60 protein-coding genes (2 of these 60 only partly in view) are annotated in these 55,312 nt (G+C 71.1%); 37 read left to right on the top strand and 23 right to left on the bottom strand.

The genetic code is table 11. The annotated features are described in order from the left end of the window. The 4 genes in view from dnaK to ACIG5F_RS17830 are tightly spaced (at most 24 nt apart) and all read left to right on the top strand, a layout consistent with a single transcriptional unit that may run on beyond the window. Positions 1–1,258, top strand: the 3' portion of a protein-coding gene (gene dnaK / locus ACIG5F_RS17845) for a molecular chaperone DnaK (RefSeq protein WP_396518786.1). The gene continues 593 nt to the left of window position 1, outside the view; the window shows 1,258 of its 1,851 coding nt (coding positions 594–1,851); the start codon falls outside the window, past its left edge; the stop codon is at positions 1,256–1,258. Beyond that, positions 1,255–1,851 carry a nucleotide exchange factor GrpE gene (gene grpE, locus ACIG5F_RS17840; RefSeq protein WP_396518785.1) on the top strand — a complete coding sequence of 199 codons (597 nt, stop codon included), beginning with the start codon at positions 1,255–1,257 and terminating at the stop codon, positions 1,849–1,851. The genes dnaK and grpE overlap by 4 nt, the downstream gene beginning before the upstream one ends. Before the next feature lie 24 nt (positions 1,852–1,875). Further along, positions 1,876–3,057: a molecular chaperone DnaJ gene (dnaJ, locus tag ACIG5F_RS17835; RefSeq protein WP_396518784.1), complete on the top strand. Its 1,182-nt coding sequence runs from the start codon at positions 1,876–1,878 to the stop codon at positions 3,055–3,057. Next, the gene (locus ACIG5F_RS17830) at positions 3,057–3,482 is read left to right on the top strand and encodes a heat shock protein transcriptional repressor HspR (RefSeq protein WP_396518783.1); all 426 of its coding nucleotides are present in this window, start codon (positions 3,057–3,059) and stop codon (positions 3,480–3,482) included. The genes dnaJ and ACIG5F_RS17830 overlap by 1 nt, the downstream gene beginning before the upstream one ends. A 150-nt stretch (positions 3,483–3,632) precedes the next feature. Here the strand turns inward: ACIG5F_RS17830 and ACIG5F_RS17825 are convergent, their stop codons facing one another. Then, positions 3,633–4,736 carry an FAD-binding oxidoreductase gene (locus ACIG5F_RS17825; RefSeq protein WP_396518782.1) on the bottom strand — a complete coding sequence of 368 codons (1,104 nt, stop codon included), beginning with the start codon at positions 4,734–4,736 and terminating at the stop codon, positions 3,633–3,635. A gap of 406 nt (positions 4,737–5,142) precedes the next feature. Here ACIG5F_RS17825 and ACIG5F_RS17820 point away from each other — a divergent pair, with 406 nt between their 5' ends. From ACIG5F_RS17820 to ACIG5F_RS17765, 12 genes are all read left to right on the top strand, one after another. Further along, the gene (locus ACIG5F_RS17820) at positions 5,143–5,802 is read left to right on the top strand and encodes a pyridoxamine 5'-phosphate oxidase family protein (RefSeq protein ID WP_396518781.1); all 660 of its coding nucleotides are present in this window, start codon (positions 5,143–5,145) and stop codon (positions 5,800–5,802) included. 62 nt (positions 5,803–5,864) lie between these two features. After that, on the top strand, positions 5,865–6,314 hold the full coding sequence (locus ACIG5F_RS17815; RefSeq protein ID WP_396518780.1) for a MarR family winged helix-turn-helix transcriptional regulator: 450 nt from the start codon (positions 5,865–5,867) through the stop codon (positions 6,312–6,314). Next, positions 6,314–6,763, top strand: coding sequence for a MarR family winged helix-turn-helix transcriptional regulator (locus tag ACIG5F_RS17810; protein ID WP_396518779.1), 450 nt, complete (start codon positions 6,314–6,316; stop codon positions 6,761–6,763). Before ACIG5F_RS17815 ends, ACIG5F_RS17810 begins: the two co-directional genes overlap by 1 nt. Before the next feature lie 210 nt (positions 6,764–6,973). Continuing rightward, entirely contained in the window at positions 6,974–9,565 is a 2,592-nt protein-coding gene (gene clpB / locus ACIG5F_RS17805; RefSeq protein WP_396518778.1) for an ATP-dependent chaperone ClpB, read from the top strand. Between the two features lie 120 nt (positions 9,566–9,685). Continuing rightward, on the top strand, positions 9,686–10,399 hold the full coding sequence (locus ACIG5F_RS17800) for a hypothetical protein (protein WP_396518822.1): 714 nt from the start codon (positions 9,686–9,688) through the stop codon (positions 10,397–10,399). A gap of 39 nt (positions 10,400–10,438) precedes the next feature. Continuing rightward, the gene (locus ACIG5F_RS17795; RefSeq protein WP_396518777.1) at positions 10,439–11,218 is read left to right on the top strand and encodes an SDR family NAD(P)-dependent oxidoreductase; all 780 of its coding nucleotides are present in this window, start codon (positions 10,439–10,441) and stop codon (positions 11,216–11,218) included. A 14-nt stretch (positions 11,219–11,232) separates the two neighbouring features. Further along, a complete protein-coding gene (pyrE, locus tag ACIG5F_RS17790; protein WP_396518776.1) occupies positions 11,233–11,784 on the top strand; it encodes an orotate phosphoribosyltransferase in 552 nt (183 codons plus the stop codon). A gap of 9 nt (positions 11,785–11,793) precedes the next feature. Further along, the gene (locus tag ACIG5F_RS17785; protein WP_396518775.1) at positions 11,794–12,312 is read left to right on the top strand and encodes a LemA family protein; all 519 of its coding nucleotides are present in this window, start codon (positions 11,794–11,796) and stop codon (positions 12,310–12,312) included. After that, positions 12,309–12,965, top strand: coding sequence for a TrmH family RNA methyltransferase (locus ACIG5F_RS17780; protein ID WP_396518774.1), 657 nt, complete (start codon positions 12,309–12,311; stop codon positions 12,963–12,965). The genes ACIG5F_RS17785 and ACIG5F_RS17780 overlap by 4 nt, the downstream gene beginning before the upstream one ends. Before the next feature lie 81 nt (positions 12,966–13,046). Continuing rightward, a complete protein-coding gene (locus tag ACIG5F_RS17775) occupies positions 13,047–14,090 on the top strand; it encodes a glycoside hydrolase family 76 protein (RefSeq protein WP_396518821.1) in 1,044 nt (347 codons plus the stop codon). A gap of 63 nt (positions 14,091–14,153) precedes the next feature. Further along, positions 14,154–14,990 carry an NAD(P)H-binding protein gene (locus ACIG5F_RS17770; RefSeq protein WP_396518773.1) on the top strand — a complete coding sequence of 279 codons (837 nt, stop codon included), beginning with the start codon at positions 14,154–14,156 and terminating at the stop codon, positions 14,988–14,990. Positions 14,991–15,068: 78 nt separating this feature from the next. Beyond that, positions 15,069–15,362, top strand: a complete 294-nt coding sequence (locus ACIG5F_RS17765) for a hypothetical protein (RefSeq protein WP_396518820.1) — start codon at positions 15,069–15,071, stop codon at positions 15,360–15,362. Positions 15,363–15,366: 4 nt separating this feature from the next. On the opposite strand, the gene ACIG5F_RS17760 is transcribed toward ACIG5F_RS17765, so the two are convergent. Beyond that, a complete protein-coding gene (locus ACIG5F_RS17760) occupies positions 15,367–16,368 on the bottom strand; it encodes a LacI family DNA-binding transcriptional regulator (RefSeq protein ID WP_396518772.1) in 1,002 nt (333 codons plus the stop codon). Positions 16,369–16,494: 126 nt separating this feature from the next. On the opposite strand from ACIG5F_RS17760, the gene ACIG5F_RS17755 reads away from it, so the two are divergent. Genes ACIG5F_RS17755 through ACIG5F_RS17730 form a run of 6 tightly spaced genes read left to right on the top strand, consistent with a single transcriptional unit; the run spans position 16,495 to position 21,162 of the window. Next, a complete protein-coding gene (locus ACIG5F_RS17755) occupies positions 16,495–17,505 on the top strand; it encodes a substrate-binding domain-containing protein (RefSeq protein WP_396518771.1) in 1,011 nt (336 codons plus the stop codon). Between the two features lies 1 nt (position 17,506). After that, entirely contained in the window at positions 17,507–18,487 is a 981-nt protein-coding gene (locus ACIG5F_RS17750; RefSeq protein WP_396518770.1) for an ABC transporter permease, read from the top strand. Continuing rightward, the gene (locus ACIG5F_RS17745; protein WP_396518769.1) at positions 18,484–19,314 is read left to right on the top strand and encodes an ATP-binding cassette domain-containing protein; all 831 of its coding nucleotides are present in this window, start codon (positions 18,484–18,486) and stop codon (positions 19,312–19,314) included. The genes ACIG5F_RS17750 and ACIG5F_RS17745 overlap by 4 nt, the downstream gene beginning before the upstream one ends. Before the next feature lie 5 nt (positions 19,315–19,319). Beyond that, positions 19,320–20,156, top strand: coding sequence for a PfkB family carbohydrate kinase (locus ACIG5F_RS17740; RefSeq protein WP_396518819.1), 837 nt, complete (start codon positions 19,320–19,322; stop codon positions 20,154–20,156). After that, positions 20,150–20,776 carry a nucleoside/nucleotide kinase family protein gene (locus tag ACIG5F_RS17735; protein ID WP_396518818.1) on the top strand — a complete coding sequence of 209 codons (627 nt, stop codon included), beginning with the start codon at positions 20,150–20,152 and terminating at the stop codon, positions 20,774–20,776. Before ACIG5F_RS17740 ends, ACIG5F_RS17735 begins: the two co-directional genes overlap by 7 nt. Continuing rightward, positions 20,773–21,162, top strand: a complete 390-nt coding sequence (locus ACIG5F_RS17730) for a CoA-binding protein (protein ID WP_396518768.1) — start codon at positions 20,773–20,775, stop codon at positions 21,160–21,162. The genes ACIG5F_RS17735 and ACIG5F_RS17730 overlap by 4 nt, the downstream gene beginning before the upstream one ends. Here ACIG5F_RS17730 and ACIG5F_RS17725 read toward each other — a convergent pair. The 5 genes from ACIG5F_RS17725 to ACIG5F_RS17705 form a co-directional block, all read right to left on the bottom strand. Continuing rightward, on the bottom strand, positions 21,145–21,489 hold the full coding sequence (locus ACIG5F_RS17725; protein WP_396518767.1) for a hypothetical protein: 345 nt from the start codon (positions 21,487–21,489) through the stop codon (positions 21,145–21,147). The two genes, ACIG5F_RS17730 and ACIG5F_RS17725, sit on opposite strands and share 18 nt — an antisense overlap. Before the next feature lie 32 nt (positions 21,490–21,521). Then, entirely contained in the window at positions 21,522–21,935 is a 414-nt protein-coding gene (locus tag ACIG5F_RS17720; protein WP_396518766.1) for a MarR family winged helix-turn-helix transcriptional regulator, read from the bottom strand. A 9-nt stretch (positions 21,936–21,944) separates the two neighbouring features. Then, a complete protein-coding gene (locus ACIG5F_RS17715) occupies positions 21,945–22,607 on the bottom strand; it encodes a DedA family protein (RefSeq protein WP_396518765.1) in 663 nt (220 codons plus the stop codon). A gap of 76 nt (positions 22,608–22,683) precedes the next feature. After that, positions 22,684–25,269: an MFS transporter gene (locus tag ACIG5F_RS17710; protein WP_396518764.1), complete on the bottom strand. Its 2,586-nt coding sequence runs from the start codon at positions 25,267–25,269 to the stop codon at positions 22,684–22,686. Further along, positions 25,266–25,763, bottom strand: coding sequence for a MarR family winged helix-turn-helix transcriptional regulator (locus ACIG5F_RS17705; protein WP_396518763.1), 498 nt, complete (start codon positions 25,761–25,763; stop codon positions 25,266–25,268). Before ACIG5F_RS17705 ends, ACIG5F_RS17710 begins: the two co-directional genes overlap by 4 nt. Positions 25,764–25,898: 135 nt before the next feature. Between ACIG5F_RS17705 and ACIG5F_RS17700 the strand changes: the two genes are divergently transcribed. Then, positions 25,899–27,281 (top strand): FAD-binding oxidoreductase, encoded by a 1,383-nt coding sequence (locus ACIG5F_RS17700; RefSeq protein WP_396518762.1) that lies wholly within the window; start codon positions 25,899–25,901, stop codon positions 27,279–27,281. Here the strand turns inward: ACIG5F_RS17700 and ACIG5F_RS17695 are convergent. From ACIG5F_RS17695 to ACIG5F_RS17660, 8 genes are all read right to left on the bottom strand, one after another. Beyond that, entirely contained in the window at positions 27,271–27,882 is a 612-nt protein-coding gene (locus ACIG5F_RS17695; protein WP_396518761.1) for a TetR/AcrR family transcriptional regulator, read from the bottom strand. The genes ACIG5F_RS17700 and ACIG5F_RS17695 overlap by 11 nt on opposite strands. Beyond that, entirely contained in the window at positions 27,855–29,231 is a 1,377-nt protein-coding gene (locus tag ACIG5F_RS17690; RefSeq protein WP_396518760.1) for an FAD-dependent monooxygenase, read from the bottom strand. Before ACIG5F_RS17690 ends, ACIG5F_RS17695 begins: the two co-directional genes overlap by 28 nt. A gap of 207 nt (positions 29,232–29,438) precedes the next feature. Next, positions 29,439–30,197 carry a DedA family protein gene (locus tag ACIG5F_RS17685; protein WP_396518759.1) on the bottom strand — a complete coding sequence of 253 codons (759 nt, stop codon included), beginning with the start codon at positions 30,195–30,197 and terminating at the stop codon, positions 29,439–29,441. Positions 30,198–30,234: 37 nt separating this feature from the next. Next, positions 30,235–30,927 carry a hypothetical protein gene (locus ACIG5F_RS17680; RefSeq protein ID WP_396518758.1) on the bottom strand — a complete coding sequence of 231 codons (693 nt, stop codon included), beginning with the start codon at positions 30,925–30,927 and terminating at the stop codon, positions 30,235–30,237. Between the two features lie 10 nt (positions 30,928–30,937). Continuing rightward, complete coding sequence (locus ACIG5F_RS17675) at positions 30,938–31,774, bottom strand: ketose-bisphosphate aldolase (protein ID WP_396518757.1); 837 nt, start codon at positions 31,772–31,774, stop codon at positions 30,938–30,940. Beyond that, positions 31,771–32,931, bottom strand: a complete 1,161-nt coding sequence (gene nagA, locus ACIG5F_RS17670; RefSeq protein WP_396518756.1) for an N-acetylglucosamine-6-phosphate deacetylase — start codon at positions 32,929–32,931, stop codon at positions 31,771–31,773. The genes ACIG5F_RS17675 and nagA overlap by 4 nt, the downstream gene beginning before the upstream one ends. After that, a complete protein-coding gene (locus ACIG5F_RS17665) occupies positions 32,915–33,835 on the bottom strand; it encodes an ROK family protein (RefSeq protein WP_396518755.1) in 921 nt (306 codons plus the stop codon). The genes nagA and ACIG5F_RS17665 overlap by 17 nt, the downstream gene beginning before the upstream one ends. 15 nt (positions 33,836–33,850) lie before the next feature. After that, positions 33,851–34,738 carry an SIS domain-containing protein gene (locus ACIG5F_RS17660; RefSeq protein WP_396518754.1) on the bottom strand — a complete coding sequence of 296 codons (888 nt, stop codon included), beginning with the start codon at positions 34,736–34,738 and terminating at the stop codon, positions 33,851–33,853. A gap of 76 nt (positions 34,739–34,814) precedes the next feature. On the opposite strand from ACIG5F_RS17660, the gene ACIG5F_RS17655 reads away from it, so the two are divergent. Next, entirely contained in the window at positions 34,815–35,579 is a 765-nt protein-coding gene (locus ACIG5F_RS17655; protein ID WP_396518753.1) for a DeoR/GlpR family DNA-binding transcription regulator, read from the top strand. Here ACIG5F_RS17655 and ACIG5F_RS17650 read toward each other — a convergent pair. Beyond that, positions 35,576–36,133 (bottom strand): SigE family RNA polymerase sigma factor, encoded by a 558-nt coding sequence (locus tag ACIG5F_RS17650; RefSeq protein WP_396518752.1) that lies wholly within the window; start codon positions 36,131–36,133, stop codon positions 35,576–35,578. The genes ACIG5F_RS17655 and ACIG5F_RS17650 overlap by 4 nt on opposite strands. 64 nt (positions 36,134–36,197) lie before the next feature. On the opposite strand from ACIG5F_RS17650, the gene ACIG5F_RS17645 reads away from it, so the two are divergent. Further along, positions 36,198–36,479, top strand: coding sequence for a YciI family protein (locus tag ACIG5F_RS17645; RefSeq protein ID WP_396518751.1), 282 nt, complete (start codon positions 36,198–36,200; stop codon positions 36,477–36,479). An 85-nt stretch (positions 36,480–36,564) separates the two neighbouring features. Here the strand turns inward: ACIG5F_RS17645 and ACIG5F_RS17640 are convergent, their stop codons facing one another. Further along, positions 36,565–37,470: an SDR family oxidoreductase gene (locus ACIG5F_RS17640; RefSeq protein WP_396518750.1), complete on the bottom strand. Its 906-nt coding sequence runs from the start codon at positions 37,468–37,470 to the stop codon at positions 36,565–36,567. 513 nt (positions 37,471–37,983) lie between these two features. Here ACIG5F_RS17640 and ACIG5F_RS17635 point away from each other — a divergent pair. The 3 genes from ACIG5F_RS17635 (at position 37,984) to fbaA (ending at position 41,881) form a co-directional block, all read left to right on the top strand. Further along, positions 37,984–39,219: an MFS transporter gene (locus tag ACIG5F_RS17635; protein WP_396518749.1), complete on the top strand. Its 1,236-nt coding sequence runs from the start codon at positions 37,984–37,986 to the stop codon at positions 39,217–39,219. Positions 39,220–39,422: 203 nt separating this feature from the next. Next, positions 39,423–40,718, top strand: a complete 1,296-nt coding sequence (locus ACIG5F_RS17630) for a diguanylate cyclase (protein ID WP_396518748.1) — start codon at positions 39,423–39,425, stop codon at positions 40,716–40,718. A gap of 131 nt (positions 40,719–40,849) precedes the next feature. Further along, positions 40,850–41,881, top strand: coding sequence for a class II fructose-bisphosphate aldolase (gene fbaA, locus ACIG5F_RS17625; protein ID WP_396518747.1), 1,032 nt, complete (start codon positions 40,850–40,852; stop codon positions 41,879–41,881). Between the two features lie 494 nt (positions 41,882–42,375). Here fbaA and ACIG5F_RS17620 read toward each other — a convergent pair whose 3' ends face one another. Further along, positions 42,376–43,518 (bottom strand): hypothetical protein, encoded by a 1,143-nt coding sequence (locus tag ACIG5F_RS17620; protein WP_396518746.1) that lies wholly within the window; start codon positions 43,516–43,518, stop codon positions 42,376–42,378. A gap of 284 nt (positions 43,519–43,802) precedes the next feature. Here ACIG5F_RS17620 and ACIG5F_RS17615 point away from each other — a divergent pair, with 284 nt between their 5' ends. Together ACIG5F_RS17615 and ACIG5F_RS17610 are read left to right on the top strand one after the other, a co-directional pair. Further along, positions 43,803–44,219, top strand: coding sequence for a DUF3151 domain-containing protein (locus ACIG5F_RS17615; RefSeq protein ID WP_396518745.1), 417 nt, complete (start codon positions 43,803–43,805; stop codon positions 44,217–44,219). A gap of 6 nt (positions 44,220–44,225) precedes the next feature. Then, positions 44,226–45,299, top strand: a complete 1,074-nt coding sequence (locus ACIG5F_RS17610; protein WP_396518744.1) for an aromatic acid exporter family protein — start codon at positions 44,226–44,228, stop codon at positions 45,297–45,299. Between the two features lie 66 nt (positions 45,300–45,365). Here ACIG5F_RS17610 and ACIG5F_RS17605 read toward each other — a convergent pair whose 3' ends face one another. After that, entirely contained in the window at positions 45,366–45,611 is a 246-nt protein-coding gene (locus tag ACIG5F_RS17605) for a hypothetical protein (protein ID WP_396518743.1), read from the bottom strand. Further along, on the bottom strand, positions 45,608–46,291 hold the full coding sequence (locus tag ACIG5F_RS17600) for a hypothetical protein (protein ID WP_396518742.1): 684 nt from the start codon (positions 46,289–46,291) through the stop codon (positions 45,608–45,610). Before ACIG5F_RS17600 ends, ACIG5F_RS17605 begins: the two co-directional genes overlap by 4 nt. A 68-nt stretch (positions 46,292–46,359) precedes the next feature. Between ACIG5F_RS17600 and ACIG5F_RS17595 the strand changes: the two genes are divergently transcribed. Further along, positions 46,360–47,649, top strand: coding sequence for an adenylosuccinate synthase (locus tag ACIG5F_RS17595; RefSeq protein ID WP_396518741.1), 1,290 nt, complete (start codon positions 46,360–46,362; stop codon positions 47,647–47,649). A 19-nt stretch (positions 47,650–47,668) separates the two neighbouring features. Here ACIG5F_RS17595 and ACIG5F_RS17590 read toward each other — a convergent pair whose 3' ends face one another. Next, on the bottom strand, positions 47,669–48,247 hold the full coding sequence (locus tag ACIG5F_RS17590; protein ID WP_396518740.1) for a Uma2 family endonuclease: 579 nt from the start codon (positions 48,245–48,247) through the stop codon (positions 47,669–47,671). 55 nt (positions 48,248–48,302) lie between these two features. Next, positions 48,303–49,832, bottom strand: a complete 1,530-nt coding sequence (locus tag ACIG5F_RS17585; protein ID WP_396518739.1) for a Na+/H+ antiporter — start codon at positions 49,830–49,832, stop codon at positions 48,303–48,305. A gap of 93 nt (positions 49,833–49,925) precedes the next feature. Here ACIG5F_RS17585 and ACIG5F_RS17580 point away from each other — a divergent pair, with 93 nt between their 5' ends. The 6 genes from ACIG5F_RS17580 to ACIG5F_RS17555 all read left to right on the top strand — a co-directional run bounded on the left by ACIG5F_RS17580 (position 49,926) and on the right by ACIG5F_RS17555 (position 54,651). Further along, the gene (locus ACIG5F_RS17580; protein WP_376776002.1) at positions 49,926–50,000 is read left to right on the top strand and encodes a putative leader peptide; all 75 of its coding nucleotides are present in this window, start codon (positions 49,926–49,928) and stop codon (positions 49,998–50,000) included. Positions 50,001–50,064: 64 nt separating this feature from the next. After that, positions 50,065–50,895 (top strand): ABC transporter permease, encoded by an 831-nt coding sequence (locus ACIG5F_RS17575; protein WP_396518817.1) that lies wholly within the window; start codon positions 50,065–50,067, stop codon positions 50,893–50,895. Next, positions 50,877–51,581 (top strand): ABC transporter ATP-binding protein, encoded by a 705-nt coding sequence (locus ACIG5F_RS17570; RefSeq protein WP_396518738.1) that lies wholly within the window; start codon positions 50,877–50,879, stop codon positions 51,579–51,581. The genes ACIG5F_RS17575 and ACIG5F_RS17570 overlap by 19 nt, the downstream gene beginning before the upstream one ends. Continuing rightward, entirely contained in the window at positions 51,568–52,536 is a 969-nt protein-coding gene (locus tag ACIG5F_RS17565; protein ID WP_396518737.1) for an ABC transporter substrate-binding protein, read from the top strand. Before ACIG5F_RS17570 ends, ACIG5F_RS17565 begins: the two co-directional genes overlap by 14 nt. Positions 52,537–52,538: 2 nt before the next feature. Then, complete coding sequence (locus tag ACIG5F_RS17560) at positions 52,539–53,675, top strand: LLM class flavin-dependent oxidoreductase (protein WP_396518736.1); 1,137 nt, start codon at positions 52,539–52,541, stop codon at positions 53,673–53,675. Positions 53,676–53,742: 67 nt separating this feature from the next. Beyond that, positions 53,743–54,651 (top strand): zinc-binding dehydrogenase, encoded by a 909-nt coding sequence (locus ACIG5F_RS17555; RefSeq protein ID WP_396518735.1) that lies wholly within the window; start codon positions 53,743–53,745, stop codon positions 54,649–54,651. A 16-nt stretch (positions 54,652–54,667) separates the two neighbouring features. On the opposite strand, the gene ACIG5F_RS17550 is transcribed toward ACIG5F_RS17555, so the two are convergent. Beyond that, a protein-coding gene (locus ACIG5F_RS17550; protein ID WP_396518734.1) for a Na+/H+ antiporter crosses the window boundary here: on the bottom strand, positions 54,668–55,312 show its end. 873 nt of this gene lie beyond the right edge of the window; only the last 645 of its 1,518 coding nucleotides appear in the window; the start codon falls outside the window, past its right edge — the gene reads right to left on this strand; its stop codon occupies positions 54,668–54,670.

The raw sequence follows: 55,312 nt of genomic DNA, 5'->3' as shown, positions 1-55,312 counted from the left end.
CCTGGGCGGCGACGACTGGGACCAGCGCATCGTCAACTGGCTGGTGGAGAAGTTCAAGTCCGCCAACGGCATCGACCTGACCAAGGACAAGATGGCGTTGCAGCGGATCCGGGAGGCCGCGGAGAAGGCCAAGATCGAGCTCTCCTCCTCCTCCACCGCCAGCATCAACCTGCCCTACATCACCGTGGACAGCGACAAGAACCCGCTGTTCCTGGACGAGACCCTGTCCCGGGCCGAGTTCCAGCGGATCACCTCCGACCTGCTGGACCGCTGCCGCGCGCCGTTCAACAACGTGATCAAGGACGCCGGCATCAAGGTCGGCGACATCGACCACGTGGTGCTGGTCGGCGGTTCCACCCGCATGCCGGCGGTGACCGAGCTGGTCAAGGAGCTGACCGGCGGCCGCGAGCCGAACAAGGGCGTGAACCCGGACGAGGTCGTCGCCGTGGGCGCCGCGCTGCAGGCCGGCGTGCTCAAGGGCGAGGTCAAGGACGTCCTGCTGCTCGACGTCACCCCGCTGTCCCTGGGCATCGAGACCAAGGGCGGCGTGATGACCAAGCTCATCGAGCGCAACACCACCATCCCCACCAAGCGGTCCGAGATCTTCACCACGGCCGACGACAACCAGCCGTCCGTGCAGATCCAGGTCTTCCAGGGTGAGCGCGAGATCGCCTCGCACAACAAGAAGCTCGGCATGTTCGAGCTGACCGGCCTCCCGCCGGCCCCGCGCGGCGTGCCGCAGATCGAGGTCACCTTCGACATCGACGCCAACGGCATCGTGCACGTCCAGGCCAAGGACCTGGGCACCGGCAAGGAGCAGTCGATGACCATCACCGGCGGCTCGGCGCTGCCGAAGGAGGACATCGACCGCATGGTCAAGGACGCCGAGGAGCACGCGGAGGAGGACAAGCGCCGCCGCGAGGAGGCCGAGACCCGCAACCAGGCGGAGACCCTGGTCTACAGCACCGAGAAGTTCATCAAGGACAACGACGAGAAGCTGCCGGCCGACACCAAGGAGAAGGTGCAGGCGGCCATCGTCGAGGCCCAGGAGGCCTTGAAGGGCACCGACATCGGGGCCATCAAGACCGCGGTGGAGAAGCTGGCCACCGAGTCGCAGGCGCTGGGCTCGGCCCTGTACGCCAACGCCCCGGGCGCCGAGGGCGCGGCCGCCGGCGGCGACGCCCCGGGCGCGCAGGCCGGCCCGCAGGCCGACAACGTGGTTGACGCCGAGATCGTGGACGAGGACCCGAAGAAGTGAGCGACGAGCAGGAGCAGCCGGTGGTCGTGAACGACCGCCGACGGATCGACCCGGAGACGGGCCAGGTCCGCGAGCCGGAGCCGGGCGAGCTGGCCGACGAGACCCTGGAGTCCGCCGGCCGGCACGCCGCCGAGGACGCCGTGGCCGACCCGGCCGCGGAGTTCAAGGCGCAGCTGGACGAGCGCACCGCCGACCTGCAACGACTCCAGGCCGAGTACGCCAACTACCGCAAGCGGGTGGAGCGGGACCGCGAGGTCAACGCGACGGCCGCCAAGGGGCAGATCGTCACCGAGCTGCTGGGCGTACTCGACGACGTCGAGCGGGCGGCCGCGCACGGCGACCTGACCGGCGCGTTCAAGTCGGTCAGCGACAAGCTGGTGGCGGTGCTCCAGGCCAGCGGCCTCGAGCCGTTCGGCCACGAGGGCGAGGAGTTCGACCCCTCGGTGCACGAGGCGGTGCAGCACAACACCTCGGCCGAGGTGACCGGGCCGACCGTGACCGCGGTGTTGCGGCGCGGCTACCGGTTCGGCGAGCGCCTGCTCCGGCCGGCGCTGGTCGCGGTCACCGATCATGAGCCGGCCGCAGCTGAGTAACACGAACGAAGGGAGGGACGCCCGGTGAGCGCACGGGATTGGATCGACAAGGATTTCTACGGCGACCTGGGCGTCTCCTCCGACGCCTCGGCCGACGAGATCAAGAAGGCGTACCGCAAGCTGGCTCGGGAGCTGCACCCCGACGCCAACCCCGGCGACGCCAAGGCCGAGGCCCGCTTCAAGTCGGTCTCGCAGGCCTACGGCGTGCTCTCGGACGCCGAGAAGCGCAAGCAGTACGACGAGGCTCGGCGGCTGTTCGGCTCCGGCGGGTTCCGGCCCGGCGGCGGCTTCGGCGGCGGCACGAGCTCGTTCGACCTGGGTGACCTGTTCGGCGGGGCCCAGGCCGGCGGCGGCGCCGGCGCGGGCGGCCTCGGCGACCTGCTGGGCGGTCTGTTCGGCGGCCGCGGCCGCGGCGCGTCGGCAGCCTCGGCCAACCGGCCCAAGCGCGGCGACGACGTCGAGACCGACGTGCGGATCGACTTCGTGGAGGCGGTCAAGGGCGCGACCGTGCCGCTGCGGCTGTCCAGCCCCTCCACCTGCGGCACCTGCCACGGGTCGGGGGCCAAGCCCGGCACCACCCCGCGCACCTGCCCGACCTGCAAGGGCGCCGGCCTGGTCAGCCGCAGCCAGGGCGCGTTCGCGTTCAGCGAGCCGTGCCGCGACTGCCGGGGCACCGGCAAGATCATCGACGACCCGTGCCCGGAGTGCGGCGGCGAGGGCGTGAGCACCAAGGTGCGCACCCTGACCGTGCGGATCCCGGCCGGCGTCGACGACGGCCAGCGGATCCGGCTGGCCGGCCAGGGCGAGCCCGGGCGCAACGCCGGCCCCAACGGCGACCTGTTCGTGCGGGTGCACGTCGCGCCGCACGCGGTGTTCGGACGTTCCGGTGACGATCTCACCGTGACGGTCCCGGTGACCTTCCCCGAGCTGGCGCTGGGCACCACACTGACGGTGCCGACGCTGGACTCGAAGGTCAACGTGAAGGTGCACCCGGGCACGGCCAGCGGCCGGATCCTGCGGGTGCGCGGCAAGGGCATCGAACGGCGGGACGGCCGCAAGGGCGACCTGCTGGTGACGCTCCAGGTGGCGGTGCCGTCCCGACTGGAGGGCAAGGCCGAGGAGGCGCTCAGGGCGTACGCCGAGGCCACCGCCGACCACGACCCGCGAGCCGAGCTGGACGAGCTGCTGGGGAAGGGTGACACGTGATGGGCAACCCGTTCTCGTTTCCGCCTGGCACCAACGAGGACACCCCGGTTTTCGTGATCTCGGTGGCCGCCCAGCTGTCCGGGCTGCACGCGCAGACCCTGCGCAGCTACGACCGGCTCGGCCTGGTCTCGCCCGGCCGGGCCAGCGGCGGCGGCCGGCGCTACTCGGCCCGGGACATCTCCCTGCTCCGCGAGGTGCAGCGGCTGTCCCAGGAGGAGGGCGTCAACCTGGCCGGCATCAAGCGCATCATCGACCTGGAGAACCAGGTGGACGCGCTGAAGTCCCGGCTGACCGAGGTGCTGGAGGAGCTGGCCGCCGCCCACGCGGCGGCCGAGCAGGCGGCCGCCGCCGTGCACGCCTCCTACCGCCGGGACCTGGTCCCGGTCCGCCAGCAGCAGATCGTCGTCTGGAAGCCGAAAAAATAGGCGGACCCGGCGAGCGAACCCCTGCGAGTCACGCTCTCGGGCACCTCGGCGAGTTCCGCCCTCGGGCATTTTCCAGCGTGGTTGCGCTGGGTGGGTGGGCCCGAGGACGGAACTCTCCAGCCCGAGAACGTGACTCGCGTCCGCCTCGTGTCAGTCCAGCGTGAAGGGGTCGTAGCGGATGTGGTCCAGGGGGGTGCCGGCGACCAGCATGCGGGACACGGTGGCGCGGATCATCGCCGGGGAGCCGCAGACCAGGACCTCGCGGTCGGACCAGGAGCCGTAGCGGGTGACGACGTCGGCCAGCGAGCCGTGCTCGTAGCCCTGTAGGCCCGGCTCCGACTCGACCACCGGCACCACCGTCAGCCACGGGTTGCTCTGGGCGATGCGCTGGAGGTTGTCCAGGTCGTAGAGGTCCTCGCGGGTGCGGCCGCCGACGAACAGGTGCACCCGGGGGTTCTCGCCCCACTGGGCCAGGTTGTCCAGGATGGCCCGCATCGGGGTGACGCCGGTGCCGCCGGCGACCATGAGGATGTCCTTGCCGGCCTCGCGGTCCACGGCCAGCCGGCCCATCGGCGCGCCGATGCGCCACTGGTCGCCGATCTGGGTGTGGGCCACGATCGAGCGGCTGACCCAGCCGCTGTTCACGGCCCGCACGTGGAACTCCATGGTGCCGTCCTCGCGCGGCGCGTTGGCCGGGCTCAGGTAGCGCCACAGCCGGGGCCGCTGCGGGGTCTCCACGCTCACGTACTGGCCGGGCTGGTAGGGCACCGGGTAGTCGGGCTGCACCCGCACCATGGCCAGGCCCCAGCTCAGCCGCTTGTGCTCGACCACGGTGGCCGGCCAGAAGGCCGGGCCCTCGTCGGCCGCGGCGGCCTCCTGCATGGACCGGGCCATGATCGTGTACGCCTCGGCCCAGGCCCGCTCCACCTGCGGCGTCCAGGCCTTGCCGGCGAACTTCTTGATCGAGGCCAGCAGTGCGGTGCCGACCGACTCGTAGTGGCTGGCCACCACGCCGAACTTGCGGTGGTCGCGGCCGAGCTGGCGCAGGAACGGGATCAGGTCGTCGGGGCGGTCGACCATCTGGACGACGTGCACCAGCGCGCGCAGCAGGCGGCTGCGCTGCACCTCCATGTTCACCGGGAACATGTCACGGGTGGTCGGCGCGAGGCTGAACAGCATCCCGTAGAAGAACTTCGCCACTTCCTCGGCGCACGGCTCTACCACCGCGAAGCTTTCGCGAATCATCCGCACCATCGCGGTGACACCCGGTGGCGGTTCGCGGTGAGGAGTGGTTGAAGGCAAGGGGTTCAACACGGCGTTGGCTGTCATGGTCCGGGCGCAGTCTCCACGTAGTCAGGGGAACCTGGCAAGCTTCGGGACACCTGGTCAGGCGCCTCCATGGTCAAGCATCCGTCCCCCGACAGGGTGGACCCTAACTCGACATCGGGTCTTTGTGGGACTTGATGCCACGTTCGAGTGGACCGGCGTAACTAACCGTTGACAGACCATCCTACGAACGGGCGAACAAGCCGCCGGGGGTGTGCAGAACGCGGTCGGCATGGCACGGTGGGCCACCGTGACCCCCGTCCACCTTGCTCCGACCGGTACCGCCGGTCCAGAGCTGCTCCAACTGGAGCTGTCGGACGCACCGTCCCCCGCGGTGACCGACATCACCCTGCACCCCGACGACCTGTTCGTCCCCCTGCCGGGGGACGAACACTTACCCGGATCCCGGGGCGAGCACCTGCTGCAGAGAGCCTTCGGCACGGCCGACCGGGCCAACCGGTTCTACCGCGACCAGGTCCTCGACCACCTCAACGACGAGATGCGGGAGTTCGTGGCCCGCATGGACATGGCCTTCATCGGCACCTCGGACGCCGGCGGCGAGTGCGACGTGTCCTTCCGCGCCGGCCCGGCCGGCTTCGTGCGGGTGCTGGGCGAGCGCTGGCTGGCCTACCCCGAGTACCGCGGCAACGGCGTGATGGCCAGCCTCGGCAACATCAGCGAGAACGCGCACGTGGCCATGCTGCTGGTCGACTTCGTCGACGACCTGATCGGCCTGCACGTCAACGGCCGGGCCCGCATCGTCGACGACGCCGAGCTGCGGGCCGTGTACCCCGACCTGCCCGCCGAGTTCGAACGGGGCCGCACCCCCGAGCGCTGGGTAGTCTTGGAAGTGGTCGAGGCCTACATTCACTGCCGCAAGCACATCCCCAGGCTGGTCCCGGTCGACCGCACCCGGGACTGGGGCACCGACGACAGCCGCCGCAAGGGTGGGGACTATTTCGGCGTTCGATCGACCAGAACGGCGGCCCGCTAGCAGGGATCGGACACTCCGACCACTACGGTTTGACGTTCGTGTGACGCGGATGGAGGACCAGGGTGGACGAGCACGAGCCGGCTGACCGCCGGGAGGCAGCCCAGGCCGTGGAGCGGTCGCTCTCGGTGCTGTTCGGCCGGGCCCGCAGTTTCTCCCTCCAGGTCGCCAAGCAGGTCCACCCGGGCCTGGACACCGCCTCCTACGCGCTGCTCGTGCACCTGTACGAGACCGGCCCGGTGCGCGCCGCCGAGATCGTCGAGCGCACCGGCCTGGACAAGTCGACGGTGAGCCGGCAGATCGCCCGGCTGGAGGAGCTGAGCCTGCTGGAGCGGGCGGTGGACAGCGCCGACGGCCGGGCCAGGATCGTGCAGCTCACGGCCGTGGGGCACGACCGCCTCGCAGCGGTCCGCTCCGACCGCCGCACGCTGCTGCGGGAGCGGCTGTCGCACTGGTCAACCGAGGACATGCAGACCTTCTCCTCGCTGCTGGATCGGCTGAACGAGGTGTTGTGATGGGGCCGTCCGAGGAGCAGTCGCTGGAGCTGATCCGCCAGCTGCGGATGCTCAACCAGATCCAGAACGCGGTGCGGATGCGGTTCTGGGACGACGACTTCGGCCTGCATCCGGCGGCCGGCGCGCTGCTGGCCGACGTCGTGGCCCGGGGCGAGTGCCGGGTGTCGGACCTGGCCGAGCACCGGGTGGTGGACACCTCGGTGGTCAGCCGGCAGATCGCCCAGTTGCAGAAGGTCGGCCTGGTCAACCGCAGGCCCTCGCCCAGCGACGGGCGGGTGGCCCTGATCAGCCCGACCGAGCGGGGCGTCGAGGTGCTGGCCGGCTGGAAGCGCCGGCAGGCCGACCTGATCCGGGCCGCCCTGGACGGCTGGGACGACGACCGGCTGGCCGCGGCCAACGGCGTGCTGGCCGACCTGGTGGCGGCCATCCGCGGCACGCTGGAAGCGTGACCACCCGGACGGCCCAGCCCTGTGGATCGTCACCTGGGGATTGTGGATAAGCGGGTCGCCGGTGTGGACAAGCCTGGTTCGCATGTGGGTGACCAGCCGTGATCACGTGAGGTGAGCCGGCTCACTCGGGTATGCTTCGACTTGAGCGGAACAGACTCAACTTTTCTGACGTTGAAGACAGTGTCCCCGAGTCTCGCCCGAAGGTGGGAGATGAACCAGTTCAACCCGACCACGAAGACGCAGCAGGCGGTGTCCGAGGCGGCGCAGGCCGCGACGATGGCCGGCAACCCCGACATCACACCCGTGCACCTGCTCGCCGCGCTGCTGGCCCAGGGCGACGGTCTGACCGCCCCGCTGCTCACCGCGGTCGGGGCCGATCCGGCGCAGGTGCGCGCCGAGCTGGAGAAGCTCGCGCACTCGCTGCCGTCGGCGACCGGCGCCACCATGTCCGCCCCGCAGCTGTCCCGTGACGGCCTGCGGGTGATCACGCACGCCCAGCGGCTCGCCACCGAGATGGGCGACGAGTACGTGTCCACCGAGCACCTGCTGGTCGGGCTGGCCGCCGAGGGCGGGCTGGTCGCCGACCTGCTGCGCCGGCACGGCGCCACCCCGGACGCGCTGCGCGAGGCCTTCACCAAGGTCCGCGGCTCGTCCCGGATCACCAGCCCCGACCCGGAGGGCACCTTCCAGGCGCTGGAGAAGTACGGCGTCGACCTGACCCAGCGCGCCCGTGACGGCGAGCTCGACCCGGTGATCGGCCGCGACGCCGAGATCCGCCGCGTCGTGCAGGTGCTGTCCCGGCGCACCAAGAACAACCCGGTGCTGATCGGCGAGCCCGGCGTCGGCAAGACCGCCATCGTCGAGGGCCTTGCCCAGCGCGTCGTCGCCGGCGACGTGCCGGAGTCGCTGCGCGGCAAGCGGGTCGTCTCGCTCGACCTGGGCTCCATGGTCGCCGGCGCGAAGTACCGCGGCGAGTTCGAGGAGCGGCTCAAGGCCGTGCTCAAGGAGATCACCGACTCCGCCGGCCAGGTCATCACCTTCATCGACGAGCTGCACACCATCGTCGGCGCCGGCGCGACCGGCGAGGGCGCGATGGACGCCGGCAACATGATCAAGCCCATGCTGGCCCGCGGCGAGCTGCGCATGGTCGGCGCGACCACGCTGGACGAGTACCGCCAGCACATCGAGAAGGACCCCGCCCTGGAGCGGCGGTTCCAGCAGGTGCTGGTGGGCGAGCCGAGCGTGGAGGACACCATCGGCATCCTGCGCGGGCTCAAGGAGCGCTACGAGGTGCACCACGGTGTCCGCATCACCGACACCGCGCTGGTGGCCGCCGCGACCCTGTCCGACCGGTACATCACCGCCCGCTTCCTCCCGGACAAGGCCATCGACCTGGTCGACGAGGCCGCGTCCCGGCTGCGGATGGAGATCGACTCCCGGCCGGTGGAGATCGACGAGGTTGAGCGGGCCGTGCGCCGTCTCGAGATCGAGGAGATGGCCCTGGAGAAGGAGTCCGACCTGGCCTCCCAGGAGCGGCTGGCCGCGCTGCGGGCCGAGCTGGCCGAGAAGCGCGAGCAGCTGTCCGCGCTGACCGCCCGGTGGCAGAACGAGAAGGGCTCCATCGAGAAGGTCCGCGAGCTCAAGGAGCAGCTGGAGCAGCTGCGCGGCGAGTCCGAGCGGGCCGAGCGCGACAGCGACCTGGGCCGGGCCGCCGAGCTGCGCTACGGCCGCATCCCGGCGCTGGAGAAGGAGCTGGCCGCGGCCACCGCGAGCACGCCAAGCGGCGACGTGATGCTCAAGGAGGAGGTCGGCCCGGACGACGTGGCCGACGTGGTCAGCGCCTGGACCGGCATCCCGGCCGGCCGGCTGCTCGAAGGCGAGACGGCCAAGCTGCTGCGGATGGAGGACGAGCTGTCCCGACGGGTCGTCGGCCAGGCCGAGGCCGTCCGCGTGGTGTCCGACGCGGTGCGCCGGACCCGTGCCGGCGTGGCCGACCCGGACCGTCCCACCGGCTCGTTCCTGTTCCTCGGGCCGACCGGCGTTGGCAAGACCGAGCTGGCCAAGGCGCTGGCCGAGTTCCTGTTCGACGACGAGCGGGCGATGATCCGCATCGACATGAGCGAGTACGCCGAGAAGCACTCGGTGGCCCGCCTGGTCGGCGCCCCGCCCGGCTACGTCGGCTACGACCAGGGCGGCCAGCTGACCGAGGCGGTGCGCCGCCGGCCCTACGCGGTGGTGCTGCTCGACGAGGTGGAGAAGGCCCACCCGGACGTGTTCGACGTGCTGTTGCAGGTGCTGGACGACGGTCGGCTGACCGACGGCCAGGGCCGCACGGTGGACTTCCGCAACACGATCCTGGTGCTGACCTCCAACCTCGGCTCGCAGGCCATCGCCGACCCGGTGCTGACCGAGCAGCAGCGCAAGGACGCGGTGCTCTCGACCGTGCAGCGGCACTTCAAGCCGGAGTTCCTCAACCGGCTGGACGACCTGGTGGTCTTCCACGCGCTGGCCACCGAGGAGCTGACCTCGATCGTGGACATCCAGGTGGCCCGGCTGGGCCAGCGGCTGGCCCAGCGCCGGCTGACCCTGGACGTCTCGCCGGCCGCCCGCGACTGGCTGGCCCTCAACGGGTTCGACCCGGTCTACGGCGCCCGCCCGCTGCGCCGGCTGGTGCAGTCCTCGATCGGCGACCAGCTGGCCAAGGAGCTGCTGGCCGGCGAGATCCGCGACGGCGACACCGTGCTGGTCGACGTGGTGGAGGACAACTCCGGCCTGATGGTCGGGCGGTCCCTGACCGGCTGACCCACCCCGACGAACGGCCCCGAGCCCCACGCTCGGGGCCGTTCGTTACCGCTTTCGGGGACAACAGACCCAGTAGTGATCTTCGTAATCGGTCGGCCGGCCGCTACCCTGCCTGTTGTGATACCTGCGTGGGTCTGGTTCACGGCGTTCGTCGTCCTGGCAGTGGCCGGGCTGGCACTGCTGGCGACCGACCGTGCCCAGCGCACGGCTCGCAACCGAGAGCGACGGCGCTGGGCGGGGCTGCGCGGCTGGCAGTTCGCCGAGACCGACCATGTGCTGCCCACCCGCTGGCACCACGGGGCCATCGCCTACTACGGCAGCGGGGTGGCCCGCGACGTGGTCGCCGGCTCCACCTTCACCGCCGACGGGCGGCGCCAGGTGTACGTGCTCGACCTGGAGAACGGCGGCAAGGTCAACTCCGTGCTGGTCGGCATCCGGTGCCGGCGGACCCACCCGGTGGTCGTCGAGCTGTGGCTGCCCAGCGTGCCCTTCCAGCGTGAGCAGATGCCGGACCTGCTCGGTCCGGTCGGCCAGCGCTACGCCTTCGTCTCCGACCTGACCGCCGCCCGCATGCTCATCACGCCCGACCTGGTCGAGGCGGCCGAGGAGATCGGCGGCGACGTCACCGTGGTCTGGCTGGAGGAGGACTGGGTGCTGGCCGCCGCGCCGCCCGGGGCCACCCCGGCCCGGCTGGAGCGGCTGCTGCGCGACGTCGGCGAGCTGGCTGACGTCGTCGACCCTTTCGAGGCCGACACGCCCACTGAGGAGCCGTCCTCCGAGGATCCCGGCGGCGAGGTCTACCGGCCCTCGTTCGGCGGCCGCAACCCGGCCTGAGGCCGAGGCCGGCGCTGACTCGCCGGTACCGTGCCAGGCATGGCCACCTGTCTCGTCACCGGATCCACCTCCGGCATCGGCGCCGCGTTCGTGCGCCGGTTCGCCTCCGACGGCGACCGTCTCGTGCTCGTCGCCCGCACCACGTCCCGGCTGGTCGAGCAGGCCGAGGAGCTCAAGCGCCGCTACGGCGTGGAGTCCGAGGTGCTGCCGGCCGACCTGGCGACCGAACCGGGCCGGGCGGCCGTGGAGGCCCGGCTGCGGGACGGGTCGCGGCCGGTCGACGTGGTGGTCAACAACGCCGGCTTCGGCACGCTGGGCGAGTTCTGGGAATCCCCGGTCGAGCAGTTGCAGTCCCAGCTCGACGTGAACGTCACCGCCGTGATGCGGCTGACCCACGCCGCGCTGGCCACGATGGTGCCGCGGGGAGCCGGCGTGATCATCAACGTGTCCAGTGTCGCCGGCTTCATGGCCGGCCGCGGCTCGACCTACTCGGCGAGCAAGGCGTATGTCACCTCGTTCACCGAGGGCCTGGCCATCTCGCTGGCCGGCGCCGGCGTTCGGATGATGGCGCTGTGCCCCGGCTTCGTGCACACCGAGTTCCACGAGCGGGCCGGCATCGACATGAGCGGAACCTCCGAGCTGATGTGGCTCGACGCCGACGACGTCGTCACCGAGTGCCTGGCCGATCTGGGACAGGACAAGGTGGTCAGCGTGCCTGGCTTGCAGTACAAGGCCATCGTCGGGGTGGCGCGGCTGCTGCCGCGCGGATTGCTGCGGCGGATCGCCGGGCGGGTCGGAGCCAGCCGCGGCCGAACGTGAGAAGGTGTGAACCCGTGCGAGTGGAATCTCCGGCGAAGTCCGAACTGGCCCGTCTTGTCTCCGAGCTTGCCGTCGTGCACGGCCGTGTCACCCTGTCCTCCGGCAAGGAAGCCGACTACTACGTCGACCTGCGCCGCGCCACGCTGCACCACGCGGCGGCGCCCCTGATCGGCAAGCTGCTGCGGCAGCTCACCGCCGACTGGGACTACGTCGCCGCCGGCGGCCTCACCCTCGGCGCCGACCCGGTGGCCTGCGCGATGATGCACGCCGCCGCGGCCGACGGCGAGGTGCTGGACGCCTTCGTGGTGCGCAAGGAAGCCAAGGCCCACGGCATGCAGCGGCGGGTCGAGGGCATCGAGGTCGCCGGGCAGCGGGTGCTCGCCGTCGAGGACACTTCCACCACCGGCGGCAGCGTGCTGACCGCCGTCGAGGCGTTGCGCGAAGCTGGCGCGACGGTGGTCGGCGTGGCCACGGTTGTCGACCGCGACACCGGGGTACGTGAAGCCATCGCGGAGGCCGGGTTGGAGTACCGGTACCTTCTCGATCTCGCGGATCTCGGTCTGTAGGAGGCGTCCTTGGTCGCTGCCCTGTGCGTGGTGGTGCTCCTGCTGCTCATCGCGCTCGCCGTCACCTTGAGCCACAACCGGTTCACCGTCCAGCGGGCGGCCGTCGAGCGGACCTGGCGGCGGGTCGACGCCGAGCTGCAACGCCGGCACGACCTGATCGGCGCGCTGGTCGCGGTGACCAAGGCGGGCGGCGTGAACGTGAGCCGGATCGTGCAGGCGCGGTCGCAGGCGATGGCCAGCCGGGGCGCCGGGCCGGCCGCGCAGGGCCGGGCCGAGCAGCTGCTCAACCAGGAGCTGACCAGCTTCCTGGCCGGCGTGCCGGCCGGGCTGCGGACGGGGCGGGACTTCGGGCTGTTGTGGGACCGGATGGGGGAGAGCGACGAGCGGGTGGCGGCGGAATCGCGGAGCTACAACGACAGCGTGCACGCGCTGAACAACCGGATCGTCGCCTTCCCCACCAACATCGTGGCCGGCGCGACCAAGGTGGCGCGGGCGCAGTACTTCCTGCCGGGCGGTCGAAACCGGTGACCGAGGAGGAGCTGGGCCCGACCGAGTGGGTCGCGGCCGGGCACGAGGTGGGCGTCGGGCCGTGGCCGGGGCCGTGGCCCGACGACGAGCGCTACGACCCGGAGCTGCTGGCCGAGGGCGACCGGCGCAACGTGGTCGACCACTACCGGTACTGGCGGCGCGAGGAGATCGTCGCCGACCTGGACCGGCGTCGGCATCCGTTCCACGTCGCCATCGAGAACTTCCAGCACGACCACAACATCGGCACCGTGGTGCGGACCGCCAACGCCTTCGCCGCCCGGGCCGTGCACATCGTCGGGCGGCGGCGGTGGAACCGGCGCGGGGCCATGGTCACCGACCGGTACCAGCACCTGCACCACCACGAGGACGTCGAGTCGCTGGTGGCGTTCGCGCGGGCTTCCCGGCTGGAGATCGTGGCGGTGGACAACACTCCCGGCTCCGTGCCGATCGAGACCACCGCCCTGCCGCGGGACTGCGTGCTGCTGTTCGGGCAGGAGGGCCCCGGGCTGTCGTCGGCCGCGCAGGCCTCCGCCGACCTGGTGGTGTCGATCGCCCAGTTCGGCTCCACCCGGTCGATCAACGCCGGCGTCGCCGCCGGCATCGTGATGCACACGTGGGTGGCGCAACACGCCGACCTTCATACGTCCTGGTGACAGCGCCGCCACCGGAATCGATCAAGCGCGCACCATGGGTCGGTGACGGACTCCCCCGCGTTGTGGGCCGCACGGGCGGCCATGGCCGAACGGGCCGTGCGGACCAGGCACCTGCGTCGGTTGTGGGGACTTCCCGGCACCAGAATCGGCCTCACCGGCTGGCCCGCCGGGGCCCGTCGGCTGCACGTGCCCTGGCACTACTGGTGGCAGGCGCACCTGCTCGACTGCCTGATCGACGCCCAGCTGCGCGCGTCCGTGCCGGCTCGGCGCCGTGACATCGAGCAGCTGATCGACACCATCCGGCTGCGCAACGGGCGGCGGTGGATCAACCGCTACTACGACGACATCGCCTGGCTCGGGCTGGCCCTGTGGCGGGCCGGCGAGGAGCTCGACCTGCGCCGGCCCGAGGCGCTGGAGGAGATCCGGCGGCGGCTGCGGGCCGGCTGGACCGACCACGGCGGCGGCGGCATCTGGTGGCGTGCCAAGGACAATCTCAAGAACGTGCCGGCCAACGGTCCCGCCGCGATGCTGTTCACCCGCCTCGGCGACCGCGTCGACCTCCAGCGGGCGATGTCCATTGTGGACTGGATCGACGAGTGGCTGGTCGACCCGGACACCGGGCTTGTGCTCGACGGCCTGCGGGTCGATCCCGCCGGCGAGGTCTCCGGCGTCGTCGAGTGGACTTTCACCTACTGCCAAGGCGTTTACATCGGCGCGTGCGTCGAGCTGTGGCTGGCCACCGGCAACCAGCTCTACGCCTCCCTGGTCCGTCGCACCGTGCTCGCCGTCGCCGAACACCTCGTCGGCGAGGGCGGCGTGCTGCCCGGCAACGGCGGTGGCGACGGCGGCCTGTTCGCCGGCATCCTCGCCCGCTACCTCGCCCAGGCCGCCGTCGTCCTCGGCGACAAGGAGGCCGCCCAGATCGTCTACCTCTCCGCCGATTCCGCCTGGCGCAACCGTTTCGAGGCCCGCAGCGGTCCCCTGTTCGGGCCGGAGTGGGTCATGCCCGCCGCGCGCGGCCGCCGCCGCCCCGAGCGTGACCTCTCCGTCCAGCTCTCCGCCTGGATGCTCCTGGAGGCCGCCGCCGTCCTGGAGCGCCATGAGGTGCACCCCACCTTCGGTTGACCTCCACCTTGCTTGAGGTTGCATGGTGGTCGTGTTGCCACTTGCTCTGGGGAGGAGCTCACAGTGATCTTGGTGACCGGTGCCACCGGACGCGGCGGCGGCAGTGCTTTGGCTCAGCTGGTGGACAAGGGCCTGCCCGTGCGGGCCGTGGTCCGGGATCCTGAGCGGGCCTCGCTGCCGCCGTGCGTCGACGTCGTGGCCGGCGACCTGGCCGATTCGGCGAGCCTCGGGCCCGCCCTGGACGGCGTCGATTCGGTTTTCCTGGTCTGGCCCACCCTCGCCGCCGACCCCGCCGCGCCTGCGGTGATCGCCCAGATCGCCGAGCAGGCCCGGCGGGTCGTCTACCTGTCGGCCAACGGCGTCTCGTCGTCCGCCACCGAAGGCATCCTCGGTTCCCACGCCATGATGGAGGGCCTCATCGAGGCTTCCGACCTTGAGTGGACCTTCCTGCGCCCCACCGGCTTCGCCGCCAACACCCTCGGCTGGGCCCCTGGCATCCGCGCCGACGGCGTCGTCCGCTGGTTCCACGCCGGCGCCCGCCGGGCCCTGATCCACGAGGAGGACATCGCGGCCGTCGGCGTGCTCGCGCTGACCACGGACAGCCTCGTCGGGCAGCGCCCCGTGCTCACCGGGCCCGCCGCCATCAGCCAGCTCGAACAGGCCGAGACCATCGGCCGCGCCATCGGCCGCCCTGTCCGCTTCGAGGAACTCCCCGACGACGTCGCCCGCCGCGAGCTCTTCCCCGGCCGCCCCGCCGCCGTCGCCGACGGCCTCATCGCCGCCCACGCCGCCCTCGTCACCCACCCCGAGGTCGTCACCGACACCGTCCCCCGCCTCCTCGGCCGCCCCGCCCGCACCTTCGCCGACTGGGCCGCCGACCACGCCGCCGACTTCAAGTGAGCCACACCCGTACGGCGTAATGAGACAGGTCTGATCGGGCTAACGTTTTGGTGGCGCTACGATGACGATGTGGCCACCATGGAGGAGATCGAGGCGCGTCTCGCCGCCTTGGAGCAGCAGATGCAGGCCGTGCGGCAGGACGCAGCGGCCGCACGTGTGCTCGCCGGTGGGGCCGACCGCGACGTGAGTGCATTGGCCACTCGGCTGGATGCCCAGACCAAGCTGCTCATGGCGCTGCGCGAGACGCAGGTCGAGCAGGGCGATCGCCTGACCAGCCTTGAGGCCGAAGTGCGCCAGGGCTTTGGCGCACTGGCCACCGGGCAGGCCGAGATCACCGCACTGCTGCACCGGATGCTCCCCGGCGACGAGTAGCGCGCTAGGCGCAGCCGCAGGACTGGCGGTGCATGAGCTTGGCCGGCAGGCGGACGGTCTGGGGTTCGCGGGAGGGGTCCTGGATGCGGGCCAGGAGCATGCGGACGGCGGTGCGGCCGATGTCGGCGATGGGTTGGGCCATGGTGGTCAGGGGCGGGTCGACGAGGTCGGCCCACTCGACGTCGTCGTAGCCGACAACGGCGAGGTCGGTGCCGATCTTGAGTTGGCGGCGGCGGGCCTCGTGCAGGACGCCGACCATCATGTTGTTGTTGCCGGCGACGACGGCGGTGGGGGGAGCGGGCAGGGAGAGGAGCTGGGCCAGCGCGACGGCGCCCTGGGCGGAGGAGGATTCGCCGGCGGCGACGAGTTCGGGGTCCCAGGGCAGGCCGGCCCGGCCGAGGCCGAGTCGGTAGCCGAGGGTGCGTTCGGACGAGGTGGTGAGCCCGGCGGCGCCGCTGATCATGCCGATGCGGCGGTGCCCGAGCTCGCCGAGGTGCTGCACGAGGGCGGACATGGCCTGCACGTTCTCCGGCCCGACCTGGTCGATGGGCTGGTTGCCGGGCAGCCGGTCGACGAGCACGGTGGGGATGTTGAGCCGCCGCAGCTCGGGCAGGACGCTGGTGACGGCGCCGGGCGACGGGGTGAGCAGCAGGCCGTCCACCCGGCGGGCCCGCAGCATCCGGATGGAGTACTCCTCGGTTTCGGCCTCGTCGTGGGTGTCGACCAGCAACAGGGTGTAGCCGGCGGCGGTGGCCTCGCTCTCGATGGCCTGCATGAGCTCGGCGAAGTACGGGTTGGCGACCAGGGAGATGGCCACGCCGAGCGATCGGGTGCCGCCGGTGACCAGGGACCGGGCGATGACGTCGCTGGTGTAGCCGGTGCGGGCCACGGCGTCGAGCACCCGCTCCTTGGTCTCCGCGGCCACGGCCCTGGTCCCGTTGACGACGTGAGACACCGTCGTGATCGACACGCCGGCCAGCTGGGCGACGTCTTTCATCGTGACCATGGCAGCATTCCTTGCGACGCTTCGTGATCGAAATCAGTGCAAGCGTTTGCGCAAACGCTTGCCGTGGACCTTACCCGCAATTAGCTTCGCCGCAACCAGCACCGTCGCTGATCAGGAGGGGCCGCCATGAAGAAGGGCCTGACGATGGGGGCGCTCGCCGCCATCCTGGCCGTCACCGCCACGGGCTGCACGACGCAACGCTACTGGGGTGGCTCCACCGCGGTCGGCAACAACACGCAGGCGAAGATCGGACTGGTCACCAAGACCGACACCAATCCGTACTTCGTGTCGCTGCGGCAGTCGGCGCAGGCCGAGGCGAACAAGCTGGGGGCCCAGTTCACGGCCCTGGCCGGCAAGTTCGACGGCGACAACGACGGCCAGGTCACGGCCATCGAGAACCTGGTCCAACGGGGCGTGAACACCATCCTGATCACGCCCAACAGCGCCACCGGGGTGCTCAGCGCGATCAAGCAGGCCCGGGACAAGGGCATCATGGTGATCGCTCTGGACACCGAGACCGACCCGGCCAGCGCGGTGGACGCCACGTACGCGACGGACAACACCGCCGCCGGCCGCCAGGAGGGCCAGTACGTCAAGGCGGTCCTCGGCGACAAGCCGCCGCAGCTGCTGATGCTGGACGGCACACCCGGGTCCACGGTGGACACGCAGCGGCACACCGGTTTCCTGCAAGGCTTCGGTCTCAAGGACGGGGATCCGGCGATCATCGGCCACCAGTCGGTGAACGGCGACCAGAGCCAGGCCCAGCAGGGCATGGAGAACCTGTTGCAGCGCGCGACCACGGTGAACGCCGTCTACACCCTCAACGAGCCGACGGCCCGCGGCGCCTACGCGGCATTGCAGGCCCGCGGGCTGACCGGCCAGGTGGTGATGGGCTCCATCGACGGCGGCTGCCAGGGCGTGCAGGACGTCAAGGACGGCAAGTACGGCGCGACCGTCATGCAGTTCCCGGCCAAGATGGCCGCCCTGGGCGTGGACGCGGCGGTCGACTACGCCAAGTCCGGCAAGAAGCCCAGCGGCTTCCAGAACACCGGCTCCATGGTCATCACCGACAAGCCGGTGCCCGGCATCCCGTCCCAGGACACGACCTGGGGCCTGCAGAACTGTTGGGGGAAGTGAGATGGCCACCACCGCGAACGGAACCCGGGCCAGCTTCGGCGAGTACGTGCTGCGCACGCCCGCGGTCGGCCCGACCATCGCACTGGTCGTGGCGGTCGTCGTGTTCTCCTTGTCCACCAGCACTTTCCTCGAGCTCGACAACCTCTCGCTTGTGGTCGAGCAGTCGCTGGTGGTCGGCACGATGGCGCTGGGCCAGACGCTGATCATCCTCACCGCCGGCATCGACCTGGCCAACGCGGCCAACACCGTGCTGGCCACGCTGCTGATGGCCAAGCTGGTGGTCGGCGGCGCGCCGGCCTGGCTGGCGCTGGTCGTCGGTGTCGCCGCGGCCACCCTGATCGGCGCGCTGACCGGCGTGCTGGTCATCAACGTCAAGCTGCCGCCGTTCATCGTCACGCTGGGCCTGCTGACGATCCTCACCGCGGTCAGCCGGATCTACACCGGCGAGAGCGTGCCGGTCAGCGACGGCCTGCTGTCCTGGCTGGGCACGCGGCGCTACCTGTTCGGCGGCATCGAGGTCACCTACGGCATGACGGTGGCGCTCGTGATGTTCCTGCTCGTCTGGTACGCCCTGAACAAAACGGCCTGGGGCCGGCACGTCTACGCGGTCGGCAACGAGCCGGAGGCGGCCCGGCTGTCCGGCATCAACGTGCAGCGCACGGTCATCGGCGTCTACATCATCGCCGGCCTGATCTACGGCATCGCCGCCTGGCAGGCGCTGGGCCGGGTGCCCAACGCGGACCCGAACGCCTACCAGACGGCCAACCTGGACTCGATCACCGCGGTCGTCATCGGCGGCACGAGTCTGTTCGGCGGCCGGGGAAGTGTGCTCGGCACGCTCGTCGGCGCGCTGATCGTCACCGTGCTGCGCAGCGGCTTGACCCAGGCCGGCATCGACGACCTGTACCAGAACGTGGCGACCGGCATCCTGGTCATCGCCGCCGTCGCGCTCGACCGGTTCACGCGAGGGAGGCAGCGATGACCGACCCGATCCTGCAAGCCCGGGGCCTGGTCAAGCGGTACGGCCGGGTCACGGCGATCGACGGTGCGGACTTCGACCTGCTGCCGGGCGAGGTGCTGGCGGTGGTCGGCGACAACGGCGCCGGCAAGTCCAGTCTGATCAAGGCGTTGTCCGGCGCGTTGGCGCCGGATGCCGGTGAGATCAGGGTGGACGGCGAGGTGGTGCACTTCCGCGGGCCGCTGGACGCCCGCCGGTCCGGCATCGAGACCGTCTACCAGGACCTGGCCCTCGCGCCGGCGCTGGACATCGCCACCAACCTGTTCATGGGCCGCGAGCGCCGGCTCGGCGGCTGGCGCGGGCAGTTCCTGCGCACGTTGGACGCGAAGACCATGCGGGCGCAGGCGCAGCAGGTGCTCGACGAGCTGGGCATCAACATCAAGTCGATCACGCAGCTGGTCGAGACCCTGTCCGGCGGCCAGCGCCAGGCCGTCGCGGTGGCCAGGGCGGCGGCCTTCGGCACCAAGGTCGTGATCATGGACGAGCCGACGGCCGCGCTCGGCGTTGCCGAGTCGGCCAAGGTGCTGGAGCTGATCGGGCGGATCCGCGACCGCGGCCTGCCGGTGGTGCTGATCAGCCACAACATGCCGCACGTGTTCGAGATCGCCGACCGGGTCCACGTGCACCGGCTGGGCAAGCGGGTGGCGCTGGTGAAGCCGGGCGAGAGCTCGATGAACGAGGTGGTGGGACTGCTCACCGGCGCGCTGCGGATGGGCGATGATGGTGTGGTGGAAGAAGTGCGCAACGCGGTCACGACCGGACTCGGCAGCCATCGGAAGTCCGCGGAGTGACCAGGATTCTGCTCGCTGGACTGTGCACAGTGGACGTTGTGCAGCGGGTCGGCGACATCCCGGCCGCCGGTGAGAAGGTGCAGTCGGAGACGGTGGCGTTGGCCGCGGGCGGACCCGCGGCCAACGCCGCTGTGGCGGTGGCCGCGCTCGGCGGCATCCCGACCCTCTTGACCGCGCTCGGCGCTCATCCGCTGGCGCTGCTTGCCCTGCGGGACTTGGATGATCACGGTGTGACCGTGGTGGATCTGTTGCCGGCCAAGCAGGATCCGCCGACGGTCAGCGCCGTGACGGTGCGGGACCGCGACGGCGAGCGGACCGTGGTGTCGCACAATGCCGCCGGCACAACGATTCTGCCGCCGGTGGAGATCCTGGAGACTGACGCCGTGCTGGTCGACGGGCACCATCCGGCGCTGGCGCTGCGGGTGGCGAAGGCGACCGCCCCGGTGGTGCTGGACGCCGGCAGCCTCAAGGACGTGCACGAGGAACTGCTGCCGCTGGTGGATGTCTGCGCCTGCTCGGCCACGTATCCGCTCAGCACCAAGGAAGTGCACGACCGCGGCGTGCCGGTGGTGATCCGCACCCACGGCCCCGGCGCGGTCGAGTGGTCGTGCGAGGGCCGCGGCGGCGTCGTCGAGGCGCAGCCGGTGGCCGCCCGGGACACCTCGGGCGCCGGCGACGTCTGGCACGGGGCGCTGACCTTCGGCATCGGGCGGCTGGGCCGCGTGCCGACCGCCGACGAGCTGCCAGGGCTGATCGACCTGGCCAACCGGGTCGCGTCCGTCAAGGTCCGGCACGTCGGCCCGCGGGGCTGGGTCGACGAGGTGCGAGGGGGAACCTGGTGAAGTTCGACGACCTGGTGGCCCGGGCCGAACGGCTGGCGGCCACCGGCCGGCGGTCGCTGCTGGGCATCTGCGGCGCGCCCGGGGCCGGCAAGTCCACCCTGGCCGCGCGGGTCGTCGAGGCGCTGGGCGACCGGGCCGTGCTGGTCGGCATGGACGGGTTCCACTACGCGCAGCGGGAGCTCGACCGGCTGGGCCGGGCCGAGCGCAAGGGCGCGCCCGACACCTTCGACGCCGCCGGCTACGTCGACCTGCTCGACCGCCTGCGCCGGCGCGGCCCCGACACCGTCTACGCCCCCGAGTTCCGGCGCGAGATCGAGGAGCCCATCGCCTGCGCCGTGCCCGTGTTCCCGGAGACGCCGCTCGTGGTCACCGAGGGCAACTACCTCCTGCTGGCCGACCGTCCGTGGGACCGGGTCCGGCCGCTGCTGGACGAGGTGTGGTTCCTCGCCCCGGCCGAGTCGGTCCGCATTGCCCGTCTGGTCGCCCGCCACGAGGCGTTCGGCCGCTCGGCCGAGCAGGCCCGCGGCCGCGCGTTAGGCTCGGATCAGGCCAACGCGGTGCGGGTCGACGCCACTTCGGGGCGGGCCGACCTGATCATCGCTGAGGAGGAGCTGACGTGATCAGGGAACTGCTGACCTCGGCCAGGACGATCGCCGTCGTCGGGCTGTCGACCCAGCCGTGGAAGGCCGCGCACTCGGTGCCGGCCTCGCTCAAGGCCGCCGGCTACCGGGTCATCCCGGTGCACCCGAGCGCCGACGAGATCCTCGGCGAGAAGGCCTACCGCAGCCTGCTCGACGTCCCCGACAAGATCGACATCGTGGACGTCTTCCGCCCCGCCGACGAGGCGCCGGGCATCGCCGAGCAGGCCGTCCAGGTCAAGGCCGGGGCCCTGTGGCTGCAACTGGGCATCGTCAGCCAGCGGGCCCGCGAGATCGCCGAGGCCGCCGGCCTGACCTACGTCGAGGACCGCTGCATCGCCGTCGAACGCTCAATGCTGGGCGTGTAGCCGATCGGTCGGCACCGGCAGCGTGAACAGCGCGCCGATGTCGGCCCGGTGGTCCACGCTCTTCACCCGGACCTGGTCCGGGTCGGCCTCCACCACCTGCACCGCGATCGGCTCCGCCCGGTCCGGCAACGTCAGCAGCCACCGCTCGGCCAGGTAACTCAGGCCCACCGCCTCCAGCCGCGCCACGGCCTCGTCCTCATCGGCCGCCTCGCCGAGCGGATGCCCGAACACCGTCACCGGCTCGAAGCGATCGCCGACCGGCCGCAGGTAGCCGAGCAGCTCGCCGTCCTCGTCACGGTGATGCGGAAGCCAGTGCTGTGGGATCACCCTCGCAGTGTCGCCGGGGCGTCGAGCGGATTTCAGCCGGCGAGGGCCTTGCCGAGGATGCGGACCAGCTCCTGCTGGTCTTGCGCGCTGAGGGTGGAGACGGGCGAGGCGTGGGTGAAGGCCTTGATCACGTCCTCGCGGGCGGTGCGGCCGGTGGGAGTGAGGGCCAGGACGCGGTAGCGGCGGTTGCGGGGGTCCTCGGTGCGGGTGACGTAGTCCAGCTTGACCAGGCGGTCGGAGATGAAGGTGAGGCTGGAGGCGGCGCAGCGCAGGCGTTGGGCCATGACGCCCATGGTGGGCGGGGGCTCGGCGGGGTCGATGGCCCACAGGGCATAGGCGGTGGCGAGGGTGAGCCCGAGCCGGTCGAGGTCGGCCTCGGCGCCGTGGGTGGTCTCCATCATCGTTGCCCACACGGCCTCGAGCGCGGTCGACGGCGGGTTGTGCATGCCCCGATGCTACGAGACGGGCTTGGCCTCGACGGGCTCTTCCTCGGCCGGCTGGCGGCTGTCCTGGCGGTACTGGATGACGCCGACGACGGTGGTGGTGAGCACGACGCCGACGGCGACGGCGAGGGCGGCGGTCTTGAGCCACGGGACCTGGTCGAGCAGGCCGGTGCCGAAGTAGCCGACGGTCATGAACACGCCGACCCAGGCCGCGGTGCTGGCGCAGGAGGCGAGGAAGAACTTGAGCGGGTTCATCCGCGCGGCGCCGGCGATGGTGGGCACGACGGTCCGCACCCACGGCACCATGCGGGCCAGGGTGACGGCCCAGAAGCCCCAGCCGTCGAGCAGCCGCTGGGCCCGGTCGAGATTGCGCCGGTTGAGGATCTTGCCGTCCCGGCGGGCCACGAACTTGTGGCCGGTCTTGCGGGCGAACAGGTAGCCGCACTGCCCGCCGCCGACGCCGGCGGCCCAGGCCAGGCCGGCGAACAGCCACGCCTGGCCCCAGTGGTGCTGCTGGGCGAAGAAGATGCCGGCGGTGAACAGCAGGGAGTCGCCGGGGAAGAGTAGGCCGATCAGGAAGCCGCACTCGACGAAAATGCACACGAGGGCGATCACCGTCAGCACTACGGGGCCGACGGCGTCCAGGGAACCGAAGGCCATCTCGTGCGTGGGCACGCCCGACACCCTATGTCGTCACCACGGCGGCTGTCCCCGAACCGGGTGAAGGGGACAGCCGCCGTGGCGGTGAGCACTACTCCGGGAAACCGAGCTCCACGTCGTGGACGGCCTCCTGACCTGCGACGACGCGCAGCGCGGCGGCCACCGGCGGGTATCCGCTGGCGATCACCGTGTAATCCCCTTCGGACAGATCTCCGAAGTTGTACTGCCCGTCCGTACCCGTGGTGGTGACCGCGACGACCTGCCCGTCCGGCGCGACCAGGGTCACGCGGGCGTCGGCCAGCGGCAGCCCGTCGACGCCCCGGGCCACGCCCTCCAGGCTCGCGCCGCCGGACAGTTCGACGTCCTGCCGGGTGGTGCCGGTGTCGCCGATGCTCACCGGCAGCGCGGTCGGCCGGTGCGCGGCGGCGCTGACGACCAGGGTGTAGTCGCCGCCGACGAGCTCGCGGAACTGGTAGGACCCGCCGGCGTCGGTGGACCGCGAGCCCACGACCTCGCCCCGGGTGTCGGCCAGCGTGACGGTGGCCTCGACCACCGGGGCGCCGCCGAGCGCGGTGACCACGCCGACCAGGCCGCCGGTGCCGGCCAGCACCACGTCGTAGTGCACGGGGGACCCGTTGACCACGACGGTGGAGGCCTGCGGCTGGTGCGAGCCGGCCGAGGCGATCAGCACGTACGTGCCGTTGGCCGGCGCGGCCAGGTCGTAGCCGCCGTCCTGCCCGCTGACGGTCCGTCCCACCTGCTTGCCGTTCAGGTCGATCACAGTGAGCGCGGCGGCGTCCACCGGGCTGCCGTCGGGCCGCCGCACGAAGCCGCGGACCGGGGTGCCGACCAGGAGCGTGCCTTCCAGGTGCGCGTGTCCGTTGCCGTTGCCGTTGCCGTTGAGGGCGTGGCGGCCGTTGGTGTCGAACGGTTCGGTGGCCGCGGCCACCGCCGCCGGCACCGGCTCGTCCTGCGGGGCGGTCAGCAGCACGCCGTCCTCGGCCGCCTGGGCCTGGATGCCGGACTGCGTGCGCAGCGGCACCTCCTTGGTGAACAGCGTCAGGATGAAGGCCACGGCGGCGACGATGGCCGCGCCGAAGAACACGATGTGCATCGCGTTCGTGAAGCCCTCCTGGAACGGCTGGGCCAGGATCGCCGGGTTGAGCTGCTGGATGAACGACGAGTCCTGCAGCGCCCCGCCGGCGTTGCCGCCCTTGAGCGCGGCGAACAGCGGCGCGTTGGCCGGGTTCTGCACCACCGACGGGGTCTGGATGGCGGTCTGGAACGCCTGCGTCGGCACGATCGCCCGGAACGCGTCGGCGATCTTGTCACCGACCGTGCTGAACAGCAGCGACAGGAAGACCGCGGTGCCGACGGTGCCGCCCATCGACCGGAAGAAGGTCGCCGAGGAGGTGGCCACGCCCATGTCCCGCGGCGGCACCGCGTTCTGGGTGGCCAGGGTCAGCGTCTGCATGCACAGGCCCAGGCCGATGCCGAAGATCGCCATGTAGATGTCGACCTCGACCAGGCTGGTGTCCCAGTGCAGTTGGGTGGCGAACAGCACGGCCCCGGCCACCAGCAGCACGGTGCCCACGATCGGGAACACCTTGTACCGGCCGGTGCGCGAGGTGATGATGCCGGAGCCGAGCGAGGCGATCATCATCGACAGCACGAACGGCAGCATCAGCAGGCCGGACTGGGTCGGGGTGTTGCCCTTCACGATCTGGAGGTACTGCGGAATCATCGCGATCCCGCCGAACATCGCCACGCCGACCAGCACGCCGGTGACCGAGGTCAGACTGAACACCGAGCTGCGGAACAGCCGCAGCGGGATCAGGGCGTCGTCCTTGGCGTAGTGCTCGGCGACCACGAAGGCGATCAGGCCCAGCGCGCCGACGATGTAGCAGATCCAGGCGTTCTGCGAGGTCCAGCCCCAGTCGCGGCCCTGCTCGGCCACGATCAGCAGCGGCACCAGGCCGATGGAGATGAACGCCGAGCCCAGCCAGTCGATGCGCTGCTTGACCTTGCTGGCCTTGCGCGGCAGGTTCAGCACGATGGCCACGACCGCGAAGGCGGCGATGCCGATCGGCACGTTCACCAGGAAGACCCAGCGCCAGCCGTCGATGCCCAGGATGCTGGACTGGCCGGCCAGGGCGCCGCCGATGACCGGGCCGAGCACGCTCGATGTGCCGAACACGGCCAGGAACATGCCCTGGTAGCGGGCCCGCTCGCGGGGCGGCACGATGTCGCCGATGATGGCCAGGGCCAACGACATCAGGCCGCCGGCGCCGATGCCCTGGAACGCGCGGAACGCGGCCAGCTCGTACATCGAGGTGGCGAAGGTGCAGGCCAGCGAGCCGGCCACGAAGATCAGGATCGCGGCCAGGTAGAACGGCTTGCGGCCGTACATGTCGGAGAGCTTGCCGTACAGCGGCGTGGCGATGGTCGAGGTGATCAGGTAGGCGGTGGTCGCCCAGGCCTGCTCGTCCAGGCCGTGCAGCTGGTCGGCGATGGTGCGGATGGCGGTGGAGACGATGGTCTGGTCCAGCGCCGCCAGGAACATGCCCAGCATCAGGCCGGACAGGATGGTGAGGATCTGACGGTGGGTGAACGTCCCCGGGACGTGCTCCGCCTTGCTGGTGGTGGACGCCGCCACCGGAGCGGCCGTGCTTGTCATCGTGTTGCCTTTCGCTGCTCGGCGATCGCGGTGGCCAACTGCGGTCGGTAGTTCTCGATATCGGTGTTGAGCTCGTCGAACAGCTGCACGAGCTGGTGACGGCGCTCCATCGACCAGGCGTTCAGCATGCGGTCGATGTGGTGGTTGCGCTGGGCGCGCAGGTCGTCGAAGAGCTGGGCGCCGGCGTCGGTCGCGGCCAGCAGGCAGGCGCGGCCGTCGAGCGGGTCGGCCCGGCGTTCGACGAGGCCGGCGCGCACCAGCTGGGCGATCTGGCGGCTGACCGTGGACGGGTCGGAGTGCACCGCGTCGGCCAACGCGCTGGTCCGCTGCGGTCCGCCCATCACCAGGTGGGCCATGAGCATGTAGCCGGCCTTCTCGACGCCGTGCGGCTTGTCGGTGAAGTGCTGGTGGGACCGTTCCAACAGCCGAAAGAAGCGGACCAGCTGGAGCCCCAGCTGGTCGGCGTTGTCCAGCCGGTCCTGGGTCGTCTCCATGTCCTACCTCCCTCGAAGATCGATGGTTGCTTCAACCAATCAGTTGGATAGTACAAGCATCTGTCCGGACAGAGTAGTGGGCAAGTCCCATGATTGTGAGACTCCACACTCGACCGGGTGACTACCGTGAGGCGCATGGACGCTGTCGTTCAGGCCCTGCGGGACGCGCTGGGATCCGACTCGGTGCGGATCGACCCGGACGTCACCGCCTCCTACAGCCGCGACATGATGCCGCTGGCCCCGTCCGGGCAGCCGCTGGCCGTGGCCTTCCCGGAGAACGCCGAGCAGGTGCAGGCCGTGGTCCGCATCTGCGGCGGGGCCGGCGTGCCGATCGTGCCGCGCGGGTCCGGCAGCGGCCTGTCCGGCGCGGCCAACGCCATCGACGGCTGCGTGCTGCTGGTGACCACCCGGATGAAGGCGATCCTGGAGATCGACCAGGACAATCGGCTGGCCGTGGTCGAACCGGGCGTGGTCAACCTGGACCTGCGCGACGCCGTGGAGAAGCACGGGCTGTTCTACCCGCCCGACCCGTCCAGCTACGACTGGTGCTCCATCGGCGGCAACCTGTCCACCAACGCCGGCGGCCTGTGCTGCGTGAAGTACGGCGTGACCACGGATTCGGTGCTGGGCCTTGAAGTCGTGCTGGCCGACGGCTCGCTGCTCAAGACCGGCCGCCGCACGGTCAAGGGCGTGGCCGGCTACGACCTGACCAAGCTGTTCATCGGCAGCGAGGGCACGCTGGGCGTGATCACCAAGGCCGTGCTGGCGCTGCGGCCGCTGCCCCAGGCCCCGGCCACCCTGATGGCGGCGTTCAGCACCACCGAGGCGGCCGGCGTGGCCGTGACCAACATCGTGCGCGCGGGGCTCGTGCCCTCCCTGATGGAGATCATGGACGCCGTCTCGATCAAGGCCGCCGAGCAGTACCTGCGCACCGAGGTCGGCCCGCCCGGCTGCGAGGCGCTGCTGCTGTGCCAGTCCGACGCCGGCGGCGAGGTCGCCCGGCTGGAGTTGGAGAAGGTGGAGCTGGCCTGCCAGGCCGCCGGCGCCGACCTGACCTACGTGACGACCGATCTGGCCGAGGGCAAGATGCTGCTGGCCGCGCGGCGGGCCGTGCTGACCGCGCTGGAGATCTACGGCACCTGGCTCACCGACGACCTGTGCGTGCCGCGGACCGTGATCGCCGACCTGATCGCCGGCTGCCAGGCCATCGGCGAGCGCAACCGGGTCAAGATCGCCGTGGTCGGGCACGCCGGCGACGGCAACATGCACCCGACGCTGGTCTACGACCCGGCCGACGCCGAGGAGTTCGCCCGGGTGCGGGTGGCCTTCGACGAGATCCTGGCCCTGACCCTGGGTCTGGGCGGCACGGTGACCGGCGAGCACGGCGTCGGCCGGATCAAGCAGGAGTGGCTGGCCCGCGAGATCGGGCCGGTCGGGCTGGCCGTGCACCGGTCCATCAAGCGGGCGCTGGACCCCGGCAACCTGTTCAACCCCGGCTCGATGTTCGCTATGGACTAGCCCGGAACCCGATCTGGCGCAGCACCCGCGGCACGAACTCCTGCACGTCGTCGTGCCGGGGCGGCACCAGCAGCCGGTAGAACAGCGCGCCGATGATGATGTCCACCACCACCTCGGGATCGGAGTCCGCCGGCAGCAGGCCGTCCCGCACGGCCCGCTCGATCAGGCGGACCCCGCCCTCCCGGCGCCGCGCCCCGGACGCCGCCCAGAAGGCGTCGAACAGTTCGGGGTGGCTGAAGGTGGACCCCAGCAGCTGGGCCATCAGCGGGGCCAGCTTGCGGTCGGCCACGGAGTCGGCCATCGAGCCGAGCATCCGGGCCAGCACCTCCGGGTAGGGCAGGGTGTCGTACTCCTCGTCGGTCAGGTCCGGCGCGTTGCGGCCGTAGGCGATGGCCTGGGCCAGCAGCTCCTCCTTGGACGACCAGCGCCGGTAGACGGTCAGTCGGGCCACGCCGGCCCGCTTGGCGATCTGCTCGATGCTGGTGCCGTCGACCCCGCGCTCCGCGAACAGGTCCAGCGCCGCCCGCAGGATCGCCGCGTCGGCCTCGGGATCACGGGGCCGGCCGGCGGTCCTCAGCTCGTCAGGGTTGCGTGCAGCCACGCCCTCAGCCTGGCCGGTGACGGCCGTCCGTGCCAAGCCAGGTGCCCGTCGGGGCGCACCAACTTCAGCTCGGGGCCGGTCCGCACCAGCAGGTCTTCGCCCAGGAACTGGCGGGCCACCGCCACATGCGGGTCGTGGTCGGTCGGGACGGCCAGCACCCAGCGGCCGTCGGTCCAGTCGGGGGCGATCTCGGGGTCGCGGTCCCCGTGCGGGCCGAGCGGCCCGCGGCGGTAGCTGATCGCGAGCTGGCTCCACTGCCCGAACATCTTCCTTTCCACGAAGGGAAGTGCGAGCAGCGGCAGGATCACGGTGTCCCGCAGCAGACGCCGCCAGAAGCCGAGGCCGAGCGCGAAGGACGTGAGCGCGCTGGTGCCGCTCAGCACCTCCTCGGCGATCGGCCGCCGCTCCCGCTCGTAGGTGTCGAGCAGCCGCGCGCCGGCCCGGCCGTTGACCACCATCGCCAGTTTCCAGGCCAGGTTCTCGGCGTCGCCCATGCCGGTGTTCATGCCCTGGCCGCTGAACGGGCTGTGCACATGCGCCGCGTCGCCGGCCAGGAAAACCCGGCCCCGGCGGTAGGTCCCGGCCAGGCGGCGGTGGATGGTGAACGAGGAAGTCCAGTCGCAGGAACGGAAGTCGGCTCGAAGGCCGGTCCGGTCCGGCAGCATCGCCTTGAGCGCGGCCACCACGTCCACCGGGTCGGCGCCGGGAAGGTCGGCCTGCAACCGCCAGAGATCCTTGCCCGGCAACGGAAACGCGGCGAACATGCCGTCCCGGCCGAGCCAGGCCGTCACGCCTTCGCGGGGCAGCGGCCAGTCCAGGTGCACGTCGGCGAGCAGGAACCGTTCCGCCAGCGGCACTCCGGGGAAGTCGATGCCGACGAGCTTGCGGACCGTGCTGTGCGCGCCGTCGCAGCCCAGCAGCCAGTCGCCCTCGATCCGCTCCCCGGCCCGCACCGTCACGCCGTGCTCGTGCTGGGTGATGTCGGTGATCCTCGCGCCCCACTCCACCTTGCCACCCAGCGCGGACAGCCGGTCCCGCAACGACTTCTCCACCTCGGACTGGCCGATCAGCAGGCCGCGGCCCTTCCAGCGGTCCATGTGCAGGTGCATCACCACGCGACCGTCGACGATCGCCTTCACGAAGTCGATGTCCATGCCGCGGCCGGGCAGGTCGCCCATGGCGTTGACCCGGTTGAGCACCTCCGCGCCGCGCGGCTGCACCCCCAGCGCCCTCGACGTGGTCGCCGGCCCCTCGGCCGCGTCCAGCACCCGCACCGGCACGCCCCGCTGCATCAGCGCGCAGGCCGCCGTCAGCCCGGTCGGCCCCGCGCCCGCGATCAGCACCGTCATGACCCCTCCCCAGGGTTTGTAAACAGTACAGCACTGTTTACAAATTGGAGCAGAAGAAACCGCCCCTGTCGAGGGGCGGTTCCCGGGCCCACGTGAGTGGCTTACTTGCGTTTTTCGGGGCACGTGAGTGGCTCAGGTGGCTCTGGGGCGCACATGAGCCACTCACGTGACGGAACGGGCGGAGGGGTGTGGGGCGGTGGCGGGGCGCTAGCGGATGCGGTCGATGCGCTGGGTGGCGTCGATGTCCTCGCCGCGCACGTCGAACTGCTGGGTGGCCTCCATCGGCGTCTCGCCGGCGGCGGCCTCCTTGGCCAGGCGCTCGCGGCGGCCCTTGATCACCTCGAACACGATCGGGATGACCGACAGCACCGGGATGGCGATCAGGAAGATCTCCAGGTGGTCGTGCACCAGCGAGACCTGGCCCAGGAAGAAGCCGAGCAGCGGCACGACGACCGCCCACAGCACGCCGCCGACGGCCGAGTAGGTGAAGAACTTGCGCTGGTCCATCTTGCTGATGCCGGCGACGGCGGTGATGAACGTGCGCACGATGGGCACGAAGCGGGCCAGGATGATGGCCCGGGCGCCGTACTTCTCGAAGAACTCGTGCGTGTGCTCGATGTGCTTGCGCTTGAAGATCTTCGAGTCCGGGTTGCTGAACAGCTTGGGGCCGATGGCCGCGCCGATGTAGTACCCGGTCACGTTGCCGACGACCGCGCACACCGACAGGATCACGCAGGCCAGCCAGATCGGCATGTCCACCAGGCGCTGGGCGATCAGCAGCCCCAGCGTGAACAGCAGCGTGTCGCCCGGGATCAGGAAGCCGATCAGGATGCCGCAGTCGGCGAAGATCAGCAGGGCCACGCCCAGGAAGACGTACGGCCCCAGGCCCTGCAGGATGGTGTTGGCGTCGAGCCAACCCGGCAGGGCGACGGTGGTGGTCGTGCTCGCGAGGAACGCGGTGTTCACGGTTCCCCAAGGTACAGGTGCTAGCTGTGTGTTCGACTTAGAGCATGCTCAGCAGCCCGGCCACGGCCCCGCCGGCCAGGCCCAGCACCAACGCGAACAGCAGGATCAGCCAGCCCGGCACCTGCCCCCGCTCGGCCCGCATCCTGGTCGTCGGGACGGCGTTGGTGGCGACCACGTCCTGGTTCACCGGGCCGGTCGGCGGCTCGGGCAGCAGGTGGTCGAACTCGCCGACCGGCGGGCCGACGGTGCTGCCGACCTCGCTGCCGGAGATCAGCCCGAAGCCGGGGCCGCCGGCCGAGCCGTACAGGTTCTCCAGCGGCGAGAACCGCTCGGTCTCGTAGTGCTGCTGGGCGTTGTTGATGCGGAGCGTGACCACCTCGCCGGCGGCCGGGCCGGACGACAGCTCCCGCAGCACCATCTCCTCGGTGAACGGGCTGTCCCCGGTCCGCTGGGGCGGGGCCGGCGGCTGCGGGGCGGGCTCGGCCTTCGACTCCGCCGTCGTGTCGGCGGTCTCCGGCTCGTCGGCCGGATCGGCCTCGTCCGCGACGGCCTCGTCGGCGCTGGAGTCCGCGTCGGTGTCGGCCTCCTCCGACTCGGCGGGCTGCTCCTCGGCCTGCTCGGCGGCCTTGGTCAGCACGGCCGGCAGCGGCGGCATCGTCACCGGCGTGCTCACGGCCTGCGCCCGCAGCGCCTCGGCCAGCAGCCGTTCCGGATCGTCCGACTTGCTCACGGCGACCACGTTAGTTGCTTCTGAGCACGCCGAGCAGCCGGGTCACCTCGGCGGCCACCGCCGCCCGACCCGGCGCCAGGTACTTGCGGGTGTCCACGACCTGCGGATTCTCCGTCAGATAGGCCCGTACCGCGGTGGTGAAGGCGTTGTTCAGATGGGTGGCGATATTGATCTTCGTCATGCCGGCCTCGACCGCCCGGGTGAGGTCGGCGTCGGCCACGCCGGACGAGCCGTGCAGCACCAGCGGCACGCCCACCTTCTCCCGCAGCAGCCGGATCAGGTCGAAGTCCAGGGCCGCGTCCCGGGTCAGCATGGCGTGCGAGCTGCCCACGGCCACCGCCAGCGCGTCCACGCCGGTGGCCTCGACGAACTGCCGCGCCTCGTCCGGATCGGTCCGCGCGCCCGGCGCGTGCACGCCGTCCTTGCCGCCGACCTCGCCCAGCTCGGCCTCCACGTGCACGCCGGCCGCGTGGCAGCGGCGCACCACCTCGGCGGTGGCCCGCACGTTGTCGGCGTACTCCAGCTTCGAGGCGTCGAACATCACGCTGGTGAAGCCCAGGTCGACGGCCTCGGCCACCAGGTCGGCGCTCTCGGCGTGGTCGAGGTGCACGGCCACCCGGGTCGAGGACTGCCGGGCCACGGCCAGCGTGGCCAGGCCGATCGGGGCCAGCGAACCGTGATAGCGCACGGCGTTCTCGCTGATCTGCAACACCACCGGCGCGCCCGCCGCCTCCGCCCCGGCGACCAGCGCCTCGGCGTGCTCCAGCTGGATCACGTTGAACGCGCCGACGCCACGGCCCGCGGCGGCAGCGGCGTCGACGATCTCGCCGGTCGGTGTGAGCGTCACGAACGGTCCTCCCGAAAACCCCTGCGGTACACGTCCAGCACGCGCAGATCCTCGTCCAGCACGACAAAGTCCGCCGACAGGCCCACCGCGACCGCGCCGACCCGGTCGGCCAGCCCCAGCAGCCGCGCGGGCCGGCCGGCGGTGGCGGCGACCGCCTCGGCCATCGACAGCCCGCACTGCTGCACGAAGTTGCGGAACGCCTGGTCCATGGTCAGGGTGCTGCCGGCCAGCGACCCGCCGGCCAGCGTCGGCACGCCGTCCTGCACGGTCACCTCCAGCCCGCCCAGGTCGTACACGCCGTCGCCCATGCCGGCGGCGGCCATCGCGTCGGTGATGAGCACCGTCCGGGACGGGCCGGCGTGGTGCGCGGCCAGCCGGACGGCGGTCGGGTGCAGGTGCACCAGGTCGCAGATCAGCTCCACGGTCACGCGCTCGTCGTCCAGCAGCGCCCCGACCGGCCCCGGCTCGCGGTGGTGCAGCGGCCGCATGCCGTTGAACAGGTGCGTGGCCACCGAGGCGCCCGCGTCCACCGCCGGCACGACCTGGGCCTCAGCGGCGTCGGTGTGCCCGATCGCGACGATGACTCCGTTGTCCACCAACAACTTCGTCGCCTCCACCGCGCCTTCCAGCTCGGGGGCGATGGTCACCATCCGGATCGTGTCGCCGCCGGCCGCGAGCAGCGTGCGCACGGAGTCCAGGTCCGGCGGCCGCAGCACCCGGGGATCGTGCGCGCCGCAGCGGGCGGCCGACAGGTACGGGCCCTCCAGGTGGATGCCGGCGATATCGCCGTCCCGGACCAGCTCGGCCAGCTCGCTGATCTGCCGGGCCAGCTCCTTGATCGGCCGGGACACCAGGCTGGCCATCGTGGTGGTGGTGCCGTGCCGGCGGTGCGCGGCGATGGCCAGGCCCGGGTCGTGGCCGGTGAAGGCCCGGCCCCCGCCGCCGTGGCAGTGCACGTCGACAAAACCCGGCACCAGCCAGTGCCCGCCCAGGTCCACGGTCCCAGAGGAATTCGGCGCTGTGGGCCGCGGACCGGCGCCGACGGCGTCGATCCGGCCGCCGGTCACCGACACCCAGCCGGGATCGAGCACGCCGTCGGGCGTCAGCACCCGACCTCCGGCCAGCACCAGGTCCGCCACGTCACCCCTCCACGGCATCGATCGCCATCAGCGCGGCACCCAGACAGCCTGCCTCATCGCCGAGGGCCGCGAGCAGCAATTCGGGCTGCCGCTGGAACACGATCAGCTCGGTCAGGCGCTTGCGCAACGGCTCGATGAGCAGATCACCCGCCAGTGCCAACCCGCCGCCGAGCACCACGGCCTCCGGTCCGAGCAGCGTGGCCGCGATGAGGATGCCCTTGGCCAGGGCGTCGACGGCGTCGTGCCAGACGGCCACGGCGTCCGGATCGCCCTGCCGCACCAGGTCGGCGACCACGGCGGCCCGGTCCACCTGCTTGCCCGTACGGGCCGAGTACCGCCGCGCGATCGCCGCCGACGAGGCCACGGTCTCCACGCAGCCGCGTTGCCCGCAGCCGCACGGCTCGCCGTGGCCGACGTCCACGTGCCCCAGCTCGCCGCCGTGCACGTGGAGCCGGCCGCCGATCATCAGCGCGGCGGCGATGCCGGTGCCGATGGGCATGATCACCACGTCGGTCAGGCCCCTGGCCGCGCCCAGCCGGTGCTCGGCCAGGCCGCCGGCCCGCACGTCGTGGCCGAAGCTGACCGGCAGGCCGGTCCGCTCGGCCAGCAGCAGCCGGAACGGGAAGTCCCGCCAGCCCAGGTTGGCCGAGAACACGCCGATGCCCTCGTCCTCGTCGACCACGCCCGGCACCACCACGCCGACGGCGTCGATCGCGTGGTCGACGGCCCCGCTCAGCTCGGCCACCAACTCGACGATCGCATTCACCACCGCGTGCGCGGTGCCGGCGCCGTCCTCGCCGCGCGGGGTGGCGCGCCGCCTGCTGGTCACCACGGTCGCCTCGGTGGGCGTCCCGGTGACCAGGGCGGCCTTCATGTCCGTGCCGCCGACGTCGACGGCCACCACGTACCTAGTGCGAGCCACGAGCGGAGGTAAGCATCATTGGTCTACACCTCGCAAGACAACGGAGCGGGTCAGATGCCGCGGCTGGTCCGGGTCGAGGCCCTGGCCCAGCGCGATGGCCACGGCCAGTCGCTGCACGGTCACCAGCTCGGCCATCGGGTCCCGGTCGCCGCTGCGGAAGATGCCGCCGGTGGCCGCGATCTGCTCGGGCAGCCCCTCCGGCGCGGTCCCGAACATCCAGGCCACCCGGTTGGGACCGGTGATGCTGATCGGGCCGTGCCGGTACTCCATCGCCGGGTACGACTCGGTCCAGGCGCCGGCCGCCTCCCGCATCTTCAGGCCGGCCTCCAGGGCCAGCCCGTTGGTCCAGCCCCGGCCCAGGAAGGTGAACTGCTCGGCGGCGACCAGCTCCTCGGGCAGCGGCTCCACCACCGCCAGCTCGGCGTCGGCGATCGCGCGGCCCAAGTCCTCGCCCAGGTTGGCCCGCAGCAGCGCCAGCACCGAGGTGGCGAAGCGGGTCTGCACCACCGAGCGCTCGTCGGCGAAGTCCAGCACCACCAGCTGGTCGGCCTTGCCCACGATGGGCGTCTCGGGGTCGCCGATCAGGGCCAGCGTCGGGGTGCTGCCGTGCAGGCGGTCCAGCAGGTCCAGCACCTCGGTGGTGGTGCCGGAGCGGGTGATGGCCACGACCCGGTCGTAACGGCGGGAGAACGGGAACTCGGATGCGGCGAAGGCGTCGGTCTCGCCCTGCCCGGCGGCCTCCCGCAGCTGGGCGTAGGACTGGGCGACGAACCAGGACGTGCCGCAGCCGATCACCGCGACGCGCTCGCCGGCCGCTGGCAGACTGTCGGGCGCCAGTGCGGCGGCCCGCCGCCAGCAGTCCGGTTGCGAGATGATCTCCGTCTCGACGAAGTGTGCGCTCACGGTGCTCCCTCGACTGCTCATTACTGTCTGAAACCAAGCATACTGGCGCACAAATGCGCACTGAAAGGGTGAACGGGTGAATCGATACGAGCGGCTGACCGCCCTGCTGGAGCTGCTCGCCGAGCGGGGCCGGATCGAGGTCGAGGACATCGCCGAGGAGCTGGCGGTGTCGGCCGCGACCATCCGCCGCGACCTCGACCACCTGGCCGAGCAGCAGCTGCTGACCCGCACCCGCGGCGGCGCGGTGGCCCACGCCGTGTCCTACGACCTGCCGCTGCGCTACAAGACGGCCCGGCACGCCGACGCCAAGCTGCGCATCGCCCGGGCCGCCGCCACACTGGTGGACAAGGGGGCCGTGGTCGGGCTCAACGGCGGCACCACCGCCACCGAGGTGGCCAGGGCCCTGGTCGCGCGGGCCGACCTGGACCTGACCATTGTCACCAACGCCCTGAACATCGCCAACGAGCTGGCCGTCCGCCAGCAGATCAAGCTGGTCGTCACCGGCGGCGTGGTGCGGCCCCAGTCCTACGAGCTGATCGGCCCGCTGGCCCGGCTCATCCCCGAGGAGCTGACCCTGGACGTCACCTTCCTCGGCGTCGAGCAGGTCGACCCCCGGGCCGGCGCGTCGGCCCGCAACGAGGGCGAGGCCGCCATCAACCGGCTGCTGGCCGAGCGGTCCGGCCGGGTCGTGGTGGTCGCCGACTCGTCCAAGCTGGGCGGCTCCGCCTTCGTGCGGATCTGTCCGACCGAGCAGATCAGCGGCCTGATCACCGACACCGACGCCGACGAGGCCGTGGTGCGGGAGTTCCGCGACCACGGCGTCGACGTGCTCCAGGTCTAGTTGGCCATCGCCTTCTGAAGGGCGTCCAGCGCGCGGCTGGCGGTGGACTTCACCGTGCCCTTGGAGATGCCGGTGGCATCGGCGATCTCGGCCTCGGACAGGTCCCCGTAGTAGCGCAGCACCAGCACCTCTCGCTGCCGCGGCGGCAGCTTGGACAGGGCGTTGACCACGGCCTGGTGCTCGGCGGTCAGCATGGCCAGACTCTCCGCGGAGCGGGCGTTGGCGGTGTGCGGCGGGGTGTAGTCCCGGGCCGTCTTGCGGCGGCGCAGCACCGAGCGGCTGCCGTTGACCACGGCGGTGCGCAGGTAGCCCACGGCCGCCTGGGCGTCCCGCAGGCCGCCCCAGTTGCGGTGCAGGCCGGCGAAGGCCTCCTGCACCACGTCCTCGGCCGTGGCCGGCTCGTCGACCAGCAGGATCGCCAGCCGGACCAGCCGCATCCGGTGCTGGCGGTAGAGATCCTCCAGGGTCAGGGGCGCAACCGTGGACGGGGCCGGGCCGTCTACCGCACGCAGGTGGGAGAAGGTCCGCTCAACGCTGTCAGGCTGCACGTCCACGGCGGCGAGAATACCCAACCGGTGGATTAGTTTGACTGTCGAACACCCACAAAGGAGGTAGGCCGTGCCCAGGTTCGCCGTCGAGTACAGCTACATCGAGGACGTGCCCAGCCGACACGCCGTCCGCCCGGCGCACCGCGACTACCTGGGCAAGCTCGCCGCCGAGGGCAAGGTGCTGGCCGCGGGCGCGTGGGCCGCCGACGACGGCGCGCTGCTGCTGTTCGAGGCGGCCGACGAGACCGAAGTCAAGGCGCTCCTGGACAACGATCCGTACAAGGCGGCCAGTGTGATCTCGGCGACTCGAATCACCGAGTGGACCCCGGTCCTCGGCGCCTGGGTGAGCTGAGTTCTCGGCGCCGCCTTCGGCGTCGCGGCTCGGCCCCGGGCAGCCGGGGCCTTGCGCTCTCCTGCGTTGGCGGCCGAACTCGTGGCTACTTGGTGGCCCTCCGGCTCTCGAAGCCGGCGGCGCCGCCCGGGCCGACCGGCCGTGACGCCTCCGCGCCGCGGACCTTGACGTCGTCCATCGCGGCCTGGTCGGCGTCGCGCGCGGCGATGGTGGTGATGGGCAGCGACAGCTGGTTGACGATGCCGCGGATCAGCTTCAGGCCGCCGACCCAGCCCGGCACGTGGATCGCCGACGCCCGCCGGTTCATGCCCAGCACCACGGCCTTGCCCACGTCGGCGACCTGGTAGGTGCGGCCGAGCGGGCCGGGCAGCCGGCCGCGCATCTTGCCGAGCACCGGGTGCTGGTCGGCGCTGGTGACCATGTCGGTGGCGATCCACGAGAAGTAGGCGGTGCCGACGTCCACGCCGAGATGGCGGACCTCGGCCCGCAGGCTGTCGGCGAAGGCGTCCACACCGGCCTTGCTGGCGGCGTAGGCCGACATGCCGGGGGCGTGCGAGACGGCGGCCAGCGAGGACACCACCAGGCAGTAGCCGCGGCTTTCGATCAGGTGCGGCAGGCAGACCCGCACGGTCCGCCACACGCCGAGCAGGTTGATCTCGATGGTCCGCTCGAAGGCCGCCGGGTCGATGGACCGCACGAAGCCGCCGGCCGCGATGCCGGCGTTGGCCATCACCACGTCGACACGGCCGTAGCGGGCCTTCACGCCCGCCACCGCGGCCTCCAGGGCGGCCCAGTCGGTGACGTCGGCCTCCCAGGCCCCGGCCTGCGGCCCGCACTCCTCGGCGGTGGCCTCCAGCTGCTCCCGCTCCAGCCCGACCAGGGCGACGCTGGCCCCCAGCGCGGACAGCCGCCTGGCCGTCTCGGCCCCGATCCCTCGAGCCGCGCCGGTGATCAGCACAACCTTGCCGGCCAGCGTGTTCTTCGTGCCCACGGCGCCTCCTCGGGACGGGTTCCGGGCCACCGTAACGCAACCTACCGTCAGTAAGCTACTGGCGAGTTCACTGAGCGCGGGCCGTTGGGGCAGCGGCCGGCGCCCGAAAGTCGTCCCCAAGATCCGGAAAAGAGTGATGACACTGTGAACGGCATTCCCGCAGGCCGTTCGGCCGAACCGGCGCGGGGGCCATGGTCGGATGGTCCGATCTTCCCCGGCATTCGAACACAGTCCTGAAGCACCCCGCCCGGCCGGGCATGATCGGTCGGCGTGGGCCGACCGACCCGAACTCCCGGTCACACCTATGCGGATCGCCGCTGCGACCGTACGATCACGGAAAGTCAACTGTGAATGACGGGATCGATATCTGAACGAGCTGGGTTGCCGCGATATCGCTGGCTACGGTGAGAGAGGAAGAGCCTGCCAGGGGTGACGGGCTGCCGGACCAATCGAGAAGGAAACGAACTGTCTCCGCTACTGGGAGGGCGGGGTACGGGGGACGAGGGGCGCAAGTTGGAGGGGACCGGGCGCGCTGCCAGGTACCGGGATGTTTTCGCCAACGGCGAGTTCCGGGCCTTGTGGCTGGCCGAGCTCGTATCCAGTGCCGGCGACCAGGTGGCTCGGGTCGCCCTGTCGGTGCTGGTCTACGTGCGCACAGAGTCCGCGGCGCTGTCCGCGTTCACGTTCGCGTTGACCTTCCTGCCGGCCCTGCTGGGGCCGCTGCTGGCCGGTCTGGCCGACCGGTATCCGCGCCGCGAGGTCATGATTGTCTGCGATCTGTCCCGCGGCGCGGTGATGACGGTGATGGCGCTGCCGTTTGTCCCGCTATGGGCCATGTTTCCCCTGATTTTCGTTGCTCAACTGCTCAGTTCGCCGTCGAATGCGGCGCGTGGAGCGTTGTTGGCCGACGTTCTTACGGGAGACAAGCTCACCGTCGGGCAGGGCCTGCGGCAAATCGTCGGACAGATCGCCCAAGTCGGCGGCTTCGCCGTCGGCGGCTTTCTGGTGACCACGCTGAGTCCTTACGGATCACTCGGCGTGAATGCGGCGAGCTTCTTCGTGTCGGCGGCGGTGCTTTTTCTTGGTGTCCGTCACCGTCCGGCGGCGAATGGTGACGCTAAGTCCATATCGCTTCTGGAGTCGACCCGTCGCGGAGCGCGACTGGTCTTTGCCGACCGACAGCTGCGCACGCTTATCTGGATCATTTGGATGATCGGTCTGCCGGTGACCGCGGATGGTCTCGCGGTTCCCTACGCGTCGCACATTAGCTCGGATCCGACCGCCGGCAGCTGGTTGTTGGCGGCGTCTCCGGTCGGCGCCATCATCGGCGCGTTTCTGATCACCAAGCTCCAGCCGGCGATTCGGCTGCGGCTGATGGCGCCGCTGGCGGGGCTGTCCGGCCTGCCGCTGCTGGTGTGCGTGTGGCAGCCGAACCTGATCGTCTCGGCCGTGCTGTTCGCCCTGTCCGGGGCGGCGGCGGCCTACATGGTGGTGGCCCCCGCGACGTTCATCCAGCGGTCGCCGCAGGCCACCCGTGGCCAGGTCGTCGGGCTGATGACCTCGGGCTACATCGCTTCACAGGGGGTTTGTCTCGCGCTCGGCGGCGTGGTCGCCGACCGGTTGGGGCCCGGCGGGGCCCTGGGGGTGGCCGGTGCGGTCGCGCTGGTGCTGGGGGCGGTCCTGACCGTCGCCTGGCAGCGGGTGAGCCTCGCGGAGGTGAGCCATGGACCTGCTGAATCCGCAGCTTAGGCGGGCCGGAAGTAACCGACCCGCCTACGGGGCCGACTACTCCCAGCTGCTGCGTCTCTTGGATACGGTCATGGGTCAGGCCCCCTCCCAGATCAACTCGGGACAAACTTCCGTGCACAGTCTGCACTTGCAATGCGGCCCTTGCCAGGGTCAGCACAAGGGTAGATGCCTATTCGTGCTCGAGCGCGACAGAGGGGACGACAATGGCTGGCAAAACAGGTAGTAGGCAGATCATCGGTGAGAGTGGTTCGCTGCTGACCGTTCCGCTGCGCGCCATGTGTTACCAGCTGTTCGTCGTCGTTCTCGCGCTGGGCGCACTGGGGTGGTCGATGACCGCCGCCACGGTCACCGGAACCCACTGGCTGACGCTGGCGGTGCTCGTCGCCTGCGCGGTGGCGCACAACGAGTTGGCCCGCGGCATCGAGCAGGGCCGCCGCGAGGTGTCCGGCCCCGGCCACGTCGACCTGTGCTCCGTCTGGCTGTTCGCCGGCGCGCTGCTGCTGCCGCTGCCGCTGGTCGGACTGCTGCTGGTGCTGGTGTACGGGCACTACCAGTGGCGCAGCACGTTCATCGCCCTGCACCGCCGGGTCTTCTCCATCGCCGTCCTGGTGTTGTCCGCGCTGTCCGCGCACCAGGTGCTCAGCCTGGTCGGCGGCCCCGGCCACCTGTTCGGCCCCTCGGTGAGCACCACGGTCGGCGTGATCCTGCTGGCCCTGGCCGTCTACACCGGTGTCGACGTCGCCCTGATCGCCACCCGCGTGCACCTCTACGGCGCGCCCGGCGTGACCGTGCGCAAGGTCTTCGGCGACCCCAGCAAGCACATGCTGGAGATCTCCACCCTGTTCTACGGCTCGCTGCTGGCCTTCGCCGTCGGCTACAGCCCGATGCTGGTCGTGCTGGCCTTCCCGCCGGTGCTGATGCTGCACCGCTCGGTGCTGCTCAAGCAGGTCGAGGAGAAGTCGCGCAAGGACAGCAAGACCGGCCTGTTCAACAGCGAGGGCTGGCACCGCAACGCGACCCGTGAGCGTTCCCGCGCGCTGCGCGCCAAGGAGGGCTTCGGCGTGCTGATGGTCGACCTCGACCACTTCAAGAAGGTCAACGACACCTACGGCCACGTGGCCGGCGACGCGGTGCTCAAGGCGGTCGCCGACGCCATCTCGCACGAGGTCCGGGACTACGACTCGGTCGGCCGGTTCGGCGGCGAGGAGTTCGTGGTGCTGCTGCCGGGCATGGACGAGGACGACGGCTGTGGCGTGGCCGAGCGGATCCGCCACGCGGTGACGCAGCTGGTCGTGGAGGCGCCGGTCGAAGGCCGCACCACCCTGATCAGGAATCTGTCGGCGTCGATCGGCGTCTCGACCTTCCCCAGCGCCGGCGACGACATCGAGCCGCTGCTGCTGGCGGCCGACGCGGCGCTCTACGAGGCGAAGAACACCGGGCGAAATCGTGTGGTCGGCTGGACCGGCCTACGAAAGCCGGTGCTGGCGATGGCCGCCTGAACCTGGGCATGTCGCTCCGCCGGCGCTGACTGTATCGTTCCAGCGGGCGGGTGCGCTCGGCGGTTCGCCGCCGGCGGCCCCCTCGTAGGATGGTGCGCGAAAACGTCGAAATCCCCGAGGAGTGACCACCGATGCCTATCGCGACCCCTGAGGTCTACGCCGAGATGCTGGACCGGGCGAAGGCGAACGAGTTCGCATACCCGGCGATCAACGTGACCTCCTCGGAGACGTTGAACGCGGCGCTGCGCGGCTTCGCCGAGGCCGAGAGCGACGGCATCGTCCAGGTCTCCACCGGCGGCGCCGAGTTCCTGTCCGGCACCAAGGTCAAGGACATGGTCACCGGCGCGGCCGCGCTGGCCGAGTACGCCCACGTGGTGGCGGCCAAGTACCCGGTCAACATCGCGCTGCACACCGATCACTGCCCCAAGGACAAGCTGGACGGCTTCGTCCGCCCGCTGCTGGCGATCAGCCAGGAGCGCGTGGCCCGCGGCGAGAACCCGCTGTTCCAGTCGCACATGTGGGACGGCTCCGCGGTCCCGCTGGACGAGAACCTGACCATCGCCGCCGAACTGCTGGACCAGGCGGCCAAGGCCAACATCATTCTCGAGGTCGAGATCGGCGTGGTCGGCGGCGAGGAGGACGGCGTCGCCAACGAGATCAACGACAAGCTCTACACCTCCAACGAGGACTTCCTGAAGACGCTGGACGCGCTGGGCGCCGGGGAGAAGGGCCGCTACCTGCTGGCCGCCACCTTCGGCAACGTGCACGGCGTCTACAAGCCGGGCAACGTCAAGCTGCGCCCGTCGGTGCTCAAGGCCGGCCAGGACGTGGTGGCCGAGAAGCTGGGCAAGGCCGGCACCAAGCCGTTCGACCTGGTCTTCCACGGCGGCTCCGGCTCGCTGCCCGAGGAGATCCAGGAGGCGGTCAGCTACGGCGTGGTGAAGATGAACATCGACACCGACACCCAGTACGCCTTCACCCGGCCGATCGTCGACCACTTCTTCAAGAACTACGACGGCATCCTGAAGATCGACGGCGAGGTCGGCAACAAGAAGGTCTACGACCCGCGCAGCTACCTCAAGGCCGCCGAGGTCGGCATGGCCGCGCGCATCGCGCAGGCCGCCGAGCACCTCAAGTCCAGCGGTCGCATGATCGCCGGCTGAGTCCGCGGTCTCAGTCCTCGTCGAGCGCGTCCAGCAGCCGCTGGACGCGCTCGACGTCGTTTCGGCGGGATTCGGACGGGTCACGGCGCTCCGGCTGGCGTCCCGACGCCCCGAACGCCGGGACGCCAGCCGGGTGTGCGGCCCGGCCGGCGGTCCCGGTGCCCCCTGACACCGAGACCGCCCACCGGGTCCCGACCGGTCGTCCCCGTGCCCCGAACACGAAGACCGTCGGCCGGATGTCGCGATCGCCTGACTCCGTGCCCCGAACACGGAAGCAGCCGATCGGATGTCGCGGTCCGGCTGGCTGCCGCGATGCCCCGAACACCGGGGCAGCCAGCCGGATGCGCGCGGCGGACACCTCCCCAGGTCCCGCCGGGCGTCCACAGTGGAAGGTCGTTCCGCCGTGTTCCCCCTCGCACCACAGATCCTGTCGTGTCCGGCGGCCGCGGTGAATAGGTAATGGCCCCCATTTCCGGGCCGGGGGAAACCCTGGCTCAGGCCCTCAGGGACGGCGCCGGCTCGGCCTTGGCCGCGGTCAGCCGCGGGGCCAGGGCGGTGGCGGCGAGCCAGACCACGGCCAGCACGGCGGCGCTGACGGGGGCGGCCCAGTCGGCCCGGGGCGGGGCCGCCAACAGCACGGATTGCCCGTACAGCAAGGCATAGCTCACGGCGGTGACCGCGACGGCGCCGACCACCGGCCGCAGCCAGCGGGACAGCGGGAGCAGGAACATCAGGTCGACGGCCACGCCCGCGCCGAGCAGGAAGAACGGCACGGCCGACGGCGGGAAGGTCGTCGCGGTCAGCACCAGCCACAGCGCCGAGCGGAAGCCCACGTACAGGCCGGCCATGGCGGTCGCGGTCCAGCGCCGGCCCACGATCTGCCGGCCCAGCGCGAACAGCAGCACGCAGACCCCCAGTCCCCACACCGGATACACCCAGTCCGGCATGGGCAGCGAGAAGTGCACGATGCCGGCTCGGCCGACCGGCTGGTGGATCTGGTCCGAAGCGAACTGCAGCAGCTCCTGATTGGCGTAGGGGTGCCCCGGATTCGCGTCCCAGGACGCGATCTCCAGCACGCCGTACTCCTGCTGCTCGTTGGGGAACCAGAAGTCCTCGAACACCAGCGTCAGCAACACGATCAGGCCCGGCGCGAACCACCGTCCCCGGGCGGCGTTGCGGTGCCAGCCCAGGGCGACGCCGATCAGCATGCCGGCGGTGCCGATGAACAGCAGCGAGTGCGACGGGCTCCAGGTGGTGATGTCCAACCCGTTCACGGTGTGGTTGACCACGTCGATCGGGATGGCGACGAGGAACAGCCCGGTGCCCCACTGCATCCAGCGCAGCGTGGTCCTGTCCGCGCCGTAGCCGGTGTAGGTGTGGAACAGCACCAGCGCGACCGCGATGCCGGTGCCGACGGTGTTCAGGTCGTGCGGCGGCGCGAGGTTGTCGCGAATGGTCCAGAAGTGCCACGAGATGTCCCACGAGCCGCCGAGCAGCTTGAGCACCAGGGCGACGAACCACCAGCCGTACATGATCGAGACCAGTTCGGCCGGGGTCTGCCGGCCGGCCGCCCCGCGTGTCCAGTACAGCGACCACAGCTCGCGCACGCGTGCCACGGACCAGCCTTTGGTGCTCATGGCAGCGAGCATGGTCGCTCGTTCATCTCGATTCCACCGTTTCGACCGAACCGAGATCAGGCCCATACCACCCGATCGGGTGGGTGACGCGCATTGCTCCGACCGGGTGTGAGTGGGCAATGTCACCGGTCTAACCGAGTACGGGAGTGATCAGAAGTGAACAAGCGTGTCGTCGCTGGTGTTGTGGTCACCGCGCTGGTGCTGGTGGCCGGCGGGGCCATCGTCCGGCTCATGCTGAGCTGACCGCGTTTTTCGGGGGACCGCGGGTCGGGCACGATGAGGCCATGAGCCTGAACGACAACCTGCTCGGCCCCGGCCCCACCCTGCTGCCCGACCGTCCCGAGCTCCAGAAGCAGCTCGAGGACGGCGCCGACCCGGCGGCTGTCGCACGCACCGCCCCGGACTTCAGCGAGGCGTGGGCGGCGCTGGCCGAGCGTGCGCTGGCCGACGGCGACGCCATCGCCGCGTACGCCTACGCCCGCACCGGCTACCACCGCGGCCTGGACCAGCTGCGTCGCAACGGCTGGAAGGGCTTCGGCCCGGTGCCGTGGTCGCACCGGCCCAACCAGGGCTTCCTACGCGCGCTGGCCGCGCTGGCCAAGGCCGCCGGCGAGATCGGCGAGACCGAGGAGCTCGACCGCTGCCGCACCTTCCTAGCCGACAGCGACCCCCAGGCGCCGGCCGCGCTCGGCCTGGCCTGATCCGAGGTGTTGACGCGGCTGCGGGCGCAGCTGCGCCGCCGACTGCGGCGGTTGCAGCGGATGGCCCTGCCCATCGCCCAGGCCGGGATGGCGGCCGGCGGCGCGTGGCTGGTCTCCGCCGACCTCGTCGGCCACGCCCGGCCGTTCTTCGCGCCCACGGCCGCCGTCACCTGCATCGGGGTGGCCCTGGGCCAGAAGCTGCGCCGGGTCATCGAGCTGGTGGTCGGGGTCAGCGTCGGGGTCGGCGTCGGGGACCTGCTGATCTCCCGGATCGGCTCCGGCACCTGGCAGATCGTGCTGGTCGTGGCCCTGGCCATGGCCGCCGCCGTGCTGCTCGACGGCGGGGCGGTGATCGCCCTGCAATCCGGCACCTCGGCCGTGCTGGTGGCCACCCTGCTGCCGCCGTCGGCCGGCGGCGGCTTCGACCGGATGATCGACGCCCTGATCGGCGGCAGCATGGGCCTGATCGCCATCGCCCTGTTCCCGCCCAATCCGCTCACCCTGGCCCACCGGCACGGCCGGGTCGTGCTGGGCGAGCTGGCCGGCGTGCTGCGGGCCATCGCCGCCGCCGTGCCCGACCGGGACACCGTGGCCGCCGCGGCCGCGCTGAGCCGGGCCCGGGCCAGCCAGAAGGCCATCGACGAGTTCAAGACCGCCCTGGTCACCAGCGCCGAGGTCGCCACCATCGCCCCGCTGCGCTGGCGCAACCGGGCCGAGCTGGACCGCTACCGCAACGCCGCCGGGCCGATCGACCTCGCCGTGCGCAACACCCGGGTGCTGGCCCGACGGGCCCTGGCCGTGCTGCGGGACGACGAGGAGCCGCCGGGCAAGCTGCCCGACGTGCTGGAAAGCCTGGCCAACGCCGTCGACGTCTTCCGCGACGAGCTGGCCCGCGGCGTCGATCCCGTGCGCACCCGGGCCCTGCTGCGCACCGTCGCTGACGAGTCCGACCACCTGCTCACCGCCGACGACTTCTCGGTCCGGGTGATGGTGGCCCAGCTCCGCTCCATCGTCGTCGACCTGCTCGTGGCCACCGGCGTCAGCCGCTCCGACGCCCTCTCGGCCCTCCCCCCGCTCTAGAGAGAAGCTCGGAAGGCGGCTTTCCTCCACTCCGAGTGTAGGAATGCCGCCTTCCGAGCTCGGGGGTCAGCCCTCGGGGCGGTTGAGCACCCCCAGCAGGGCCTTGTGCACGGCCTCGTGGTCCTTGTCGTCCACCAGCTGGCAGTCCGACGCCGAGAGCCGGTACCACTCGTCCGCGCCCTCGTAGCGGACCTCCACGGTCACCGCGCCGTCGGCCAGCGTGGTGCGCAGCTCCAGGTCGCCGGTGATCACGCCGACGTCGTCGGTCATGACGCCGCCGGGTCCGGCCTTGAACAGGGACGTGAGCGTCACAGCAAACCCCTCGCCAGCCGCAGGTCGTCGGTGTTGCGGTACCAGGTCCACTTGGTCACCGGGCGCGGGTGCGGCACGCCGTCCAGCCGCACGATCGCCGGCACGCAGCCGATCTGGCAGGCCCGGCCGTGGGCGGCGGCGGTCCGCTTGACCAGCAGCGTGCGGCGCGTCACCTGGACGAGCAGGCCGGCGCCCCGATCCGGGTCCGGACTGACGGTAATCCGGCTGGCCTGGCCGCGCAGCACCACCGACTCGTCGCAGTAGGCCATGCCCCGCACCGGGCCGATCACGCCCCGGCCGACCAGCACGCCGCCGCTGTCGTCGCGCAGCAGCGGCACCGGGTCGGGTTGCCCTTCCAGGGCAACGTCGAGTGCCCGGGAGACGTCGAGTGGCAGATCCCACAGCGAGGCCACTGTCGAGTCCGCCTCGGTCGGCGCGAAGCCGACCGTCACCTCGCGCAGCCGCTCGGTACGCAGCAGCCGCAAGGCGACCGCGGCCAGGTCGGCGTCGCCGCCGACCACCACCAGCCGGCGGCCGTCCAGGCCCTTGACCAGGTGATCCACATCGTCCTTGCCGGGGCGGGAGGGCACGGCGACCAGCTCCACGTCGTCACGGTCGGCAAGAGCTGGTGACTGAGCGTGACCCGCGTTCTTTCCGCAGGCCAGCACTAGTGCACCCATCGCTTCCTCCTGGTCTACAGTCGTGCACCGGCATTCGGCCTTTAGTCGTCTAGCACGGGGAGTCTCACATGCCTGCCATCGTCCTGATCGGCGCCCAGTGGGGCGACGAAGGCAAGGGCAAGGCCACCGACCTGCTCGGTGACCGCATCCAGTGGGTCGTGCGGTACCAGGGCGGCAACAACGCCGGCCACACCGTGGTGCTCCCCGACGGGCAGAACTTCGCCCTGCACCTGATCCCGTCCGGCATCCTCACGCCCGGCGTGCACAACGTGATCGGCAACGGCGTCGTCGTCGACCCCGGTGTGCTGCTGGAGGAGCTGGCCGGGCTGGAGGCCCGCGACGTGGACACCAGCAAGCTGCTGATCTCCGCCGACGCGCACCTGATCATGCCGTACCACGTGGCCATCGATAAGGTCAGCGAGCGCTACCTGGGCAAGGCCAAGATCGGCACCACCGGCCGCGGCATCGGGCCGGCCTACCAGGACAAGGTCTCCCGCGTCGGCGTCCGCGTGCAGGACCTGCTGGACGAGAAGATCCTGCGGCAGAAGGTCGAGGCCGCGCTGGACTTCAAGAACCAGCTGCTGGTCAAGGTGTACAACCGCAAGGCCATCGACCCCGAGCAGGTCGTCGACGACGTGCTCAAGCACGCCGAGGGCTTCGAGCACCGCATCGCCGACACCCGGCTGCTGCTCAACCAGGCCCTGGACCGGGGCGAGAACGTGCTGCTGGAGGGCTCGCAGGGCACGCTGCTGGACGTCGACCACGGCACCTATCCGTTCGTCACCTCGTCCAACCCCACCTCCGGCGGCGCGTCGGCCGGCTCCGGCATCGGGCCCACCCGGATCACCACCGTCATCGGCATCCTCAAGGCCTACACCACCCGCGTCGGCTCCGGTCCGTTCCCCACCGAGCTCAACGACGAGATGGGCGAGCGCCTGCGCAAGACCGGCGGCGAGTTCGGCGTCACCACCGGCCGCTCCCGCCGCACCGGCTGGTTCGACGCCGTCATCGCCCGCTACGCCGCGCGGGTCAACGGCATCACCGACTACTTCCTCACCAAGCTCGACGTCCTGTCCGGGCACGAGACCGTGCCGGTCTGCGTCGCCTACGAAGTGGACGGTCAGCGGGTCGACGAGATGCCCATGACCCAGACCGACGTCCACCACGCCGTGCCCGTCTACGAGGAGCTGCCCGGCTGGTTCGAGGACATCAGCGCCTGCCGCACCTTCGAGGAGCTGCCGGCCAACGCCCGCGCCTACGTCGAGTACCTCGAGTCCATCGCCGGCGCGCGCATCTCCGCCATCGGCGTCGGCCCCGGCCGCGACCAGACCATCGTCCGCCACCAGTTCGTCAACTGACCGAGGACTCGCGGCTGGGTCAGAGCAACTGATCCAGCCGCAAGGCGACCGGGAACGGCACGTCGGTGCGGAACTCCCCGGTCACCGCTTCACGGTCCTGATAGCCGAACTCGCCCGCCAGGTGGCACTCCACCAGCGACACCGGGTCCGTGATGTCGAGGATCCAGTAGTGCTGGATGCCGGCGTCGGCGTACTCGAGGTGCTTGGTCTTGTAGTCGGTTCGCTTCGATCCCGGCGACACGATCTCGACGATCACCGCCACATCGGAGGCGCGGATGAGACCACCCTTCTCTCGGACCCGCCTACGGGCCTTTCGATCCACGATGATCAAGTCCGGACGCCGAACAGAACCTGGGCCGTCTGCGGGAGCGAATTCCAAGTCGACGTCCATGTCCGGGATCGGCTCAAGTTCGTCCGGCAGTTGCGGCTCCAGTCGGACAGCCAGCTTGTAGCCGGCGAAGTTGTGGTCGGGGACGGGCCTCGGGGACACGATCAGGCGGCCTTCTACTAGCTCGGTGTACCCGTTCTCGTCCTCGCCCAGTTCCCTGTACTCCGCGACGGTGTACAGGCGGCTGAGCCAGCCAGGAAGGACGGTCATCGATTGCTCCTTTTGTCCTAACCGCTGTCCCGCGGGCCATGGTTCCACGATCGTGCTACAAGCGCGATCGCCATGTGCCGGTGAGCATCGCTTCCTCCAGGTCGAGTTCACGCATCACCTTGCGCATGACCTCGTCGTCCAGCCGGCCGGCGGCGCGCTCGGCGACGAGGACTTCCCGTTGCTTGGCCAGCAATTCCCGGCGCACGCGGGTGATCGCGCCCTCCTGGGACGGGTCCTGATCGATGAGGCGGTCGCGCATCTGCATCATCTGGTGCATGCGCTGGCCGAACATCTTGCGCTGCTCCACGGGAATCTCGGCCGGCACGAGCTCGGACAGCATGGCCTTCGCGGCCTTGGCGGCGATCTGGCGCGCCCGCTGCTCCTGGGCGGAGTCCTCGGGTTTGGGCAGCTTGAGCGCCCGGATCAGCCACGGCAGGGAAATCCCTTGCAGCAGAAGGGTTCCGACGGTGACCACAAACGCGGCGAACTGGATGTAGGCCCAGCCGGGGGTGTCCTCGGGGATGCCGGCGGCGGCGGCCAACGTGACGACGCCGCGCATGCCGGTCCACGACAGGACGGCGCTGATCTTCCAGGACGGCCGGCGCCGGCGGCGGATCAGGCGCAGCAGGATGTTGCGGCCGAAGACGAACACGATCCGCACGAGGATGACCACGGCCAGCAGGGCCAGGGCCGTCGGCAGCAGGTCGAGGCCGGAGACTCCCTTGAGCACGAACGGAAGTTCCAGGCCGATCAGGCCGAAGACCAGGGACTCCAGCAGAACGTCCACAGTGGTCCAGACCGACTGCTCCTGCAACCGGGTGGCGTAGCCGGCCTTCGGGGAGTTGTGCCCGAGGTACAGGCCGGCGGCGACCACGGCCAGCACGCCGGAGCCGTACAGCTGCTCGGCGACCATGTAGGCGGCGAACGGAACCACCATGCCCAGCACCGATTCCAGCACGGTGTCGTCCAGGTGGGTCCGCGCGAAGTGGGCGAGAACGCCGATCACCAGACCGACGGCGATGCCCACCACCACGGCGATGACAAACGTGGACAGCTGCGAGAACAGGCCGGTGCTGGCCCCGGCGATGCCGGCCAGCGCCACCTTGTACAGGGTCAGCGCGGACGCGTCGTTGACCAGCGATTCCCCGGTGAGCACGGTCATCGGGCCGCGGGGCAGCCCGAGCTTGCGGCCGATGGCCACGGCGGCGACGGCGTCGGGCGGGGCGACCACGGCGCCGAGCAGCAGCGCCACTTCCCATGGCAGCTCGGGCGCCAGCAGGTGCGCCACGAGGCCGACGGCGAACGCGGTGATCACCACCAGCACCACGCCGAGCTGGATGATCGGGTCGGCGACGGCCTTGAAGCTCAGGTACGAGCTGTCCAGCGAGGCCGAGTACAGCAGCGGTGGCAGCACCACGCCCAGCAGGATGTGCGGATCCAGTTGAAAGCCGTCGGCCCCCGGCAGGAACGAGATCGCCAACCCCACCACGACCAGCAGCAGCGGGGCCGGCAGATCACGCCGCCGGGCGAACGCCGTGACGGCGATCGCGCCGACAACCAGGAGCAGCAACTGGGCTCCGTGCATGCGAAAACCTCCCTGACCGACAGACTCCCAGGATCCGGGACCCCGGCCGACCAGCGTTGACACACCGGCGACGGCTCGCCAAGACTCCCACGCATGGGTGAACGACTGGTCGCACGTATCCACGTGGACCTCCGGCGGCAGGCCAGCGCGGTCTGTCCGGTTCGCTGACTCCTCTCACCGACTGAGAAGCCTCACCTTCGCGCGCCCGCACCCCGTCGGAGGAATCGTGTCGATTCCCGTCCTGGCCGCCGATCGCACGAACGACACGTCGTCGTCGGCCGCCGCCGTCCCCCACCGCAGACCCCGCCGCCGTCCGCTGTCCGGACTGTGGCGCTGGGCCAGCCCGATCGGCCTGCTGCTGGCCTGGCAGCTGGCCAGCAGCACCGGCGTGCTGCCCGAGGACAAGCTGGCCTCGCCGGCCAAGGTGCTGGCCGCGGGCATCGATCTGGCCACCTCCGGCCAGCTGGGTGACGCATTCGTGGTGTCGCTGCGCCGGGTGCTGATCGGCGTCGCGATCGGCGCGGTGATCGCGCTGGTGCTGGGCATCACCGCCGGCCTGTCGCGCTGGGGCGCGGTGCTGGTCGACCCGCCGGTGCAGATGCTGCGCACACTGCCGTTCCTCGGCCTGATCCCGCTGTTCATCATCTGGTTCGGCATCGGCGAGGAGCCCAAGGTCGCCCTGGTCGCCCTGGGCTTCGCGTTTCCCTTGTACCTCAACGTGTACGCCGGCATCAGGGACACCGATCCGCAGCTGCTGGAGGCGACCGCGGTGCTCGGCTTCACCCGCTGGGAGCGGCTGGTGCACGTGGTGCTGCCGGCCGCGCTGCCGCAGGCGCTGGTGGGGCTGCGGCAGGGCCTCGGCGTGGCCTGGCTGTCGCTGATCGTCGGCGAGCAGATCAACGCCGACGCCGGGCTCGGCTACCTGATCAACAACGCCCGGGACTTCCTGCGCACCGACCAGGTCGTGGTCGGCCTGGTCGTGTACGCCGGGCTGGGCCTGGCCACCGACGCGCTGGTCCGCGCGCTGGAGAGGAGAGCGCTCAGATGGCGCACCACACGGTAACCGTGCGCGGCCTGGTCCGGCAGTTCGGGCCACGCCGCGTGCTCGACGATCTGGACCTTGTTGTCCGGCAAGGGGAATTCGTCGCATTGCTGGGCCGCAGCGGCTCCGGCAAGTCGACGCTGCTGCGGATCCTGGCCGGCCTCGACCGGGAGGCCGACGGCGAGATCTCGGTCGACGGCACCGTCTCCGTCGCCTTCCAACAGCCGCGGCTGCTGCCGTGGCGGCGGGTCTGGCGCAACGTCTCCCTTGGCCTGCACGGAGTCGACGGCCGCTCCGTCGCCGAGAAGGCGCTGGCCGAGGTGCAGCTCGGCGATCACGCCCAGGCATGGCCCCTGACGCTGTCCGGCGGCGAGGCGCAACGCGTCTCCCTGGCCCGGGCGCTGGTCCGCGAGCCCGACCTGTTGCTGCTCGACGAGCCGTTCGGCGCGCTGGACGCGCTGACCCGGCTGGCCATGCACCGCCTGGTCGACGACCTCTGGCAGCGACACCGTCCGGCGGTGCTGCTGGTCACCCACGACGTCGACGAGGCGCTGGAGCTGGCCGACCGAGTCCTCGTGCTGGACGAGGGCCGCATCGTCGCCGAGCACACGCCCCCGGCCGGCCGGCCCCGCCGGCACGCCGACCTGACCGAACTGCGGGCCCGCGTGCTCGCCGATCTGGGAGTTGTCACCGATGAAGCTGCGTAAGGCCCTGTTACCGCTGCTGGCCGTGTCGGCGCTGGCGCTGGCCGGCTGCGGCAGCGGCGCGTCGGCCGCGTCCAGCGGCCAGGTGGTGCTCAAGGTCGGCGACCAGAAGGGCGGCTCGCAGGCCCTGTTGCAGGCGGCCGGGCTGCTCGACGGCACCTCATACAAGATCGAGTGGTCCACCTTCACCTCCGGCCCGCCGCTGCTGGAGGCGGCCAACGCCAACGCCATCGACATCGGCGGGGTCGGCAACACGCCGCCGATCTTCTCGGCCGCGGCCAACGCCAAGATCGCCATCGTGCAGGCCGGGCAGAAGAACGGGCCCGGCGACGCCATCCTGGTGCCGGGCGACTCGCCGATCCAGAAGCCGGAGCAGCTCAAGGGCAAGACCATCGCGGTCGCCCAGGGCAGCTCGGCCCACGGCCAGCTGCTGACCGTGCTCAACAAGTACGGCATCGCGGTGTCCGATGTGAAGGTCAACTATCTCCAGCCCTCCGACGCCTACGCCGCCTTCACCCAGAACCGCGTGGACGCCTGGGCCATCTGGGATCCCTATACCTCCCAAGCCTTGTTGCAGGCCCACGCGCGGTCGATCGTCAACGGCACCAGCGGCACCGCCAACGGCTACTCCTTCCAGGTCGCCGGCAAGACCGCGCTGGCCGACCCGGCCAAGGCCGCCGCCATCAAGGACTACCTGGCCCGGCTGACCAAGGCCCAGCAGTGGTCCGACTCGCACAAGGACGCCTGGGCCGCGGCCTGGTCCAAGGTCACCGGGCTGGACCCGGCGGTGGCCAAGGCGGCCGTGGACAACGGGGCCACGCTGCCGATCCCGTTGGACGACAAGGTGATCGCCTCCGAGCAGCAGCTGGCCGACGCGTTCACCGCGGCCAAGGTCATTCCGGGCAAGGTGGCGTTCGCCGACTTCGTCGACAAGCAGTACGAGAGCACGGGGAGCTGACGATGAGCGTTGTCCTGCACTGGTTCCTGCCCACTTCGGGGGACGGCCGCACCATCGTCGACCGGTTCCACGGCTCGCAGGAGGCCGGCGCCCCGGCCCAGCGCGGCCCGGACATCGACTACCTGGCCCAGATCGCCCGCGCCGCCGAACAACTGGGCTTCGTCGGCGTGCTCACGCCGACCGGCACCTGGTGCGAGGACGCGTGGCTGACCACGGCCGCGCTGATCGCCCACACCGAGCGGCTCAAGTTCCTTGTCGCCTTCCGGCCCGGCACGGTGTCACCGACCCTGGCCGCCCAGATGGCCGCCACCTACCAACGCATCTCGCGCGGCCGGCTGCTGCTCAACGTGGTCACCGGCGGCGACGCGATCGAGCAGCAGCGCTTCGGCGACTGGCTGGAGCACGACCAGCGCTACGCCCGCACCGACGAGTTCCTGGCCATCGTGCGCAAGCTGTGGAGCGGCGCCCCGGTCGACTTCGACGGCCAGCACCTGAGCATCGCCGGCGGCCTGGTGCCGACGCCGCCGGACCCGCTGCCGCAGATCTACTTCGGCGGATCCTCCGACGCCGCCCTGCCCGTCGCCGCGCGGCACGTGGACGTGTACCTGACGTGGGGCGAGCCGCCGGCCCAGGTGGCCGAGAAGATCGCCCGCGTCCGGGAGTTGGCCGAGGCCCAGGGGCGGACCCTGCGGTTCGGCATCCGCCTGCACACGATCAGCCGGGACAGCTCGCGCGAGGCGTGGGCCGAGGCCGACCGGCTCGTCGAGGCGATCGACCCGGCCACGCTGGCCCGGGCCCAGTCGCAGCTGGGGGCCAGCCAGTCCGTCGGGCAGCAGCGCATGGTCGCCCTGCACGGCGGCCGGCTGGACAAACTGGAGATCTACCCCAACCTGTGGGCCGGCATCGGCCTGGTCCGCGGCGGGGCCGGCACCGCGCTGGTCGGCAGCCACCAGGAGGTGGCCGACCGGATCGAGGAGTACCACTCGCTCGGCGTCGAGGAGTTCATCTTCTCCGGCTACCCGCACCTGGAGGAGGCCTACTGGTTCGGCGAGGGCGTGCGGCCGGAGCTGGTCCGGCGCGGGCTGGTCGACGACACGGTGTCCACTTCAGCTCGCCGCGAACTCGTTCCCGCGCTGTAGCGGAAATAAGCCCCTGCGGGCCCGGGTTGGTCCCGTACGACAGCAGTCGAACAATTGGGGTGTTCAAATGCGTGCACTGCTCGTGGACTCGTCCGCCAAGACCGGGCTGCGGCTCGGCGAGGTCGCCGACCCGACGCCCGCGCCCAACCAGGTGCTCGTCGAGGTCAAGGCGATCTCGCTGAACTACGGCGACTCCGGCGGCGGCTACGGCGCCGAGGACGGCAAGGTCCAGGGCTGGGACGCGGCCGGCGTGGTGGTCAAGGCCGCCGCCGACGGCAGCGGGCCCGAAGTCGGCTCACGTGTGGTCACCTTCGGCTTCGGCGGTGGCGGCTGGGCGCAGCTGCGCGCCGTCGACACCGCCGAGCTGGCCGTGCTGCCCGACGGCGTCGACTTCGCCCAGGCCGCCGCGCTGCCGGTGGCCGCGGTGACGGCCCTGCGCGCCCTGCGGCGGTTCGGCTCCGTGCTCGGGCGTCGGATCCTCGTCACCGGCGCGGCCGGCGGTGTCGGCCGCTTCGGGGTGCAGCTGGCCGCGCAGTCCGGCGCGCACGTGATCGCGTCGGTCGGCAGCGTGGCCCGCGGCGAGGGGCTCAAGGAGCTCGGCGCGGCGGAAGTCATTGTCGGCGTTGAAGGTCTGGAAGGTCCGCTGCACGGCGTGCTGGACAACGTCGGCGGTCCCAACCAGGTCGTGGCCTACGGCCTGCTGGCCGAGGACGGCTCGATCCAGTCCATCGGCGCCACCTCCGGCGAGCCGGCCGTGTACCCGCCGTACGCCACCGTCGGCCCGCGCGGTCGGTTGGAGGGCTTCATGATGGGCGGCGGGCTGGGCGAGGACCTCGCCTACGTCACGTCGCTGGTCGGCGCGGGCCGGCTCGACGTGCAGATCGGCTTCCGGGGCAGCTGGGAGAACTTCGAGGACGCCATCGCCGCCCTGCTGGGCCGCAAGGTCGTCGGCAAGGCCGTGCTGGACGTCTCCTGAGACTCGGGGGCCGTGCTCACTCGCGGGTGAGCGCGGCCTCCTCCAGGTCCAGTTCCCGTTGCACCCGGCGGAAAACCTCGTCGTCGATCTCGTGCGCGTCGCGGGCCGCGAGGAACACCTCCCGCTCCGCCACCAACATCGTCAGGCGCAACTGCTTCCACCGGGCGGCGGTCGTCTCGCCCTTGGCCCGATGCTCGGCCAACGCCTTCAACCGCGCCACCACCGGCTCCGGCGCCTGCCCGTCAGCGGCCTCCGCCAGCCGGGCCACCGCCGCCTCGGCCGCCGTCGCCTTCACCTGCGCCTCGGCCGCCGTGTCGACGCGCTCGTCGTCGTTGCGCACGCCGAGCAGGCGGATCAGGCCCGGCAGCGAAAGTCCTTGCACCATCAGGGTTCCCACCGTGACGACAAACGTGCACAGCACGATCACGTCCCGGCCGGGCATGGTCAGCGGCAGCGCCGAGGCGGCGGCCAGCGACACCACACCCCGCATCCCGGTCCAGGCCACGATGAACACCGCCCGCGGGGCCGGGGCGTCTTCCCGGGCCCGGATCTTCGCCGACAACAGCCGTGGCACGTACGTGCCCGGGTACATCCACAAGATCCGGATCACCATCGCCGCCAGCAACACCACCAGCGCCGCGCCGAACAGCGGCCACGTCGC

This window comes from Kutzneria sp. NPDC052558, from assembly GCF_044547355.1.
Lineage (GTDB): Bacteria > Actinomycetota > Actinomycetes > Mycobacteriales > Pseudonocardiaceae > Kutzneria.
The sequence above is the reverse complement of the archived record's forward strand: the minus strand, read 5'-3'. Positions and strand labels throughout refer to the sequence as shown.

Excerpts from the sequence above, each read along its gene's own strand:
- ACIG5F_RS17595 (WP_396518741.1), top strand. The coding sequence starts at position 46,360 with ATGCCTGCCATCGTCCTGATCGGCGCCCAGTGGGGCGACGAAGGCAAG.
- ACIG5F_RS17810 (WP_396518779.1), top strand. The coding sequence starts at position 6,314 with ATGGGGCCGTCCGAGGAGCAGTCGCTGGAGCTGATCCGCCAGCTGCGG.
- ACIG5F_RS17620 (WP_396518746.1), bottom strand. The coding sequence starts at position 43,518 with ATGAGCACCAAAGGCTGGTCCGTGGCACGCGTGCGCGAGCTGTGGTCG.
- ACIG5F_RS17590 (WP_396518740.1), bottom strand. The coding sequence starts at position 48,247 with ATGACCGTCCTTCCTGGCTGGCTCAGCCGCCTGTACACCGTCGCGGAG.
- ACIG5F_RS17755 (WP_396518771.1), top strand. The coding sequence starts at position 16,495 with ATGAAGAAGGGCCTGACGATGGGGGCGCTCGCCGCCATCCTGGCCGTC.
- ACIG5F_RS17825 (WP_396518782.1), bottom strand. The coding sequence starts at position 4,736 with ATGGTGCGGATGATTCGCGAAAGCTTCGCGGTGGTAGAGCCGTGCGCC.
- ACIG5F_RS17705 (WP_396518763.1), bottom strand. The coding sequence starts at position 25,763 with ATGGAGACGACCCAGGACCGGCTGGACAACGCCGACCAGCTGGGGCTC.
- clpB (WP_396518778.1), top strand. The coding sequence starts at position 6,974 with ATGAACCAGTTCAACCCGACCACGAAGACGCAGCAGGCGGTGTCCGAG.
- fbaA (WP_396518747.1), top strand. The coding sequence starts at position 40,850 with ATGCCTATCGCGACCCCTGAGGTCTACGCCGAGATGCTGGACCGGGCG.
- ACIG5F_RS17750 (WP_396518770.1), top strand. The coding sequence starts at position 17,507 with ATGGCCACCACCGCGAACGGAACCCGGGCCAGCTTCGGCGAGTACGTG.
- ACIG5F_RS17570 (WP_396518738.1), top strand. The coding sequence starts at position 50,877 with ATGGCGCACCACACGGTAACCGTGCGCGGCCTGGTCCGGCAGTTCGGG.
- ACIG5F_RS17555 (WP_396518735.1), top strand. The coding sequence starts at position 53,743 with ATGCGTGCACTGCTCGTGGACTCGTCCGCCAAGACCGGGCTGCGGCTC.
- ACIG5F_RS17720 (WP_396518766.1), bottom strand. The coding sequence starts at position 21,935 with ATGCACAACCCGCCGTCGACCGCGCTCGAGGCCGTGTGGGCAACGATG.
- ACIG5F_RS17795 (WP_396518777.1), top strand. The coding sequence starts at position 10,439 with ATGGCCACCTGTCTCGTCACCGGATCCACCTCCGGCATCGGCGCCGCG.
- ACIG5F_RS17710 (WP_396518764.1), bottom strand. The coding sequence starts at position 25,269 with ATGACAAGCACGGCCGCTCCGGTGGCGGCGTCCACCACCAGCAAGGCG.
- ACIG5F_RS17615 (WP_396518745.1), top strand. The coding sequence starts at position 43,803 with ATGAGCCTGAACGACAACCTGCTCGGCCCCGGCCCCACCCTGCTGCCC.
- ACIG5F_RS17760 (WP_396518772.1), bottom strand. The coding sequence starts at position 16,368 with ATGGTCACGATGAAAGACGTCGCCCAGCTGGCCGGCGTGTCGATCACG.
- ACIG5F_RS17585 (WP_396518739.1), bottom strand. The coding sequence starts at position 49,832 with ATGCACGGAGCCCAGTTGCTGCTCCTGGTTGTCGGCGCGATCGCCGTC.
- ACIG5F_RS17690 (WP_396518760.1), bottom strand. The coding sequence starts at position 29,231 with ATGACGGTGCTGATCGCGGGCGCGGGGCCGACCGGGCTGACGGCGGCC.
- ACIG5F_RS17600 (WP_396518742.1), bottom strand. The coding sequence starts at position 46,291 with ATGGGTGCACTAGTGCTGGCCTGCGGAAAGAACGCGGGTCACGCTCAG.
- ACIG5F_RS17765 (WP_396518820.1), top strand. The coding sequence starts at position 15,069 with ATGGAGGAGATCGAGGCGCGTCTCGCCGCCTTGGAGCAGCAGATGCAG.
- ACIG5F_RS17830 (WP_396518783.1), top strand. The coding sequence starts at position 3,057 with ATGGGCAACCCGTTCTCGTTTCCGCCTGGCACCAACGAGGACACCCCG.
- nagA (WP_396518756.1), bottom strand. The coding sequence starts at position 32,931 with ATGCCGTGGAGGGGTGACGTGGCGGACCTGGTGCTGGCCGGAGGTCGG.
- ACIG5F_RS17775 (WP_396518821.1), top strand. The coding sequence starts at position 13,047 with ATGGCCGAACGGGCCGTGCGGACCAGGCACCTGCGTCGGTTGTGGGGA.
- ACIG5F_RS17560 (WP_396518736.1), top strand. The coding sequence starts at position 52,539 with ATGAGCGTTGTCCTGCACTGGTTCCTGCCCACTTCGGGGGACGGCCGC.
- ACIG5F_RS17630 (WP_396518748.1), top strand. The coding sequence starts at position 39,423 with ATGGCTGGCAAAACAGGTAGTAGGCAGATCATCGGTGAGAGTGGTTCG.
- ACIG5F_RS17700 (WP_396518762.1), top strand. The coding sequence starts at position 25,899 with ATGGACGCTGTCGTTCAGGCCCTGCGGGACGCGCTGGGATCCGACTCG.
- ACIG5F_RS17745 (WP_396518769.1), top strand. The coding sequence starts at position 18,484 with ATGACCGACCCGATCCTGCAAGCCCGGGGCCTGGTCAAGCGGTACGGC.
- ACIG5F_RS17565 (WP_396518737.1), top strand. The coding sequence starts at position 51,568 with ATGAAGCTGCGTAAGGCCCTGTTACCGCTGCTGGCCGTGTCGGCGCTG.